The 55,609-nt window shown below is 65.0% G+C and carries 56 protein-coding genes, 1 other RNA gene and 1 riboswitch (2 of these 58 cut by a window edge); of the genes, 25 read left to right on the forward strand and 32 right to left on the reverse strand.

The annotated features are described in order from the left end of the window. On the reverse strand, positions 1-1,116 hold the 5' portion of the coding sequence (locus HAP47_RS03765) for an N-acyl-D-amino-acid deacylase family protein (RefSeq protein WP_173639380.1). 603 nt of this gene lie to the left of the window's left edge; the window shows 1,116 of its 1,719 coding nt (coding positions 1-1,116); it begins with the start codon at positions 1,114-1,116; its stop codon lies beyond the left edge, outside the window. Between the two features lie 27 nt (positions 1,117-1,143). Here HAP47_RS03765 and HAP47_RS03770 point away from each other — a divergent pair, with 27 nt between their 5' ends. Both HAP47_RS03770 and HAP47_RS03775 read left to right on the forward strand, forming a co-directional pair. Next, a complete protein-coding gene (locus HAP47_RS03770) occupies positions 1,144-1,377 on the forward strand; it encodes a hypothetical protein (protein WP_231168738.1) in 234 nt (77 codons plus the stop codon). A gap of 205 nt (positions 1,378-1,582) precedes the next feature. Further along, a complete protein-coding gene (locus HAP47_RS03775) occupies positions 1,583-3,151 on the forward strand; it encodes a CYTH and CHAD domain-containing protein (protein WP_173639379.1) in 1,569 nt (522 codons plus the stop codon). A gap of 34 nt (positions 3,152-3,185) precedes the next feature. On the opposite strand, the gene HAP47_RS03780 is transcribed toward HAP47_RS03775, so the two are convergent. Continuing rightward, positions 3,186-4,418 (reverse strand): MFS transporter, encoded by a 1,233-nt coding sequence (locus HAP47_RS03780; RefSeq protein WP_173639378.1) that lies wholly within the window; start codon positions 4,416-4,418, stop codon positions 3,186-3,188. A 224-nt stretch (positions 4,419-4,642) separates the two neighbouring features. Here HAP47_RS03780 and HAP47_RS03785 point away from each other — a divergent pair, with 224 nt between their 5' ends. After that, positions 4,643-5,929 (forward strand): hypothetical protein, encoded by a 1,287-nt coding sequence (locus tag HAP47_RS03785; protein WP_173639377.1) that lies wholly within the window; start codon positions 4,643-4,645, stop codon positions 5,927-5,929. Between the two features lie 181 nt (positions 5,930-6,110). On the opposite strand, the gene HAP47_RS03790 is transcribed toward HAP47_RS03785, so the two are convergent. Continuing rightward, a complete protein-coding gene (locus HAP47_RS03790) occupies positions 6,111-6,284 on the reverse strand; it encodes a hypothetical protein (RefSeq protein ID WP_173639376.1) in 174 nt (57 codons plus the stop codon). Positions 6,285-6,396: 112 nt separating this feature from the next. Then, positions 6,397-8,655 (reverse strand): TonB-dependent receptor, encoded by a 2,259-nt coding sequence (locus HAP47_RS03795; protein ID WP_371821738.1) that lies wholly within the window; start codon positions 8,653-8,655, stop codon positions 6,397-6,399. 127 nt (positions 8,656-8,782) lie between these two features. Then, positions 8,783-8,980, reverse strand: a riboswitch (cobalamin riboswitch). 112 nt (positions 8,981-9,092) lie between these two features. On the opposite strand from HAP47_RS03795, the gene HAP47_RS03800 reads away from it, so the two are divergent. From HAP47_RS03800 to HAP47_RS03810, 3 genes are read left to right on the forward strand one after another with little or no spacing between them, the layout of a single operon-like run. Further along, entirely contained in the window at positions 9,093-10,136 is a 1,044-nt protein-coding gene (locus HAP47_RS03800; RefSeq protein ID WP_173639375.1) for a FecCD family ABC transporter permease, read from the forward strand. Beyond that, the gene (locus HAP47_RS03805; protein ID WP_173639374.1) at positions 10,133-10,906 is read left to right on the forward strand and encodes an ABC transporter ATP-binding protein; all 774 of its coding nucleotides are present in this window, start codon (positions 10,133-10,135) and stop codon (positions 10,904-10,906) included. Before HAP47_RS03800 ends, HAP47_RS03805 begins: the two co-directional genes overlap by 4 nt. A 44-nt stretch (positions 10,907-10,950) precedes the next feature. After that, the gene (locus tag HAP47_RS03810) at positions 10,951-11,742 is read left to right on the forward strand and encodes an ABC transporter substrate-binding protein (RefSeq protein ID WP_173639373.1); all 792 of its coding nucleotides are present in this window, start codon (positions 10,951-10,953) and stop codon (positions 11,740-11,742) included. A gap of 185 nt (positions 11,743-11,927) precedes the next feature. Here HAP47_RS03810 and HAP47_RS03815 read toward each other — a convergent pair whose 3' ends face one another. From HAP47_RS03815 to soxX, 8 genes are all read right to left on the reverse strand, one after another. Then, positions 11,928-12,968 (reverse strand): MBL fold metallo-hydrolase, encoded by a 1,041-nt coding sequence (locus HAP47_RS03815; RefSeq protein ID WP_173639372.1) that lies wholly within the window; start codon positions 12,966-12,968, stop codon positions 11,928-11,930. Between the two features lie 182 nt (positions 12,969-13,150). Further along, positions 13,151-13,606, reverse strand: coding sequence for a DsrE family protein (locus HAP47_RS03820; RefSeq protein WP_176396237.1), 456 nt, complete (start codon positions 13,604-13,606; stop codon positions 13,151-13,153). Further along, positions 13,603-15,351 (reverse strand): thiosulfohydrolase SoxB, encoded by a 1,749-nt coding sequence (gene soxB / locus HAP47_RS03825; RefSeq protein ID WP_173639371.1) that lies wholly within the window; start codon positions 15,349-15,351, stop codon positions 13,603-13,605. The genes HAP47_RS03820 and soxB overlap by 4 nt, the downstream gene beginning before the upstream one ends. A 36-nt stretch (positions 15,352-15,387) precedes the next feature. After that, a complete protein-coding gene (locus HAP47_RS03830; RefSeq protein WP_173639370.1) occupies positions 15,388-15,702 on the reverse strand; it encodes a hypothetical protein in 315 nt (104 codons plus the stop codon). Further along, complete coding sequence (gene soxA, locus HAP47_RS03835) at positions 15,699-16,559, reverse strand: sulfur oxidation c-type cytochrome SoxA (protein ID WP_173639369.1); 861 nt, start codon at positions 16,557-16,559, stop codon at positions 15,699-15,701. Before soxA ends, HAP47_RS03830 begins: the two co-directional genes overlap by 4 nt. Then, positions 16,556-16,867 carry a thiosulfate oxidation carrier complex protein SoxZ gene (soxZ, locus tag HAP47_RS03840; RefSeq protein ID WP_173639368.1) on the reverse strand — a complete coding sequence of 104 codons (312 nt, stop codon included), beginning with the start codon at positions 16,865-16,867 and terminating at the stop codon, positions 16,556-16,558. The genes soxA and soxZ overlap by 4 nt, the downstream gene beginning before the upstream one ends. 22 nt (positions 16,868-16,889) lie before the next feature. Then, a complete protein-coding gene (soxY, locus tag HAP47_RS03845) occupies positions 16,890-17,384 on the reverse strand; it encodes a thiosulfate oxidation carrier protein SoxY (RefSeq protein ID WP_173639367.1) in 495 nt (164 codons plus the stop codon). A gap of 32 nt (positions 17,385-17,416) precedes the next feature. Beyond that, a complete protein-coding gene (gene soxX, locus HAP47_RS03850; RefSeq protein ID WP_092126535.1) occupies positions 17,417-17,707 on the reverse strand; it encodes a sulfur oxidation c-type cytochrome SoxX in 291 nt (96 codons plus the stop codon). Between the two features lie 228 nt (positions 17,708-17,935). Here soxX and HAP47_RS03855 point away from each other — a divergent pair, with 228 nt between their 5' ends. The 5 genes from HAP47_RS03855 (at position 17,936) to HAP47_RS03875 (ending at position 23,678) form a co-directional block, all read left to right on the forward strand. Further along, a complete protein-coding gene (locus HAP47_RS03855) occupies positions 17,936-18,625 on the forward strand; it encodes a DUF938 domain-containing protein (protein WP_173639366.1) in 690 nt (229 codons plus the stop codon). Between the two features lie 314 nt (positions 18,626-18,939). Beyond that, positions 18,940-19,437, forward strand: a complete 498-nt coding sequence (locus HAP47_RS03860; RefSeq protein ID WP_173639365.1) for a type II toxin-antitoxin system HicB family antitoxin — start codon at positions 18,940-18,942, stop codon at positions 19,435-19,437. A gap of 196 nt (positions 19,438-19,633) precedes the next feature. Next, complete coding sequence (locus tag HAP47_RS03865; protein WP_173639364.1) at positions 19,634-20,671, forward strand: IS110 family transposase; 1,038 nt, start codon at positions 19,634-19,636, stop codon at positions 20,669-20,671. 429 nt (positions 20,672-21,100) lie between these two features. After that, positions 21,101-22,345, forward strand: coding sequence for an MFS transporter (locus HAP47_RS03870; RefSeq protein WP_173639363.1), 1,245 nt, complete (start codon positions 21,101-21,103; stop codon positions 22,343-22,345). Positions 22,346-22,463: 118 nt separating this feature from the next. Continuing rightward, on the forward strand, positions 22,464-23,678 hold the full coding sequence (locus HAP47_RS03875) for an MFS transporter (RefSeq protein WP_173639362.1): 1,215 nt from the start codon (positions 22,464-22,466) through the stop codon (positions 23,676-23,678). Between the two features lie 210 nt (positions 23,679-23,888). Here HAP47_RS03875 and HAP47_RS03880 read toward each other — a convergent pair whose 3' ends face one another. Then, positions 23,889-24,383 (reverse strand): VOC family protein, encoded by a 495-nt coding sequence (locus HAP47_RS03880; RefSeq protein WP_173639361.1) that lies wholly within the window; start codon positions 24,381-24,383, stop codon positions 23,889-23,891. A gap of 137 nt (positions 24,384-24,520) precedes the next feature. Continuing rightward, a complete protein-coding gene (locus HAP47_RS03885) occupies positions 24,521-25,066 on the reverse strand; it encodes a carboxymuconolactone decarboxylase family protein (RefSeq protein WP_173639360.1) in 546 nt (181 codons plus the stop codon). A 168-nt stretch (positions 25,067-25,234) separates the two neighbouring features. Here HAP47_RS03885 and HAP47_RS03890 point away from each other — a divergent pair, with 168 nt between their 5' ends. Together HAP47_RS03890 and HAP47_RS03895 are read left to right on the forward strand one after the other, a co-directional pair. Further along, entirely contained in the window at positions 25,235-26,419 is a 1,185-nt protein-coding gene (locus HAP47_RS03890) for an acyl-CoA dehydrogenase family protein (protein ID WP_173639359.1), read from the forward strand. Between the two features lie 164 nt (positions 26,420-26,583). Then, positions 26,584-27,723 carry an acyl-CoA dehydrogenase family protein gene (locus HAP47_RS03895; protein ID WP_173639358.1) on the forward strand — a complete coding sequence of 380 codons (1,140 nt, stop codon included), beginning with the start codon at positions 26,584-26,586 and terminating at the stop codon, positions 27,721-27,723. Between the two features lie 200 nt (positions 27,724-27,923). On the opposite strand, the gene HAP47_RS03900 is transcribed toward HAP47_RS03895, so the two are convergent. From HAP47_RS03900 to HAP47_RS03940, 9 genes are all read right to left on the reverse strand, one after another. After that, positions 27,924-28,961, reverse strand: a complete 1,038-nt coding sequence (locus HAP47_RS03900; protein WP_173639357.1) for an amino acid ABC transporter substrate-binding protein — start codon at positions 28,959-28,961, stop codon at positions 27,924-27,926. Between the two features lie 63 nt (positions 28,962-29,024). Further along, positions 29,025-29,618: a L,D-transpeptidase gene (locus tag HAP47_RS03905; protein WP_173639356.1), complete on the reverse strand. Its 594-nt coding sequence runs from the start codon at positions 29,616-29,618 to the stop codon at positions 29,025-29,027. Positions 29,619-29,788: 170 nt separating this feature from the next. Further along, entirely contained in the window at positions 29,789-29,917 is a 129-nt protein-coding gene (locus tag HAP47_RS03910) for a DUF2474 domain-containing protein (RefSeq protein WP_231168739.1), read from the reverse strand. Between the two features lie 101 nt (positions 29,918-30,018). Continuing rightward, on the reverse strand, positions 30,019-31,029 hold the full coding sequence (gene cydB / locus HAP47_RS03915) for a cytochrome d ubiquinol oxidase subunit II (RefSeq protein ID WP_173639355.1): 1,011 nt from the start codon (positions 31,027-31,029) through the stop codon (positions 30,019-30,021). Continuing rightward, positions 31,026-32,432: a cytochrome ubiquinol oxidase subunit I gene (locus tag HAP47_RS03920; protein WP_173639354.1), complete on the reverse strand. Its 1,407-nt coding sequence runs from the start codon at positions 32,430-32,432 to the stop codon at positions 31,026-31,028. The genes cydB and HAP47_RS03920 overlap by 4 nt, the downstream gene beginning before the upstream one ends. 119 nt (positions 32,433-32,551) lie before the next feature. Continuing rightward, positions 32,552-33,130, reverse strand: a complete 579-nt coding sequence (locus HAP47_RS03925; protein WP_173639353.1) for a thioredoxin family protein — start codon at positions 33,128-33,130, stop codon at positions 32,552-32,554. A gap of 18 nt (positions 33,131-33,148) precedes the next feature. Then, the gene (locus HAP47_RS03930) at positions 33,149-33,844 is read right to left on the reverse strand and encodes a cytochrome c biogenesis CcdA family protein (RefSeq protein WP_173639352.1); all 696 of its coding nucleotides are present in this window, start codon (positions 33,842-33,844) and stop codon (positions 33,149-33,151) included. A gap of 413 nt (positions 33,845-34,257) precedes the next feature. Continuing rightward, positions 34,258-34,869, reverse strand: coding sequence for a sigma-70 family RNA polymerase sigma factor (locus HAP47_RS03935; protein ID WP_173639351.1), 612 nt, complete (start codon positions 34,867-34,869; stop codon positions 34,258-34,260). 234 nt (positions 34,870-35,103) lie between these two features. Continuing rightward, a complete protein-coding gene (locus HAP47_RS03940) occupies positions 35,104-36,171 on the reverse strand; it encodes an acyltransferase family protein (RefSeq protein ID WP_173639350.1) in 1,068 nt (355 codons plus the stop codon). A gap of 224 nt (positions 36,172-36,395) precedes the next feature. On the opposite strand from HAP47_RS03940, the gene hrpB reads away from it, so the two are divergent. From hrpB to HAP47_RS03955, 3 genes are all read left to right on the forward strand, one after another. After that, on the forward strand, positions 36,396-38,864 hold the full coding sequence (gene hrpB, locus HAP47_RS03945) for an ATP-dependent helicase HrpB (protein WP_173639349.1): 2,469 nt from the start codon (positions 36,396-36,398) through the stop codon (positions 38,862-38,864). Positions 38,865-39,027: 163 nt separating this feature from the next. Continuing rightward, positions 39,028-40,479, forward strand: coding sequence for an NCS1 family nucleobase:cation symporter-1 (locus tag HAP47_RS03950; RefSeq protein ID WP_173640676.1), 1,452 nt, complete (start codon positions 39,028-39,030; stop codon positions 40,477-40,479). Positions 40,480-40,680: 201 nt separating this feature from the next. Continuing rightward, positions 40,681-41,181 (forward strand): TIGR02281 family clan AA aspartic protease, encoded by a 501-nt coding sequence (locus HAP47_RS03955; RefSeq protein ID WP_173640675.1) that lies wholly within the window; start codon positions 40,681-40,683, stop codon positions 41,179-41,181. Between the two features lie 293 nt (positions 41,182-41,474). Here HAP47_RS03955 and HAP47_RS03960 read toward each other — a convergent pair whose 3' ends face one another. Together HAP47_RS03960 and HAP47_RS03965 are read right to left on the reverse strand one after the other, a co-directional pair. Then, complete coding sequence (locus HAP47_RS03960) at positions 41,475-41,960, reverse strand: hypothetical protein (protein ID WP_173639348.1); 486 nt, start codon at positions 41,958-41,960, stop codon at positions 41,475-41,477. Between the two features lie 9 nt (positions 41,961-41,969). Next, complete coding sequence (locus tag HAP47_RS03965) at positions 41,970-42,695, reverse strand: hypothetical protein (protein WP_173639347.1); 726 nt, start codon at positions 42,693-42,695, stop codon at positions 41,970-41,972. A gap of 102 nt (positions 42,696-42,797) precedes the next feature. On the opposite strand from HAP47_RS03965, the gene HAP47_RS03970 reads away from it, so the two are divergent. Next, on the forward strand, positions 42,798-43,040 hold the full coding sequence (locus tag HAP47_RS03970; protein WP_173639346.1) for a hypothetical protein: 243 nt from the start codon (positions 42,798-42,800) through the stop codon (positions 43,038-43,040). A 332-nt stretch (positions 43,041-43,372) separates the two neighbouring features. Further along, on the forward strand, positions 43,373-44,872 hold the full coding sequence (locus tag HAP47_RS03975; RefSeq protein WP_173639345.1) for a phosphomannomutase/phosphoglucomutase: 1,500 nt from the start codon (positions 43,373-43,375) through the stop codon (positions 44,870-44,872). Between the two features lie 9 nt (positions 44,873-44,881). On the opposite strand, the gene HAP47_RS03980 is transcribed toward HAP47_RS03975, so the two are convergent. The 4 genes from HAP47_RS03980 to HAP47_RS03995 all read right to left on the reverse strand — a co-directional run bounded on the left by HAP47_RS03980 (position 44,882) and on the right by HAP47_RS03995 (position 47,857). After that, a complete protein-coding gene (locus HAP47_RS03980) occupies positions 44,882-45,382 on the reverse strand; it encodes an Lrp/AsnC family transcriptional regulator (protein WP_173639344.1) in 501 nt (166 codons plus the stop codon). 76 nt (positions 45,383-45,458) lie between these two features. Next, the gene (locus HAP47_RS03985; protein ID WP_173639343.1) at positions 45,459-46,406 is read right to left on the reverse strand and encodes a sugar kinase; all 948 of its coding nucleotides are present in this window, start codon (positions 46,404-46,406) and stop codon (positions 45,459-45,461) included. 74 nt (positions 46,407-46,480) lie between these two features. Beyond that, positions 46,481-47,431: an NAD(+) diphosphatase gene (nudC, locus tag HAP47_RS03990; protein ID WP_173639342.1), complete on the reverse strand. Its 951-nt coding sequence runs from the start codon at positions 47,429-47,431 to the stop codon at positions 46,481-46,483. A gap of 6 nt (positions 47,432-47,437) precedes the next feature. After that, the gene (locus tag HAP47_RS03995; RefSeq protein ID WP_173640674.1) at positions 47,438-47,857 is read right to left on the reverse strand and encodes an HIT domain-containing protein; all 420 of its coding nucleotides are present in this window, start codon (positions 47,855-47,857) and stop codon (positions 47,438-47,440) included. Positions 47,858-47,954: 97 nt separating this feature from the next. Here HAP47_RS03995 and ffs point away from each other — a divergent pair. The 5 genes from ffs (at position 47,955) to HAP47_RS04020 (ending at position 51,529) form a co-directional block, all read left to right on the forward strand. Further along, an RNA gene (gene ffs, locus HAP47_RS04000) (signal recognition particle sRNA small type) lies at positions 47,955-48,051 on the forward strand. Between the two features lie 112 nt (positions 48,052-48,163). After that, positions 48,164-50,005, forward strand: a complete 1,842-nt coding sequence (locus HAP47_RS04005) for a DNA polymerase III subunit gamma/tau (RefSeq protein ID WP_173639341.1) — start codon at positions 48,164-48,166, stop codon at positions 50,003-50,005. A gap of 21 nt (positions 50,006-50,026) precedes the next feature. Next, the gene (locus HAP47_RS04010; protein WP_092122614.1) at positions 50,027-50,347 is read left to right on the forward strand and encodes a YbaB/EbfC family nucleoid-associated protein; all 321 of its coding nucleotides are present in this window, start codon (positions 50,027-50,029) and stop codon (positions 50,345-50,347) included. Beyond that, the gene (recR, locus tag HAP47_RS04015; RefSeq protein ID WP_028335942.1) at positions 50,348-50,953 is read left to right on the forward strand and encodes a recombination mediator RecR; all 606 of its coding nucleotides are present in this window, start codon (positions 50,348-50,350) and stop codon (positions 50,951-50,953) included. 147 nt (positions 50,954-51,100) lie between these two features. Next, positions 51,101-51,529, forward strand: a complete 429-nt coding sequence (locus HAP47_RS04020) for a hypothetical protein (protein ID WP_173639340.1) — start codon at positions 51,101-51,103, stop codon at positions 51,527-51,529. 172 nt (positions 51,530-51,701) lie between these two features. Here the strand turns inward: HAP47_RS04020 and HAP47_RS04025 are convergent, their stop codons facing one another. From HAP47_RS04025 to HAP47_RS04035, 3 genes are all read right to left on the reverse strand, one after another. Then, on the reverse strand, positions 51,702-53,078 hold the full coding sequence (locus HAP47_RS04025; RefSeq protein WP_173639339.1) for an AmpG family muropeptide MFS transporter: 1,377 nt from the start codon (positions 53,076-53,078) through the stop codon (positions 51,702-51,704). Positions 53,079-53,157: 79 nt separating this feature from the next. Then, a complete protein-coding gene (locus HAP47_RS04030) occupies positions 53,158-53,463 on the reverse strand; it encodes a GIY-YIG nuclease family protein (RefSeq protein WP_173639338.1) in 306 nt (101 codons plus the stop codon). A 77-nt stretch (positions 53,464-53,540) separates the two neighbouring features. Further along, positions 53,541-54,749, reverse strand: a complete 1,209-nt coding sequence (locus HAP47_RS04035) for a DNA recombination protein RmuC (RefSeq protein ID WP_173639337.1) — start codon at positions 54,747-54,749, stop codon at positions 53,541-53,543. A gap of 170 nt (positions 54,750-54,919) precedes the next feature. On the opposite strand from HAP47_RS04035, the gene def reads away from it, so the two are divergent. Further along, positions 54,920-55,447: a peptide deformylase gene (def, locus tag HAP47_RS04040; RefSeq protein WP_076864526.1), complete on the forward strand. Its 528-nt coding sequence runs from the start codon at positions 54,920-54,922 to the stop codon at positions 55,445-55,447. Between the two features lie 155 nt (positions 55,448-55,602). Then, positions 55,603-55,609, forward strand: partial view of a methionyl-tRNA formyltransferase gene (gene fmt / locus HAP47_RS04045; RefSeq protein ID WP_173639336.1) — the 5' end (the start) only. 929 nt of this gene lie beyond the right edge of the window; 7 of the gene's 936 nt are visible here — the first part of the coding sequence; the start codon lies at positions 55,603-55,605; its stop codon lies off the right edge, out of view.

Genomic DNA, 55,609 nt, shown 5'->3' on the forward strand with positions numbered 1-55,609 from the left:
GCCCAGGAGATACATCTTGTCGTAGTTTGGCCGGAAGAACAGCGGGTCGTCGGTTGCGGTCGCGGTTTCGCTCAGGATCGCCGCGCGCACTTCGGGCCGGCGCAGATGCGTCAGCCGCTCGGCCAGCGGCAGCTTGGCGATTTCGCGATAGCTCGGATGGGTCTGGAACGGGTTGCGCGACAATTCCAGTCCAAGCAGCAGCCCGACCGGCCGCGCCGCGATCTGGGTCGTGATCGAGAGGCCGCGGGCGGCGGCCTCATTGATGGTGTCCATGGTCTGACGCCAGCGCCGCGGCGCCTTGTCGGCCTGGGCGACGGAGAACGAGATCGGGCATCTTGTGTTCTCGGCGACCCGCAGCATCATCGGCAGGTCTTCGTGCACGGTGCTCTGGTCGAGCACGAATTGCAGCACGCTGCGGCCGACGCCGTGCATCGCGCCGGCGATCGCGGTCAATTCATCCTCGCCCGCCTTCAGCGTCGGCGTGTAGTCGCCGGTCGAGGTGCGGTGGTTGAGCGTGCGCGATGTCGAGAAGCCCAGTGCGCCCGAGCGCACAGCGTCGCCGGCAAGCGCCGCCATCGCCTGGTTGTCCTCGGGCGTTGCCGGATCGCGGCGCGCGCCGCGCTCGCCCATCACATAGACGCGCAGCGCCGCGTGCGGCAGTTGCGCGCCGATGTCCATGTCGAAACTGCGCTTCGACAGCCACTCCATGTAGTCGGGGAAGCTTTCCCATGCCCAGGGAATGCCGGCGCTCAGCACCGGCTCCGGAATATCCTCGACGCCTTCCATCAGCTGGATCAGCCTGCCGTGGTCGCTCGGCCGGCACGGCGCGAAGCCGACGCCGCAATTGCCCATGATGGCGGTGGTGACGCCGTTCTGCGATGACGGCGTGATGTCCTGGCTCCAGGTCACCTGGCCGTCGTAATGGGTGTGGACGTCGACGAAGCCGGGCGCCACCAGCTTGCCGCGCGCGTCGATCTCTTCCTTGCCCTTCGCGGCGACCTTGCCGACTTCGGTGATCTTGCCGCCGGAGATCGCGACATCGGCTTCATAGAGGTCGCCGCCCTTGCCGTCGGCGATGTTGCCGCCGCGGATCACGAGGTCTGGGGTCGAGGTCATGGCGCTTCATCCCGAGGCTGTTTTTGATTGTTCCGCATCATGGGTGAGCCCCTGATGCTGTCAACCAGCGCCGGTGAAGCTCTGGGATGCGCTGGCGGCGATTTGCCCGCGGGGATTTGTTGCGCGGCGGATCCGGGCGGCGGCCCGGTCACGATCGGCGATCTGGCCGATCATCTCGCCGAACTGTCTGCGGTTCATCTCGATGAGCTGTCGCGGATCGAGCCGCTTTTGAAGCAGGTGCTGTCGCGGCGATCGGAATGAATTCGTGCTGCGCACAACGCTTTGCGCCCGCGCAGCGCGCTTCTCACTTTTGGATGGCGATGCGGCCAAATCCAACCTAAAGGCGTGATTTTAGATACAATTCGCGGTCAATGCAGGCTGCAATACCGCGATATGCCTTGTCATGGTCATGAAACCTTCATAGACCATCCTAGGGGCAATATCGTTAGATGGACGGCGGCCGGTCGTGACCGAGGCGGGGACTGCCATTGCCGTCAGGCATGGCGATCAGGCGGAAATCGAACTCAAGCTGCTTGCGCCGCAAGGAAGCCTCGAAAAACTGCGCGAGGCAGCCTGTATCGTGCAGCATGCGCGCAATCGCGGTGCATTTCACCGGCTGGAAACGGTCTATTACGACACGCCGGAGCGGCTGCTGTTTCAGCATGGCATGTCTCTGCGGGTGCGACGCAGCGGCAAGACCTTTATCCAGACGCTGAAGCTTTCACCCAACGGCGCGCAGCCTCTGATGCGACGCCAATGGGAGGCGGCGGTCGAAGGCATCGCCCCTGATCTGGCGCGGTTCCCCGCCGACGAGATCGGCGATCCCGTGGCGGGAATGAGCAACGATGCGCTGGTGCCGGTGTTCGCGACAAAAGTGCGCCGCCACGCGCGGCAGCTCGATCTGCCCGATGCCTCGGTTGAGATCGCATTCGACGAGGGGACGATCGAGGCCGATGCGCGCCAGGAGGTCCTGTCGGAAATCGAGCTTGAACTGAAGAGCGGCAATGCCGGCGTCCTGTTCGATCTCGGAACCCAGTTGCTCGATGCAGCACCGCTGCAGATCGGCACGCGCAGCAAGGCGGAACGCGGCTATGCGCTCGCGTTCGATGTCGAGCCGTCGGCAGCGAAGGCCGAGTTGCCAGGCATCACCGCGGAGCTTGTGGTCGACGACGTCATCGCGCTGCTGGTGGGCTCCTGCTGGCACCATCTTTTGAGAAATCACGCGGTGGCCGAGCAGGGATCGGACCCCGAAGGCGTGCACCAGATGCGCGTGGCCTTGCGACGCTTGCGGACGATCTGTGCGCTGTTCCGGCGCGACATTCCATCGCCGGCATTCCTGGCGATCAACAGCGAAGCAAAATGGCTGATGCGGCAACTCGGCAAGGCCCGGGATTGGGACGTCTTCGCCGAGACGACGATCAACCGTCTGGTCAGCGCGATTCCGGATATCGACCTGGATGGCCTCCGCCAGGGGGTTCAACAGCAACGGAAGTCGAGCTACGGGACCTTGCAAAGCGCCCTGGCTGACCCCCGATGCAGCCGTTTCCTGCTCTCGCTGGGGCATTTGGTGGAACGCCGCGGCTGGCGCAACGAAATCGACAGCGAAGCGCTGGCTGTCCTGTCGCAGCCGATGCCGGTGCTCGCCGATCAAATTCTGGAACGATTGCATCGCAAGACATTGAAGCGTGGTGCGCGCTTCCGGCGGCTCGATATCCACGCGCAGCACAATCTCAGGATCAACCTCAAGAAGTTGCGCTATGCGGCGGAGTTCTTCCTGCCGCTCTATGCGTCCCACGCGCCGGCGAAGCGCTACGTGAAGCGGCTCGCCGGGCTGCAGACCAGTCTGGGGCGGGTGTGCGACATCGGAAGCACGCGCGTGCTGCTCCATGCGATCCGGCAGGACGACCAGCCTGCGCTTCATCTCGGCATCGGCGCGATGGCCGGCTGGCTCGCCCGCGATCAGATCGCGGTGGCGAAAACGCTGCGCAAGAGCTGGCGGCGGTTCAAGACGACGCCCGCATTCTGGGGCCGGTGAGTCCTGCGGCGCAAGGCGATCCGCGCGGGTTTGCCTAACGGGACTGTGCCTGGATCGCAAGTGCGGAAGCCTGCGGCTTGCGCTCGGTGACCAGCGCAAGCAGCACGGTCAGCACCATGAAGCACACCGACGCGCCGAACACCCAATGCGGCATGTGCCGATCCATGATCCAGCCGAACAGCAGCGGGCTGACGATGCCGCCGAAGTTGAAGCCGGTGGAGACGATGCCGAAGGCGCGGCCGGCGGCACCGGGAGGCGCGGCGTTGCGCACCATCATGTCGCGGGACGGCGCGATCACGCCGCCGAGGAATCCGGCAAGCCCCATCGCGAGCGTGAGCACGACCGGCGGCAGGTTCATCAGCGCAATCAGCAGCACCAGCACGGCATTGACCGCGAAGCAGGCCGCGGCGAGCTGGCTGTGGCGATGGGTCCAGTCGGCGAGATAGCCGCCGGCGAGCACGCCCGCGGCGCTGGCGCCGAGGAACGCGGTGAGCGCGATGTTGGCGGTCGAGAACGACGCGCCGTAGCCGCCCATCAGCGCGACCACGCCGAAATTGTTGATGCCCGATGTCGAGAGGCTGAGCAGCGTGAAGAACGCCGTCAGCACCATCAGCGCCGGCGTGATCACGCTGACCTTCGGCGCAGCGTCGTCCTTCGGCTTGTTCTTGTTGGCGCCGGCATCGGGAATGCCGAGCACGATCAGGAACAGCGCCACCAGCGGTCCGACCGCGCCGGCCACGATCAGCGCGCCGAGGCCGCCGATCGAGGCGACCAGCGCGGCCATGATCGCAGGCGCCACCGCGCCGCCGAGGAAGCCGGCAAAGGTGTGGATCGAGAAGGCGCGGCCCATCCGCGCCTCGTCCATATGGGCCGAGAGGATCGCGTAGTCAGCGGGATGATAGACGCTGTTGGCGAGGCCGAGCGCCACCGCACAGACGATCAGCGAGGTATAGCTCAGATGCAGGCCAAGCCCGATCAGCGCGCAGCCGCCGATGGTCAGCCCGACCAGCAGGATCTTGCGCGCGCCGATATGGTCGGCGAGGTAGCCGATCGGCGCCTGGGTCAGGCCGGAGACCACCGCAAACACCGTCAGCGCGAAACCGAGCTCGACATAGCCGACGCCGAGCTGCTGCTTCAGGAACGGGAACAGCATCGGCAGCACGAAGATATGGAAATGGCTGACCCAATGGGCGACCGAAATCCCCGTCAGCGTGCGCAGCGCGCTGTCGGCCTTCGCTTGCTGCGGTGCGGCCAGAATGTCGACCATGTCCGTGAAACCCCAATTCCAAAGCGTTTTCGAGCGAAGTGGATACCGGTTCGCGTGCAGAAAACGCGTCAAAAAAATGCCCGGCAGGGCCCGCAGAAAATAAGGGCTGGCCGCTAATTGTCCATGAACGCCCCTGCATGGCTGCCCCCGGCGCGGGCGTGCCGGATCGACACATGCGGCATTAAAGGCGGCGACAAAGTGTGGCGCCGCAGCGATGATCGGCCATGATCGACGCCAAAAAGCCGCTCCGGGTGCTTGTGTCAGAGGGCTCCAGCACCTCGGGCCGCGAAGCGATCACGATCCTGGGGCTGGCCGGCCATCACGTCGAGGTCTGTGACCCCTCGCGCTGGTGCCTGGCGCGCTATTCCCGCTTTGTCCGCAAATACCACCATTGTCCGCCGCTGCGGTCGGATCCGGCTGGCTTCCTCCGCTTCGTCGAGCGCCTGTTGGCGTCGCGACATTTCGATGTGCTGCTGCCGACCCACGAGCAGGGCTTCCTGTTCGCCCGCGCCGCGGCGCGGCTGACATCACGTGCCGGCCTGGCGCTGCCGGATTTCGACAGCTATCGCGCGGTGCACAGCAAGGCCGGCTTCAGCCGGCTGCTCGACCGGCTCGGCCTGCCGCAGCCGCCGACCGGGATCGTGAACTCGGCCGACGAACTGCGCGAGGCGGTGCGGTTTCCATCCGTGGTCAAGACGTCGGTCGGCACCGCCAGCCGCGGCGTCTGGTTCGTGCGCGATGCCGGCGATCTCAACCGCGCGCTCTACGATCTCGAATCCGCCGGCGATTTTGCCGGCGAGGTGCTGGCGCAGGATCTCATTACCGGCACCGTTGAGAAGGCCCAGTCGGTGTTCTGCCACGGCACGCTGGTCGGCTTCCACGCCTACCGGCAGATCGCGGCCGGCGTCGGCGGCGGCGAGGCGATCAAGGAGAGCGTGAGCCGGCCACCGATCCGTGCCGCGCTCGAGACCATCGGCGCGCATCTCGGCTGGCATGGCGCGCTCTCGGTCGACGTCATCATGCCGCTCGACAGCGCGACGCCGCTGTTGATCGACTGCAACCCGCGGCTGGTCGAGCCGATGAATGCGTACCAGTCCGGCACCGATCTGGTCGACCTGCTGCTGCGGGTCTCGCTTGGCGAGACGCCGGCGCCGCTGGCCGAGAGCCGCGCCGGAGTGCGGACGCATCTCGCCATGCAGGCGCTGCTCGGCAGCGCCTCGCGCGACGGCACCCGGCGCGACCTGATCAGGGAATGCGGCCGCATCGCCGCGGGCGAAGGTCTTTATCGGGGAAGCAGCGAGGAGTTGACGCCGGTGCGGCTCGATTGGCTCAGTGCCGTGCCGCTCGTGATGACGACAGTGCTGCTGCTTGCATCGCCATCGATCGCCTCATCGCTGGCGCGCGGCTTTGGTGCGCATCTGCTCGATCGCACGAGTATCGAGAAGATCGAGGGAGGGGATTTTCTGCGCGATCTCTCGACACGTCGTCCCGGCGAAAGCCGGGACCCATAACCACCGGACGCATCTCCATCCCCACGTCGTCCCGGGCAAGCGAAGCGCGACCCGGGACCCATAACCACCAGCGGTGATTGCTACGACGCGCTGGGGCCACGGCGCGTTTCAACAATTCAATCCTGTGGTTATGGGTCCCGGCTTTCGCCGGGACGACGGCGACTTATATTGCGCTCGTCCCTCACAACGGCTCGTCATCATTGCCGTAGCGATCGAGCTTCGGCGTGGCGATGTCGCCATCCTCGTAATAGTCGTCGTCCTGTGGCGCCGCGGGCGGTGGAGGATTTTTCGACTTGTCGTCGGACTTGTTGTCGATCTCGCCGCTGCGCTTGCTCTTCTTTCCGGCCTTGGCCATGCGTTTCCCCTGCGCGGGTCAAATCAGCTGCCGGTATTCTACCCCAGTCCCCCGCGGCTTGTAACGTGAGGAGATGGCGCGGCCGGGTCACACCCGCCGCGCCCATCATGCCCTAAAACGTCGCGCCGGCCTTGACCATGTAGGTGCGGCCGGGCAGCGGATAGGCCGAGAAGCGGCCGGCCGTGAACGAACTCGCGATGGCGTAGTCATAGTAGAGCGCGTTGAACAGATTGTTCACGCTGAGCGACCAGAAGAAGCGGTCAACCTGCCCGCTGAGCTTGAGATCGGCGGTGGCGTTGCCGGGAATCCGGTTCTGGGTGTTGGCCTGGTCGTTGTCCATGATGCGCGAGCTCCAGGCCCGCACCGTGGCATCGAACACCAGATAGTTCTGCCAGATATTCCAGGTCACGCCGAGATTGCCGGTGTAGCGCGAGACCAGCGGCACGTCGTTGCCGGCCCACATGCCTTCGCGGAAGACCGCGCGGGTGATCGCCATGCCGCCGCGCAGGGTGACGCTGTCGCTGACCTTGAGCGAGGCGCTGGTCTCTGAGCCGTAGCGGCGGGTGGGATCGAGGTTGACATTGTAGAACAGCACCGGGTTGAAATGGATCTCGTTCTCGAGATCCATCAAATAGATGCTGCTCTGGACCTGAAAGAGGTTGGTCTTCACGCGGAAGCCGCCCTCGACGTCCTGCGAGGTCTGGGTCTTGAGCTGGAAGTTCTGCGGGATCGGGGCGAAGGTCAGCGGGTCGAATGACGGACCCGATGCGACGCGCTCGTCGACGTCGGGCGTGCGGAATGCGCGCGCGGCGCGGCCGAATACCGAGAAGGTGTCGGTGAAGCGATGCTCGGCGCCGACATGCAGCGCGTATTGGGTCTCGTTGCTGTCGAGCGGCGCCGCCTGCGTGTCAAAGGCGAACGGTGCATTCGGATCGTAGCGGTCGCGTGCCGAGATGCTGGTGTTCTGGACGCGCGCACCGTAGGAGAAGTCGGTGGTCGGCAGCAGGCCGATCGTGTGCTGCCAGTACCCGGCCACGGTCTGCTGCTCGATATTGTAGACGTGGTAGGGGTCGACGCCCCGATAGGCGCCGCGTGCCTCGCGGAACGTCGAATCGTAATAGTCGATGCCGGTCAGGATCGTGGACGGCATCCCCAGCATCACGTTCTTGACGCTGAGCCGCGGCGTGATCGACCAGGTCTGTAGCGCGGCGTCATTGTAGGTCGAGGCGAAACTGATGGTCGGCACGGTGCCGAAGAAGCCGCTTTGCGTCTCGCGCTGGCGCCAGCCGCCGTCGACGATGAGGTCGACGCCGTTCATCAGCGTCTTGGTGAAGCCGGTGGTGACGCTGGCGGTTTGCTGATTGGCATAGTCGAACGGCGTCGCTGCGCCTCTGCGATCGGTGAGCAACTCGTTGACGCCGATCGACGGATCGACCAGCCGTCCGCCGGGCAGGCCGAGCTTCTGGTCGCTGCCAGTGACGGTGAGGAAGGCGGTGAGATCCGATGTCGTGTAGTTGACGTTGCCGACGGCGTTGCGCTGGTCGAGCGCGTTGTTGACGCGGTAGCCGTCGGACTTGATGCCGTTGCCGTAGAACGAGGTCGACCACGGGCCGGAATTGAGCGCCGCGGAGACCGCCGCCATGCGGGTGTTGAACGAGCCGAAACCGCCTTCGGCGCGGATCGTGGCCGGCGGACCGCCGGCGCCGGTCTTGGTGATGATGTTGACCACGCCGCCCACCGCGTTGTCGCCGTAGAGCACCGCGCCGCTGTTGCCGCGCGTGATCTCGATGCGTTCGATCGAATCGAGCGGGATCGTGGTGAGATCGAAGCCGGCCTTGTCGACGTCGTTGAGGCGGCGGCCGTTGAGCAGGAACAGGGTGTTGTCGGAGGCGAATGCGCCGAAGCCGCGCAGGTCGACCGCGGTCTTGGCGCCGTTCGGTCCGCCATAAAGCGATTGCAACTGCACGCCCGGCACCTGCGCGAGAATCTCCGGCAGCGACTGCACCGGCGAATGCGCGATGTCGTCGGCGGTGATCACGGTCGAGGAGGAGCCGACAATGCCCGCGAACTGGCGGCCGCCGCCGCCTGTGCCGCCCGTTCCGGTGGCCGGTCCGGTCCCTGTCGAGCCCGATCCGCTCCCGCTGCCCTGTCCTGTGCCCGGCGCCGGGCGGCGCGGGGCCGGCGCTCCGTCAGCGGCCGGCCTGGCGCGCGTGACATTCTGGTCGCCCGGCTTGGTGATTTCGATCGCCGGAAGTTGCTCGGGAACGGGCGCCTGCTGCGCCCGTGCGGTCGAGATGATGATGGTCGGCACGATCATCGTCGACGCGAGCAGAAGCACGCGGCTGCGCCGGGAGGAAGAGTTGGAGAACATCTAAGCGAGACCTCGGTAACGTCAGTGGCACGTCACCGCGAACCAGTCTCACCATCGTGCTCGCAGGCTCAGCTGCTTGCAGCCTCAAGTGAAGCTCATGCCTGTACTCCCCGACCGGCATCTTCGCGTGTGACCACGGCTGACGGCAGGTCTCCTGGCTCGCGGGTCGTTACCCTTCGTCGCCTTCCCAGGACCGAGATTCCCAGTGGCCTGTGACGAAGGATTCACCGCATACAGTTGCGGGGGCAGCCGCGGCGTTGGGGAAGCTTCCCCGCACCGCATTCCCTTTTCATCTCATGAAAGAACCGTCATGTTCATCTAGGGTTCGGCCGGGCGGCAAAGTCAATCCGGCGGAGGTCGGGCGGCAGCCAGCTGGCCACGGTTTTTGTCGAGTGTCGCTTGTCTGCCACGGCGATCGCTGTAAGAGCATGGATCCAATGAGCGTGCAGGATTTTGCCTTGGCGGCCGAGGTCGCGGCGCGGCGCCGGTGGGGCGCCACCGCGGCGCTGCTCGCGCTCGTGGTGCTGCTGCTCGTGCTTTCGCTCGGCATTGGGCCGGTGCGGCTGTCGCCGCTTGCGGTGATCGAGGCGCTGTTCGGCGGCGGCAGCGACGTGGCGCAGGTGATCGTGCGCGAGATCCGGCTGCCGCGCACCATTCTGGCGTTCGCGATCGGCGGTATTCTCGGACTATCGGGCGCAGCGCTGCAGGGCCTGCTGCGCAATCCGCTGGCCTCGCCATCGCTGTTCGGTGCGCCGCAATCGGCGGCATTCGGCGCGGTGCTGGTGATCGCGCTGGGCCTCGCCGATGTGCGCTCCTACGCGCTGCCGGTGGTGGCGATCATCGCCGCGTTCGGCTCGGTGTTCGCGCTGCTGGCGATTGCCGGCCGCAATGCCGGGCTGTTGATCCTGATCCTCGCGGGACTTGCGATCTCGAGCTTTGCCGGAGCCGCGACGGCGCTCGTGATGAACCTCTCCAGCAATCCGTTCGTGGTGCTGGAGATCGCGTTCTGGCTGCTCGGCTCGCTGGAGGACCGCAGCTTCCAGCACGTGGCGCTGGCACTGCCCTTCATCATCGCGGGCGCGGCCATCCTGCTGAGCCAGGCGAGCGCGTTCCGCGCGCTGACGCTCGGCGAGGAGGCCGCGCAGAGCCTCGGCGTCGATGTCGGGCGGCTAAGGTTGCTCGTGATCGCGGGTGTTGCGCTCGGCGTTGGCGGCGCGGTCGCGGTCACGGGTACGATCGGCTTCATTGGTCTCGTCGTACCGCACCTGATGCGCCCTCTGATCGGTCACGATCCGGCGCGGCTGCTGGTGCCGAGCGCCCTCACCGGGTCGGCGTTGCTGCTCGCCGCCGATATCGCGGTACGCATCATCCCCTCGACGTCGGATATCAAGGTCGGCGTGCTGACCTCGATCATCGGTGTGCCGTTCTTCCTCTATCTGATCATGCGCGAACGCCGCACGCTCGGCGGAGGCGTGGCATGACGCTGCTCTCTGCAATCGCTCTCAATGTGTCGCTCGGCAGCCGCAAGGTGTTGCACGATGTCTCGCTGTCGCTGGAAGCGGGCCATCTGGTGGCGCTGGTAGGCCCCAACGGTGCCGGCAAGACCACGCTGCTGCGCGCGCTCGCCGGATTGATTCCATCCGTCGGCGAGATCCGGATCGCCGGCGACGCGCTGGCGTCGCTTGCGCTGCGCGAGCGGGCGAAGCGTTTCGCCTATTTGCCGCAGGGGCACATGGTGCACTGGCCGCTGCCGGCGCGCGATATCGTCGCGCTCGGCCGCTATCCGCATGGCGCGACCGATCCGGCGCGGTTGTCGCCGAGGGATATCGAGGCGGTGCTGCGGGCGATGCAGGCGGTCGACGTCGTTGAATTCAGCGACCGCCGCGTCGCCGAGCTGTCCGGTGGCGAACGCAGCCGCGTCGCTCTGGCCCGGGTGCTGGCGGTGGAGGCGTCGGTGATCCTCGCCGACGAGCCGACCGCCTCGCTCGATCCGCGCCACCAGATCGATGTGATGCAGAAGCTTCGCAACGTCGCCGACACTGGCGTGCTCGTCATCGTGGTGACCCACGATCTCGGGCTCGCCGCGCGGTTCGCCGACCATGTGCTGGTGCTGTCGGAGGGACGGCTGGCGGCGCAAGGCGCGCCTGCTGAGGCGTTGTCCGAGAATGTTCTGGCCCGCGTGTTCCGGGTCAGCGCGTACCGCGCCGAATTCCAGCGCGAGGCCGTTATCGTGCCGTGGGCGGACGTGTGACGAGGGTGCGGTGTCTCGCAGCGGTGGCCGCAGCGGCATGGCTGATGTCGTGTACAGCCGCGTCCGCCGCCGGACCGCGCATCGTCTCGATGAATGTCTGCGGCGACCAGCTCGTGCTCTCGCTGGCCGACCCGGACCAGATCCTCGGCCTCAGCCGCTTTTCGCGTGATGCCTGGCAGTCCTGGGCCGCCGAGCAGGCGCGAAACTATCCGCTTCTGTCCGGTGAGGCCGAGGATGTGCTGCTGCTCAAGCCCGACCTTGTCGTGGTCAGCCTGTTCGACAAGCGCGCGACGCGCGATCTCCTGAAGGCCAACGGATTGCACCTGGTCGAATTCACGGTGCCGCGCACGCTGGACGAGGTGAGAGACCAGATCCGCGCGATGGGCGACGTGTTGCAGCATCCGGATCGCGCGCGAGCCGAGATCGCGCGGCTCGATGCGGCGATCGCGCGGGCGCGGGCGGTGGCTGATGGTCATCACTATCGGGTGCTGCCGGTGGAGCGGCGCGGCTTTGTCGCAGGTCGCAGCAGCTTGGTCAGTTCGCTACTGGCGGCAACCGGCCTGAGCAACGCGGCCGGCGAACTCGGGCTCGACGCGGGCGGATTTGCCTCGCTGGAGGCAATTGTAAAACTGAGGCCGGATTTCATCTTGGTGTCGGAGGCCGGCGATCGCGCCGAGGACGAGGGCCGCGCCTTCCTGCTGCATCCGGCGCTGGAGCGCTTCTATCCGGCCGACAAGCGGATCGTGCTGCCGGAGCGGCTCACCGTGTGCGGCGGCGTGATGCTGGCCGATGCGCTGGACCGGCTGACGGCGGAGCTGCAGCGCGTGACACGGTGATCCCCGTAATCCGTCATCCTGAAGAGCGCGCAGCGCGTCTCGGAAGGATGCACGGCCCGGACGTCTCCAAACGCTTATGGAAGGAGCGCGGCCGTCGCCCTTCGAGGCTCGCCCAGCGGCGCAATTGCGCCGCAAGGCTCGCACCTCAGGGTGACGGACATTGTGCGGGGCTAACGGCTACGAGATCACCCCATCACCACCGGCCCGCCAGCCTTCTTCCAGGCGTCGATGCCGCCTTCGATATGGGCGGTGTTCGCCAGCCCCGCCTTCTTCGCGGCGGCAACGGCCATCGCGGAACGCTCGCCGAAGGCGCAGAAGAACACGACGCGGCGGCCGGTCGCGGCCGCGACCTCGCGCAGCATGCCGCCGGGCTGCAACGTGGCGCAGATTCCGGGATAGGGCGCGTGCAAGGCGCCGCGCAGCGTGCCGTGCTTGGCCCGCTCGCCGCTCTCGCGCAAATCGACCAGCAGGATATCGGGACGGCCGAGGCTCGCGATTGCATCGCGCGCGCTGAGGGAGAGGCCTTCCCTGGCGAGCTCGTCCTGGTGCAGGCCGACATGCATGTTGGCGGGCACCGCGACGTCCATCATCTTTGGATTCGGGAGATGAAGATTGTTCATCAGCTCGACATAGTCGTCGATCGATTTCACCTGCAGCCGCGGATTGTAGCGCTTCTCCTCGCCGATCGTGGAGACGGTGTCGCCCTTGTAGTCATGCGCGGGGAATACCAGGGTCTCTTCCGGGAGCTTCAGCAGGCGGTTGAAGATCGAATCATACTGCGCCCGCGCGCTGCCGTTCTGGAAATCGGTGCGGCCGGTGCCGCGGATCAAGAGCGTGTCGCCGGTGAAGACGCGGTCGCCCATCAGATAGCTATAGGAATCGTCGGTGTGGCCGGGCGTGTACAACGCTTCGAGACAGAGGCCCTCGATCGTCACCTTGTCGCCGTCGGAGACGCGCATCGACACCACGTCGGCCTTGCTCTGCTCGCCCATGATGGTGATGCACTGGGTGCGGTCGCGCAGCTCGCCGAGGCCGGTGACGTGATCGGCATGGAGGTGCGTATCGACGGCCTTGACCAGTCGGAGGTCGAGTTCCTGCAGCAGCTTGCAGTAGCGGTCGGCCTTCTCCAGCACCGGATCGAGGATCAGCGCCTCGCCGCCGGCGCGGCTCGCGAGCAGATAGCTGTAGGTGCCGGACACGCTGTCAAAGAGCTGGCGAAAGATCATGACGGCCTACCTATTCTCCGGGTCAAGTCACATGGAGCATATTATTCCATAGATAGGGTCGATTCAAAGCAAATCCATCCCCCAACTGAACCCATCCTCAGGAGCCGCGTCGCGGCGTCTCGAAGCGCGCACGGCCTGCTCGTTCCGCGGGAGGGGTTATGCGCGTTCAGGCGACGGCGGTGTTAAGGACGAACCAGCGTGTATCCGTTCTCGGTGAGAAGCAGGATCTGTGCGACGCCGACGTGCACGGGGGTGGCGGCTGCGATGTAGTCCGGCCGCTTGCCAGTGTCGCGCTCGATCGTGTCGACGGTGTTGAGGCAGATGTCGACCCGCGCGCCCTGCGCGACCAGGCTCTCGACCAGCTTGCGGTTCGCATTATCGGGCTTGAGCAGGTCGATGCCCGGGCCGAAGGCGACGATCTCGACCGCGACCTTGTCGGGGTCGTAGTGCCTCATCAGATTGCTCGCGACGCTGATGACGAGGCCCTGCTTCTTCGGATCGTTGTCGGAGAGCTGTAGCACGACCTTGTGCTCGGCGAACGGCTTGTCCTGCAGCGGCGCGAGCTGGGCGCAGGCGAGCGGCGTTGCCAGCACGATCGCCGCAAGGCCGAGCGCCGCGATGAGCGCGCGCCACGTCATCGGTGCCTCGCAATGCCTGGATTGTCCTCGACGCCTTTCAGCGTCACGCCGGGTTCGTCGCGGTTCGGCGGCCGGCCGGAGCGCAGATGCTTGGCCACGACATCCCAGATCGGCGCGCCGTTCTGCTGGTTGACCGAGGCCCAGCCCGCGACCTTGTAATGCTCGCCGGCTTCGAGATGCTTGCCGTTGCCGAGCTTCAGCTCGGAAATGCGCTTGCCCACGGTCTCGCCCGGCGTGCAGGTGTAGGCGAGGCCGCCGACGCGGACCATGTCACCGCCCTGCTGATAATAGGGATCGACGTTGAACAGGTTGTCGCAGACGTCTTCCAGCACATCCTTGATCTGGCTGCCGGTCATCGTCGCGACGTAGGTCTCGGGATAGGTGATCGCGGTTTCCGACAGCACGTCTTCCATGGTCAGCGGCTGTCCGGCGAGTGTGGTGAGGCCCCAGCGGAAGCCCGGCGACAGCGCGATTTCGGCGTTGAGCTCGTTCAGCAGCGCATCGCAGATCAGCTGGTCGACGGTGCCGGAGAAATTGCCGCGGCGGTAGAGCAGGCGGTCGGCCGTGCCGAGCTTGTCGCTCCATTCGTCGGCATGCGGATCGCGCATCCTGTCGATCAGCGTCTGCATCGCCGGATCGGGCTTCAAGAGCTCGGCAAACACCGGCAGCAGGCGGTAGCGGAGATTGGCGACCTTGCCCTTGGCGAGGTCGAGATCGAGCACGCCGATGAACTTGCCGTTGGAGCCGGCATTGGTGACCAGCGTGACGCCGCCGGCATTGGTCACCGTGATCGGGATCGGGATCGCGTCATGGGTGTGGCCGCCGAGGATGACGTCGATGCCGGTGACACGACTGGCGAGCTTGAGGTCGACGTCCATGCCGTTATGCGACAGCAGGATCACCGCCTCGACCTTGTCGTTGTTGCGATGGCCGTCAACGAGCTTCTGCAGCTCCTCGTCGCGGATGCCGAACTTCCAGTCCGGCGTGAAGCGCTTGGGATGCGCGATCGGCACGTAAGGGAAGGCCTGGCCGATGATCGCAACGCGATGGCCGCCGATCTCCTTGATCGTGGACGGCTTGAACACCCGACCCGAGGCCGGATCGAACGCCTTGGCGTCGTTGAACGCGGCCTCCTCGGTCAGGAATACGTTCTGCGCCAGGAACTCGCCCTTGAAGCGAGAGAGATTGTCGCGCAGCACCTCTTCGCCATAGGTGAATTCCCAATGCCCGGTCATCGCCTCGATGCCGAGCAGATTGGCGGCCTCCACCATATCGGCGCCGTTCATGGCGTTGGCGAGCCCTGAGCCCTGCCAGAGGTCGCCGCCGTCGAGCAGGATCGAACGCTTCTCGCCGACATCGGCGCGCAGCTTGTCGATCAGCGTCTTGAGATGGGCAAAGCCGCCGAGCCGGCCGAAGCGGACGGCGGCCTTCTCGAACTCGACGCAGGTAAAGGCATAGGCATCGGCGCTGTCGGGCCGGATGCCGAAACGGTCGAGGAATGCCTTGCCGACCAGATGCGGCGGCTGGCCGGCCATCGCGCCGACGCCGATATTGGCGCCGGGCTCGCGGAAGAACACCGGCTTCAGCTGCGCATGCGTGTCGGTCATGTGCAGGATGCGGGCGTTGCCGAAGCGTTCGAAGTCGTAGACGCTGGCGGTATCGGCACCACGCGCGAGGCGGGGCAGGCCGGCCACAAGCGTTGCGGCGGCCGAAGCTATCAGGAAATCGCGGCGGCGGATGATCATCACTCTCTTCGCGCGGCCCCCGTGGCCTGCGCGCCTTTAGCGAACTTCCATGTCCTTCCAGCGTTCCTTTTCGCTGGTCGCCTGGAAGATCGATGCCTTTGCCAGCGCCTCGGCCTCCTTGGCCTGGGCGACTGCGGTGTCGAAATCACCAGCCTCACCGGCCTTTTTTGCGGCGGATAGCGTCGAGGCTGTCGTGGTCCACTGGTTGCGCAGCAGGCCTGCTTCCTTGTTGGCGGCCTCAGCCGCGGCGTAGGCCGCCTTGTAGTCGGATTCGGAGGCGGCCAAGGCTGCGGTCGCCGTCGCGATCAGCAGGGCCGTTGCCGCGAAGATGGCTCTGATGGCCGCGCTCATGGCCTTGCGCCCGGACCCGAGATCGGCAGGCCATTGCTGACATAGGACAGGTAGTATTCGAGGTTGCGGTACTCGTCGTCCTGCGGATTGAGCGGCACGCCGCGGATCTGGCTGTTGCAGGTGGTGAAGCGGCGGCTGGTCGTGCCCATGCCCGACCATTCCGAGCGGTAGATCGGCATCGCGTTCAGGATGCCGAGCGCCGGCGCCAGCACTTCGGCGCGGATCCGCTCGCCCGGGCTCTGGATGTGGCAGGTGGCGCAGGAGAAATTGAGCTGGCCGCGGCGGGTGTAGAAATATTCCTTGCCCTTCTGATAGGCCTCCAGCGCACGCGGATCGTCCGGGATCTTGATGTCCATCGGCTTGCCGCGCGAGGTGAAGGCCATGTAGGCGGTGAGCGCCGCCATGTCGTCCTTCACATAGGAGAACGGCGCCTCGCCATTGGCCTCGCGGCAGCGGTTGAGCGCGAGCTCGAGCGTGACGACCTTGCCTTCCTTCTCGTCGAAATAAGGATAGTTCTGGCGGATGCCGATGCCCTTGTTCGGGAAGCAGTCGGCGTAGGTCTTGCCGTTCTTGAACGGCGTCGAGAACATCTCCTTGCCGGCTTCGAGCGAGAACTCGTAGGGCGGAAACTGTTCCTTTTCTTCCCACTGCTTGTGCAGGTCCTCATTCATCGAATAGGGACCGTTGACGAAATCCTCGAGCTTCAGCTTGGGGAATTTGCTGGTGAAGAATTTCTGGAAGGCGGCCTTGTCGGCGGCGGGATCGACGGCGCCGGCTGCGTGCGCAGCCGGCGTGCTTGCGAGAACGCCAAGGGCGAGCGTGGCAATTGCTGCGCGGATTGCGAACCGCCGCGTCATTGAATCTTCGCCGTGGTGGTGTCGGTCGCGCCCTTGTTGTCGACCCAGCTGACCTTAAGGTCGTCGCCCTTCTTGCCGCCCTTGAAGGCGAACTTGACATAGGGATCCTTGGAGACGCCGCCGCCCCAGTCGGCGACGAACACCGGCTTGCCGTCATGCTCGAAGGTCAGCACCTGGATGAAATGCGGCGGGATGATCTCGCCCTTGGCGTCCTTGACGAAGCCGGAATCCATCGGATGCTGGATCAGCGCCTGCACCTCGGTGGTGTCGCCGTTTGACGTGGCGCGCACGCGAATGCTCGATGCCATCTTGATTGTCCCTTGATTGAGCTCAGCCGCCGCAGCCGCCGACGGTGACCTTGATTTCCTTGCTCGCGCTGTAGAGCTTGCCGCCGGCCTCGACGATCACGGTGACGTTGCTGGTCTTGGCCATCTTGATGCGGTTGGCGACGCTCGGCAGCGTGCCGGCCGGAATCCTGTACGAGGCGATCAGCGAGATCGGGTTCTCGCTCACCAGGAACGAGATCGAGGTGACGTCGGCCAGCGTCGTGGCGGCGGAGATCGGCACCACCGCGCCGTTCTCGGCGATCTCGGGTGCGTCCATCTTGACCTTATCCGAGGGCTCGGCGGTCTTGCCGTAGAGCGCCTTGATCGCGTCGGCCTCGTTCTTCTGCTTGAACGCCTCTTGCGGATATTTGTCGTTGGCGGCGGCGAGCGCCTGCGGCACGTCGAACGGAATGACGCCGAGGCCGATCAGCGCGGCGACGCCCGCGCCCTTCAACACCAGGCGGCGGTCCCTAAAAAATTCGCTGGTCGTGATGTTCATCGAAAAAATCTCCTCAAGCTGATGTCGCCGCGTCACAGCGTCTGCAGGAAGTCCACCACCGCGCCGATTTCCTTCTCGCTCAAAATCCGGTTTCGGCCGAACGGCGGCATCACTGTTTGCGGGTTGCGCTTGGTCTCATCGGTCACGATCGCGATCAACTCGTCGCGGCTGTATTTCGCCTTGAGGCCGGTCAATTCGGGGCCGATCGTGCCGGGCAGCTCGCCGCCCTTGATGACATGGCAGGTCAGGCAATTGCCCTTGCCGCGGTCGAAGGCGAGCTTTTGGCCCTCGGCGGCGGATTGGGCCTGCGCGGGCGCGGCCATGGCGGTGCCGGCCAGCAGCGCCAGGACGAGGGCTGGCTTGGAGAAAGTGGCGATCAAGGACGTTTCCCGGGCTTCAATCTCGATGATCCCATCGCAATATAAGAGTGGAAAGCACAAAGGCCATCGGCTGGCAACTCGGAGAATAGGCGCGTTGCGACGGGGTTAATGGAAGCGTGGTGGTCCGTCTGCCTGTCATGTTTGTGCGGCTGAGCCTTGAGGAGAAGCGTGGTGGCGGAGTTCGTGGTGGAGTTCGGCAAGGACGGCAGGCCGGTCAAGGCGGACGGGCGGCTCGACGCGGCGGCATTCCACCGCAATCACCAGCCGATCTGGGCGGTCCTGAAGGACTACCTCGCGGGCCGATCCGGCGACGTGCTGGAAGCCGGCAGCGGCACTGGCCAGCATGTCGTCCATTTCGCCGGTCAGGCGCCCGACATCGTTTGGTGGCCGAGCGACCTCCATGCGGCGCACCTGCGCAGCATCGAGGCTTGGCGCGCGCATGCCGGCTTGGCCAACATCCGACAGCCGCAGCCGATCGATCTGTCGGATTCGGCCTGGTCGCCGACGCCGCCGGACGGCAACGGTCCGGACAAACTGCTCGCGATCTTCTGCGCCAACGTGATCCACATCGCGCCGTGGCGCGTCGCCGAGGGCCTGTTCGCCGGCGCCGCACGGCATTTGCGCGCCGACGGCCGGCTGTTCCTCTACGGCCCGTTCAAGCGCGGCGGCAAGCACACCGCGCTCAGCAACGCCGTGTTCGATACGTCGTTGCGCGAACGCGACGCCGAGTGGGGCGTGCGCGACATCGCCGATGTCGAGAAGCTTGCGGAGAGCGTCGGGCTGAAGCTCGACGGCAGCTTCGAGATGCCAGCCAACAACATGATCCTGATGTTCGTCCGGAAGGATGCGGCTCAATCGTAGAGGGATTAGCCGACTGCGTCCGCCGTGGCGCAGCGTGTGAAGGCGTAAGGCGTAATCCACCATTGTGACGTGCCGCGAACGATGGCGGGTTATGCTTCGCTAGCCCGCCCTGCAAGACCAATATTGGCTTAGCTATAAGCCGGGCACCATCAGTCCCCACGCAGCCGGCAACGTTCGTCGGCAATCCTGGCACTGCTGCGTCACCTTCTGTTAGCCGCCGTCGTCGATCGCCAGGCTTTCACCGTTGATCCAAGATGTGTCATTTGACACACCGGTAGTGTGTGAAATAGCATACTCGGACGACGGAGGCCAAAATGAAGAGACGGCTTTATCCGGCTGTGCTGGAGCGCGGTCCGCGCGGCGCGTTCGGGGCATGGTTTCCGGACTTTCCCGGCTGCGTCGCCGGCGGCAAGTCGCAGGAGGAGGCGATCGAGCGCGCCGAGCATGCGCTGGCGCAGGCTGTGGACGGCTGGGTCGAGCAGGGGCACACGCTGCCGGAGCCGACGCCGATCGAACGTATCGTGCCGCCGAGGGGCTCCGACGTTGCCGCCTTCTTCATGGTCGGCGTTGATCCGCCCGATCCGTCCGAGCGCGTCAATGTCTATCTGCCGAAAAGCCTGATCACGCGCATCGACAAGCGCGCCGCCGAGCTCGGCATGAGCCGTTCGAGCTTCTTCGGCTTTGCGAGCTCGCTCGCGCTGGAATGGCCGGGCGGCTACCCACGCGGCGCCCCGATCGCGCCACGCTCCAAGGTGCACAAGACCGGCGCGCTGCGCCCCGAGAAGCGGCCGGGCAAGAAGCCCGTGCGGTAGACGATGCGCGATGCAACACGCGTGACGTCGTCCTGGCGAAAGCCAGGACCCATTACCCCAAATGCTGGTTGTTGCGCGTAGCTGGGGCCGCGATTTCTCTCACAACAAAACTCGGTGGTTGATGGTGTGGACGGCCCCCTACGGCATCAGTGTGCCAGAATGAGGTTGTTGCAAATCTCAGACATGGAGACCGTCCGTGAGCCAGATTATCCGCATTGGGATGGATACGTCGAAGTATATTTTTGTGTTGCATGGGGTTGATGCGACGGAGCAGGTGGTACTGCGCAAGAAGCTGTCGCGCAGACAGGTGCTGGAGTTCTTCGCCAAATTGCCGCCGACCGTGATCGGGATGGAGGCCTGCGGGGCGTCGCAATATTGGGCGCGAGAGCTTTCCAGGCTGGGCCATGAGGTGAGGCTGATGGCGCCGCAATTGGTTAAACCCTACGTGATGCGGAACAAGAATGACGGGCGGGATGCAGAAGGCCTGTGTGAGGCGATGAGCCGGCCGAGCATGCGCTTCGTACCGGTGAAGACGGCCGAGCAGCAGGCTGCGCTGATGCTGATGGGGGTCCGCGACGGATTGATCGCCCGGCGCGCCCAATTGACCAATACGATACGCGGCCATGCGGCGGAGTACGGCCTGATCGCGCCCAAGGGACTGGACGCGACCAAACCACTGCTGGCGCGGATCGCGCAGGACGAGACGCTTCCCGCTCTGGCGCGCGAACTGTTTGTGGTGCTGGGCCGGGAGCGCGTCAGGCTCGAGGGTGAGTTGGAGGCGGTTGAGGCCAAGCTGATGGCCTGGCACCGCGGCGATGCCACGGGCCGGCGCCTGGCTCAGATCCCCTCGGTCGGTCCGATCGTTGCAACCGCGCTGGTGATGAAGACACCTGATCCGGGCGCGTTCCGCTCCGGTCGTCACTTTGCGGCCTGGCTGGGATTGACACCCAAGGACCACTCCACCGCTGGCAAGACCAGGCTTGGCAAGATCACGCGGGCGGGCGATGAGGACCTGCGCCGTTTGCTGGTCGTCGGGGCCACGGCGGTGATCCAGCAGGCCAGGCGCGGACGCGGTCATCACTCGCGCTGGCTGCTGGCGCTGATCAAGCGTAAGCCGCCGCTTGCGGCCGTAGCGCTCGCCAACAAGGTGGCGCGCATCGCCTGGAAGCTGATGGTGACGGGCGAGAGTTATGACGCCGCACGGCTGAATGCCGCTACGACGGGTACCGCTTAACAGATTGGCCGGCCGGCGGGCTCGCTCGTCAGCCGACCCGGAGCTGCAAGAGCAGATGGAGCGGTCGATCGAGCAACGAAGCGAGACAATCCGCAGGACCCATCGGCCGCCAACAGGTCGCGTGGTTGTTTGGAACTCGCATCGCGCAAACCATCTTGGCCAGCGATCCATTCGATCGCACTCAACAGGCCGGACATATGGATGCAAGCGATCCGATCAATCCCAGAAAGCTCTTGTGCCACGGGGGCCGTCCACATATGGGTCCTGGCTTTCGCCAGGACGACGCCGGGTGTGAGTATTCGACCAGGCCAATCCTTGTGCGCCTCCCGCATGGCGTACGTCCGTTTGCGCCGGTTGATCGGCCTGCACCTACTCTCCATAGTGCGCGCGATTGGGGGCTCCCGCCGGGGCTTCGAGGCGGGACGACCGATGATTGACGTGACGGTTGCGGATGAGACGAGCGACGACGCGCGGGCGCGCAGCAATGTGTGGCGGCTTGCGGCGGCGCAGGCGCTGACCGGCGCCAATTCGGCCGTGATCTTCGCCACCGGCTCGATCGTCGGTGCGACGCTGGCACCCGACATCTCGCTCGCGACGGTGCCGCTCTCGATGTATGTGCTCGGGCTTGCCGCCGGCACGCTGCCGACCGGCGCGATCTCGCGCGCCTATGGCAGGCGTGTCGCCTTCATCGTCGGCACCTTCTGCGGCACGCTCACCGGCGCGCTCGGCGCCTGGGCGATCCTGCATTCGTCGTTCTGGCTGTTCTGCGGCGCGACCTTCCTCGGCGGGCTGTATGGCGCCGTCGCGCAGTCCTATCGCTTTGCCGCCGCCGACGGCGCCAGTGTCGCATTCCGGCCCAAGGCGGTGTCATGGGTGATGGCCGGCGGCGTATTCGCCGGCGTGCTCGGGCCACAGCTCGTGCAATGGACCATGGACATCTGGCCGCCCTATCTGTTCGCGTTCTCCTTCGTGATGCAGGCGCTGGTCGCGCTGGTGGCGATGGCGGTGCTGTCGGGTGTCGATGCGCCGAAGCCCGCGGCGGCGGATCTGCATGGCGGCCGCCCTCTGCTCGAGATCGCGAGGCAGCCGCGCTTCGTGGCCGCCGCGCTGTGCGGCGTGATCGCCTATCCGATGATGAATCTGGTGATGACCTCGGCGCCGCTCGCGATGAAGATGTGCGGGCTGTCGGTCAGCGATTCCAATTTCGGCATCCAGTGGCACATCGTGGCGATGTATGGCCCGAGCTTCTTCACGGGCTCGCTGATCGCCCGCTTCGGCGCGCCCGTCATCGTCGCGCTCGGGCTGGCGCTGGAGGCGGTCGCCGCGATGATCGGGCTGTCGGGGATATCAGCGCCGCACTTCTGGGCGACACTGTTCGTGCTCGGGATCGGCTGGAACTTCGCATTCGTCGGCGCCTCCGCTCTGGTTCTGGAGACACACCGGCCGCAGGAACGCAACAAGGTGCAGGCGTTCAACGATTTCCTCGTGTTCGGGATGATGGCGATCGGCTCGTTCTCGTCGGGCCAGCTGCTCGCGCATTACGGCTGGAACGCCGTCAACATGGTGGTGTTTCCGCCGGTGCTGCTTGGCCTTGCCGTGCTGTCGCTTGCCTCGTTCGCCAGGCGGCGCGCGAAATTGCGCGCGGTGGACGAGATTCCAGACCCGAGCATCTGATCTCCTGCTGCCAATTGCTGACACTTCGATCGGCTTCGAAATGATCGGCTTGCAAGGCTGCTCACATCGTGGGAACGGATTGGTCCGGCCATGACGATGTGAGAAGCAAGAGCAAGAAATGGACGCATCATCACCCACGCTGCATGACGAATCCTCGCTCGGCTACGAAGGCTGGCGCATCGTCGTCGTCTGCTTCCTGCTTGCGACCTTCGGCTGGGGATTGGGCTTCTACGGACAGAGCGTCTATGTCGCCGAGCTGCAGCGGCTGCACGGCTGGCCGGCGTCGCTGATCTCGTCGGGCACGACATTCTTCTATTTGTTCGGCGCCGCGCTGGTTGCCTTCGTCAGCGAGGCGATCAAGGCGTTTGGCGCGCGCAGCTGCCTGATCGCGGGCACCCTCGCGATGGCGGTCGCGGCGGTTGCGATCGGCGAGGTGCGCGAGCCCTGGCAGCTCTATCTCGCCGATGGGCTGCTGGCGTTCGGCTGGGCCGGCACCAGCCTCGGCATCATCACCAACACGCTCGGCCTGTGGTTCGACAGGAAGCGCGGCATGGCGATCAGCCTTGCGCTGAACGGCGCCAGCTTCGGCGGCATTGTCGGCGTGCCGCTGCTGGTGGCGGGGATCGGCGCTTTCGGCTTCTCCGGCGCGATGATCGCGGCCGCCGTGCTGTTGGTCGTGGTGATGGTGCCGGTCATCCTGATCTTCGTCGGGCGGCCACCGGTGCATCTGCATGCGGTGACTTCAGCGGCGGCCGATGCGCCGTCGGCGACCCAGGTGCGCGCCCGGGCGCTGCGCGACATCCGTTTCCTTTCGGTCTCGATTGCCTTCGCGCTGGTGCTGTTCGCCCAGGTCGGCTTCATCGTGCATCTGATCGCGTATCTCGATCAGGTCATCGGCCGCGAGCGCGCGACGGTGGCGATGGCGCTGTTGACCGCGATGGCGGTGGTCGGCCGTGTCTCCTTCTCTTTCGTGATCGACCGGCTCAACCAGCGGCTGGCGTCGGCGCTGTCCTTCGTCAGCCAGGCGGTCGCGCTCGTCGTCATCATCAATGTGCACAACGACGCGGCGCAGATCGCGGCCTGCGCGCTGTTCGGCTTCTCGGTCGGCAATCTGATCACGCTGCCGGCGTTGATCGTGCAGCGTGAATTCGATCCGCGTGCATTCGGCGTACTGGTCAGCCTGATCACCGCGATCAACCAGATCACCTATGCGTTCGGCCCCGGCGTGATAGGGCTGCTGCACGACCTCTCGGGTAGCTACACGCTGCCGTTCTACGGCTGTGTCGGCCTGGAGCTGATCGCGGCGGTGGCGATCATGATGAAGGCGAAGTAGCCCGGATGAAGCCCTTCCACCTCCCCTTGAAAAGGGGAGGTCGCTTTGCTCGCAGAGCAAAGCGGGTGGGGATCTGCTCTCTCCACTTGCTGCAGAGTCCGCGGCTGACCCCCATCCCGGCCTTCCCCCTTTCAGGGGGAAGGGGAATAAAGACCTGTAGCCGGATGCGGCGAAGCGCGATGCGGCTACGAAATTATCCGACTTGCGGAATTACGCCGCCCGCTGCTTCAGCAGGTCGTCGAGGTCCAGCCGCCGCGTGAACATCGAAAGCTTGCCGTCCGCGCGGCGCGGCCATTCGGCTTCGGGCCGGTCCCAATAGAGTTCGACGCCGTTCTCGTCGGGGTCGCGCAGGTAGAGCGCCTGGCTGACGCCGTGGTCGCTGGCGCCATCGAGCTGGATGCCGGCCGACAGCACCCGATGCAGCGCATCGGCGAGCGCCGGGCGGGTCGGATAAAGGATGGCGGTGTGGAACAGGCCGGTGGTGCCTGGCGGCGGTGGATGGCCGCCCTTGCTCTCCCAGGTGTTGAGGCCGATGTGGTGGTGATAGCCGCCGGCCGAGATGAAGGCCGCATCCGCGCCCATGCGCTGCTGCAGTTCGAAGCCGAGCACGCCGCAATAGAAACCGAGCGCGCGCTCGAGATCGGCGACCTTGAGGTGGACATGCCCGATCCGCGTGCCTGCCATGATGGGGGGATTTTCCGGCATGACTTGGCTCCGTTGGCATCAATGCCCTTTGCCGTCAGGGGTAGGGCTTCGCCGCCTGATATAGTCCGGATTTGCCGGGGCCGGAGCGATCCATCCTGAAACGCAGCGTTTCCGAACGTCGCCACGGTCGGATGAGCCTAGCAGAGCTCCGACAACTCGCCGCCCGGCAGCTGGAACTCGAACGTGTTCAGCGTCATCGACACCATCGTGTAGTAGCCGCAGAGGCCGATCACCTCGACCAGGCCGCGCAGGCTCAGCACCTCGACCGCCTCGTCATACAGTCCCTTCGGCAGGCCATGACCTTCGTGCAGCGCCTTGGCGACGTCGTAGATCATCCTGGCCTTGGGATCGTCGAAGCTCGGCGTCCGGCGCACGCGAATGTCCTCGATGATCTTCGGATCGAGGCCGCCCTTCAGCGCGAGGCGCTTGTGGGCATACCATTCGTAATGCGCGGTCCAGTGCCGCGCGGTGACGAGGATCGCAATCTCCGACAGCTTCGGCGGGAAGACCGTTTCGAAGCGCAGCACCTCGCCGAGCCGCGTGGCGTGCCGCGCCATCTCCGGGCTGTTCAGCCAGGCCATCATCGGCGCCGGTGGCGCGCCGCGCTTGCCGGCGATCGACTCGTCGTAGGTTTCTTTCTGGGCGGGGTTCATTTCGCTAGGCGAAAGCAGCTTCAGCCGCATGTCCGTTTCCTCTTGTTTTTCAATCGTTACCCCGTCTCGCCGATACACCCGATCGCGTGAGGTGAGTAGCGGCGCCAGAGCATGGCGCGGCTGCGAGACATATTGAATTGGGCGGCCGCGCGGGGCTAAGGTCGATTCCAATTCGACGATTTTGACTGGAAACGCACCATGGCTGACCTCGAGAAATTCCGCGCCGAGACCCGCGCCTGGCTGGAGCAGAACTGCCCGGCGGAGATGCGCAAACCGATGACCTCCGATGGCGACACCTTCTGGGGTGGCCGCAACACGAAATTCTCGTCGGACGCGCAGCGAGTCTGGTTCGAGCGGATGCGCGACAAGGGTTGGACCGTGCCGCATTGGCCGAAGGAATATGGCGGCGGCGGCCTCGACGGCGAGGAAGCCAAGATCGTGCGCCAGGAGATGGCGGCGATCGGCGCGCGCCAGCCGCTGACCTCGTTCGGCATCTCGATGCTCGGACCGGCGCTGCTGAAATACGGCACCGAGGAGCAGAAGAAGGAGCATCTGCCGAAGATCACCGCGGGCCTGATCCGCTGGTGCCAGGGCTATTCCGAGCCGAACGCCGGCTCCGACCTCGCCTCGCTGCAGACCCGCGCGGTGAGCGATGGCGACGACTACATCATCAACGGCCAGAAGATCTGGACGTCCTACGCCAACTATGCCGACTGGATCTTCTGCCTGGTGCGCACCGATCCGGCCGCCAAGAAGCATGACGGCATCAGTTTCATCCTGTTCGACATGACCTCGAAGGGCGTGTCGACCAAGCCGATCCTTTTGATCTCGGGCTACTCGCCGTTCTGCGAAACCTTCTTCGACAATGTCCGCGTGCCGAAGTCGCACGTCGTGGGCACCGTCAATCGCGGCTGGGATGTCGCGAAATACCTGCTGCAGCACGAGCGCGCGATGATCTCGGGCATGGGCGAGCGCGGCGTCGGCCGTCCGCTCGGCCAGATCGCGGCCGACTCGGTCGGCGCGGACGCGCAGGGCCGGCTCGACGACGCCCAGCTGCGCAGCCAGATCGCGAGCTTCGAGGTCGACGAGGCCGCGCTCGCCGCGGCGGCGGAGCGCGCGGTCGATCTCGCCAAGGCGGGCCAGTCGCATCCGGCGTTCTCGTCGGCGATGAAATATTACGGCACCGAGCTCAACAAGCGGCGCTACGAGATCCTGATGTCGGCGGGCGGTATCGACGCGCTGGAATGGGAAAGCGACCGCTCCAGGGGCGGCGCCCGTCCGCGCGCCTGGCTGCGCACCAAGGCCAACTCGATCGAGGGCGGCACCTCGGAGGTGATGCTCGGCATCGTCGCCAAGCGCATCCTCGATCTGCCGGGCGCGTGAGGCACAGTTTCACCACGCGTCATTCCGGGATGGCCCAAAGGGCCAGGCCCGGAATCCATAACCACGATCGGGAGTATGGATTCCGGGCTCGCGACTATGTCGCGCCCCGGAATGACGAACTCAACATTGTCTGAATTTGAATTATCGAAGAGCGGAATCCATCCATGGCCCTCGTCCTCACCGAAGAACAATCCATGCTGCGCGACAGTGCGCGCGGTCTCATCAGCGACAAGGCGCCGGTGGCGCATCTGCGCTCCTTGCGCGACAGCAAGGACTCTATCGGCTTCTCGCGCGAGCTCTGGAAGACCTTTGCCGAGATGGGCTTCTCCGGCCTCCTTGTGCCGGACACCTTCGGCGGCAGCGGGCTCGGCTGCGTCGAGGCCGGCATCGTCATGGAGGAGATCGGCCGCACCTTGATGCCCTCGCCATTCCTCGCGACCTCAGTGCTTGCGGCGTCGGCGCTGTCGCGCGGCGGAAGCGAGGCGCAGAAGGCGCAGCATCTGCCGAAAATCGCCGACGGCTCGCTGCTCGCAGCGCTCGCGATCGATGAGGGCGCGAAGCATCGTCCGCTGCAGACGAAGTTGCTGGCCACGCGCTCCGGCAACGGCTTCAAACTGTCCGGCGACAAGGCCTTCGTGGTCGACGGCCACACCGCCGATCTCCTGATCGTCGCGGCGCGCTCGGCCGGCAGCGCCGGCGACAAGAACGGGTTGACGCTGTTCCTGGTCGATCCGAAGGCGAAGGGGCTCGCGGTCGAGCGCACCGCGATGGTCGATTCGCACAACGCGGCGCGCATCGTGTTCGACAATGTCGAGGTCAATGCCGACAGCGTGCTCGGCGAGGTCGATCAGGGCTTTGGGCTGCTTGAGGGCGTGCTCAATATCGGCCGCGGCGCGGTCGCGTCCGAAATGGTCGGTCTTTCCGAAGAGGTGTTCGGCCGCACCGTGGCCTACCTGAAGGAGCGCAAGCAGTTCGGCAAGGCGATCGGCGAATTCCAGGCGCTGCAGCACCGCGCCGCCGAGCTCTACATCGATATCGAGATCACCCGCGCCGCCGTTCTGAAGGCGCTGCAGGCGCTCGATGCCGATCTGAGCAAGGCGGGCAATGCGGTCGCGGTGGCCAAGGCGCGCGCCGGCACCACCGCGACGCTGGCCGTGCAGGAGGGCGTGCAGATGCATGGCGGCATGGGCATGACCGACCAGTTCGACATCGGCTTCTTCATGAAGCGCGCCCGCGTCTGCCAGGAGCTGTTCGGCGACAGCAATTTTCACACCGACCAGCTGGCGAGCGGCAAGGGGTACTGAGCGCGGGCGACGGCGCCGCCGCATAACTCACCGTCATCGCCACGCAACACACTGTCATCGCCCGGCTTGACCGGGCGAAACCGCCCAGTATTCCAGAGGCAGTTGTAAGTGAAGGAGAAGCCGCGGCGTACTGGGTCCCCCGGTCGAGCCGGGGGACGACAGTGAGGATGCGGTGGCGGCTGTGGCTTGGCTGCGTGTAGTTACCTGATCGGCGGCGCGTACTGGACGCCGCCGGCGTTCCAGAGCTGGTTCATGCCGCGCGGAATCTTCAGCTTGGAATCGGCGCCGACGTTGCGGTCGTAGACCTCGCCGTAATTGCCGACATGGCGGATGATGCGCACCGCCCAGTCCTTGGTCAGGCCGAGATCCTCGCCATAGGAGCCCTCGGTGCCGACCAGCCGCATCACCTCCGGCTTCTTCGACTTCAGCGCCTCGTCGATATTCTTCGAGGTGATGCCGAGTTCCTCGGCGTTGATCATGGCGTAGAGCGTCCACTTCACGATCATCATCCAGTCGTCGTCGCGCTGCCGGACCACCGGCGCCAGCGGCTCCTTGGAGATGATGTCGGCCAGGATCGTGTGGTCGTTCGGCTTGGAGAGGTTGAGCCGCAACGCATAGAGCTGCGAGGCGTCCGACGTCAGCGTGTCGCACTGGCCGGTGTCATAGGCCTTCACGACATCCTCCAGCTTGTCGAACTTCATCTCCGTGTATTTCATGTTGTTGGCACGGAAATAGTCGGCGAGGTTGAGCTGCGTCGTGGTGTTGGCCTGCACGCAGACCTTGCTGCCGTTCAGGTCGAGCGCGGAATCGATGTTGCGAGCGCGCGGCAGCATGAAGCCCTGGCCGTCATAATAGGCGACCGCCGGGAAATAGAGATCGTAATTGGTCTCGCGCGACATGCTCCAGGTGGAGTTGCGCGAGAGGATGTCGACCTTGCGGTTCTGCAGCTCCTTGAAGCGCTCGCTGGCGTCGAGCGGAACGAACTTCGCCTTCGACGGATCGTCGAAGATCGCCGAGGCCACGGCGCGGCAGAAGTCGACGTCGAAGCCTGTCCAGTTGCCCTTGTCGTCCGGGTTCGAGAAGCCGGGCAGGCCCTTGTTGACGCCGCACAGCACGTCGCCGCGACGGACGGTGCGCTTCAGCGTGCGGGTGTCGTAACGCTCATAGGTGATGGCGGCGGCCGCAACCAGCGCGGCGACCGCGAGCCCGATCGTCAGGCCGCCTCGAAATGTACGCATGGGTTCTCTCTCGCGAATGATCGGGGAAAAACAGGTCGGATATCGAAGGCGGGTGGGTCGAGATTACAGTTCGGGCTTCTGCCGGATGATCACCTTGGTGCCGACCGGAACGCGATTGTAGAGATCGGCGACGTCGGCGTTGACCAGGCGGAAGCAGCCGGACGAGATCGCGGTGCCGATGGTGTCGGGCCGGTTGGTGCCGTGGATGCGGTACACCGTGGTGCCGAGATACATCGCGCGCGCGCCGAGCGGATTGCCCGGGCCGCCCGCCATGAAGCGCGGCAGATAGGGCTGGCGGGCGATCATTTCCGGCGGCGGGGTCCAATCCGGCCACTCGGCCTTGCGGGTGATGGTCACCAGCCCCTGCCACTGAAAGCCGTCACGGCCGACGCCGATGCCGTAGCGCAGCGCGCGGCCGTTGCCTTGCACGAGGTAGAGGTGGCGCTCGGCGGTGGAGACGATGATGGTACCCGGCGCTTCGTTGGTCCGGTAGTACACAACCTGCTTCTGCCATTCCGGATCGAGCTCGTAGCTGTCGTCGGCGACCAGGCCCGGCTCGTCGGCGTCGGGGCGGTTCTGGGCAAAGCCTTGCGATGTCGACAGCACGAGCGCGCCCGTGGCGATCAACATCCAGACCAGGTGACGAAGTTTCGTCATGCAAAGCTCTCCTTGTGGCGCGCGGCCAAATTGCTTGCTCCACCCAATTCGCGCGTGGCATCAAATCTCAGCGGCAGCTTGATGGCAAGTTTAGGGCGGGCGTCACACTATATCACTGTAATGCTTCTGTTTTTTGTCATTGAGCGCTGGAGCGCGCCAGACTGGCTACCTTATTTCGGCGCAATCCAGAGTCGCAACACGAAAGAGACCAGGGTCACGGTACCGACGCCGCAGAGCCAGAGCGCTGCGAACCATAGCAGGCGCTGGCCGAGCGGCCGCTGATTCGGCACGAGAGCCATTTCCGTTCCGACGGAATCGGAACGAGGCTCTCGATTCTCTTTTTGACGCGTTTTCTTGACGCGAACCGAGATCCACTTCGCTGGAAAACGCTCTGGTAGCATCAGTGGTATCCGTGGCCGGGGCGCACCTTGCCGCGGAACACCCAATAGGCCCAGGCGGTGTAGCCGAGGATCAGCGGCACCAGGATCGAAACCCCGAACAGCATGAAGATCTGGCTGTTCGCGGGCGACGCCGCCTGCCAGATCGTGATGCTCTGCGGCACGATGTACGGGTACATGCTGATGCCGAGCCCGGCATAGGACAGTGCGAACAGGGCGAGCGTCAGGAAGAACGGCTGGTGGTCGTTCTTGTTGCTGAGGGCGCGCAGCAGCAGCGCGGTGACGGCGGCGACCGCGATCGGCACCGGCGCGGTGAGGATGATGTTGGGCCAGGCGAACCAGCGCTGGGTGTACTGCACGCTGAGGAACGGGGTTGCAATGCTGACGGCGCCGATCGCGCACAGCATCGCGACCAACAACATCCAGCTCAGATGATAGGCGCGCTCGCGCAGCTCGCCTTCGGTCTTCATCACCAGCCAGGTCGCCCCCAGCAGCGCATAGCCGATCACCAGCGCAATGCCGGTCAGGACGCTGAACGGCGTCAGCCAATCCCACCAGCCGCCGGCATAGTGGCGTCCCTCGACATGGATGCCTTGCAGGATGGCGCCGAGCGCGATGCCCTGCGCCAGCGTCGCGACCAGCGAGCCGCCGGCGAAGGCGAGGTCCCATTTGTTGCGCGCCTTCTGGGTCCGCCAGCGGAATTCGAAAGCGACGCCGCGGAACACGAGGCCGAGCAGCATCGCGATCATTGGCGTGTAGAGCGCCGGCATCAGCACCGCATAGGCCAGTGGAAACGCCGCCATCATGCCGCCGCCGCCGAGCACCAGCCAGGTCTCGTTGCCGTCCCACACCGGCGCCACCGTGTTCATGATGACGTCGCGATCGGCCTTCTGCGGGAACAGCGGAAACAGGATGCCGAGGCCGAGATCGAAGCCGTCCATCACGACGTAGACGAACACGGCGAAGGCGATGATGAAGGCCCAGATCGTGGTCAGATCGATGGCGAAGCTCATCGCGCGCCCCCCACGGCTGCACCTGCCGCCGGCGTGATGCCGGCCGCGCGGGCGGGAAGGTCTTTTGTCGGGCCCTGCTCGCCGGGATGCGGCGGCTGCGCCATCAGCCGCAGGATATAGATCACACCGGCGGTGAACACGGCGAAATAGACGATGATGAAGGCGATCAGCGAGGAGCCCACCGCCGGCGCTGCCAGCGGCGATGCCGAATCGGTGGTGCGCAGCAGCCCGTAGACGGTGAACGGCTGCCGCCCGGTCTCGGTGGTGATCCAGCCGGCGAGCACCGCGATGAAGCCGGCCGGGCCCATCAGGACCGCGAAGCGATGCAGCAGCTGTGACCGGTACATCATGCCGCGCCAGCGCATCAGCAGGCTGAACAGGCCGAGCCCCAGGATCAGGAAGCCGAGCCCGACCATGATGCGGAACGACCAGAAGGTGATCGGCACCGGCGGCCAGTTCTCGCGCGGCACGGTGTCGAGGCCGGCGAGCGGTGCATCGAGCGAGTGCTTCAGGATCAGCGACGACAGTTTCGGCACCTCGATCGCATACTTCACCTTTGCTTCGGCCTGGTCGGGCCAGCCGAACAGGATCAGCGGCGCACCGTCCTTGTGGCTTTGATAATGGCCTTCCATCGCCATCACCTTGGCCGGCTGGTGCTCCAGCGTGTTGAGGCCGTGCTGGTCGCCGGCGAGGATCTGGATCGGAGCCACCAGGGTTGCCATCCACATCGCCATCGAGAACATCACGCGTGGGCCGGCGAGATGCTGGTCGCGCAGCAGGTGCCAGGCACCGACCCCGCCGACCACCAGCGAGGTGGTGAGATACGCCGCCAGCACCATGTGCACGAGGCGATAGGGAAAGGACGGATTGAAGATCACCTTCAGCCAGTCGGCGGCGACGAACTGGCCGTCGGCATTGACGGCATGACCGGTTGGCGTCTGCATCCAGGAATTGGCCGACAGAATCCAGAACGCCGAGATCAGCGTGCCGATCGCGACCATCAACGTCGCCACGAAATGCAGCCTGGGGCCGACGCGTTCGAGCCCGAACAGCATCACGCCGAGAAAGCCCGCCTCGAGGAAGAATGCGGTCAGGACCTCATAGGCCATCATCGGGCCGATTACCGGCCCGGTCTTGTCGGCAAAGGCCGACCAGTTAGTCCCGAACTGGTAGGACATCACGATGCCCGAGACCACGCCCATGCCGAACGCGACCGCGAAGATCTTCAGCCAGTAATTGAACAGGTTGATGTAGACCTCGCGCCCGGTGGCAAGCCACAGCGCTTCCAGCACCGCGAGATAGCTCGCCAGCCCGATCGAGAATGCGGGAAACACGATGTGGAACGACATCGTGAAAGCGAATTGCGCGCGGGCGAGTACGACCGCATCCCAGCCTTCGAACATCACGCACCGTCCGTCGTCAATTTCGGGCGCGATCACGTTCCGGATCGCGCATTCCCGGCGTCGAGCCTAGCATGCCGGGAATGACGGTGGATTGTCCAATTAGCTGACAAATTGTCCAATCAGCTATTGGCGTTGAGCAGCCGGGCGACGGTGCGGTCGATCTCGTCGTACTGGCCCTCGCCGGCATGCTGGAACACGATCTTGCCGTTCTGGTCGATGATGTATTGCGCCGGCCAATACTGGTTGCCGTAGGCGTTCCAGGTCTGCGAATTGTTGTCCTGCGCCACCGGATAAAGGATGCCGTGCCGCTTCAGCGCCGCCTGCACGTTGGAGGCCGAATGCTCGAACGGAAATTCCGGCGTGTGGACCCCGATCACGACGAGGCCGCGATCCCGATACTTTGAATAAAGTTGGGTGACGTGCGGCAGCGTGTTGACGCAGTTGACGCAGCCATAGGTCCAGAAATCCACCAGCACGACCTTGCCGCGCAAATCGGCGAGCTTCAGCGGCTGCGAATTGAACCAGTTGCTGATGCCGGCGAATTCGGGCGCGGCCTGGCTCTGCGCGGTGGTCATCGCGGTGGCCATTGGAACGGGCACGGCCGGCGCGTTGGACTCGGTGCAGAGGCCGGGGATGACGGCGCCGCCGAGGCCAAGGCCCGCCACCAGAGCGGATACAGCAATCAAGCGCAGGGACATCGATCTCTCCTTATGAGCTCACAGGCCGATCTGGCCGTTGGGATAGAACTGGGTCAGCCACGCCACGATCAGCGTGTCGTATTGCAGGTAGGACAGCGCGGCGAAGGCGATGATCACGACGCCGAAGCCTTGCTGCAGGAGCGGCGCGATCCTCGCCATGCTGCGCACGCGGGTGGTGACGGCCTGCCCGCCATAGGCAATGGCAAGCATCGGGATCGCGGCGCCGATCGCGTAGGTCACGAGCTGCAGGCTCGCCCACGCCGTGTCCTTCGAGGTCGCGACGATGGTCAGGATCGAGCCGAGCACGGGACCGGCGCACGGCGTCCACACCAGGCCGAGCGTAGAGCCGAGCACGAAGCCGCCGAACAGGCTCTGTGACGGAGCCGCCTGGCCGATGCTGCCTGCGGCGCCGCCGAGCCGGATCGACAGCCATTCGAACGGCGCCGGCCAGATCATCAACAGGCCGAAGCCCGCGAGCAGGACGGCCGCGCCGGTCCGCAGCAGGTTCGGGTCGAAATCGAAGGCGCGCGTGATCGCACTCAGCAGCAATGCCACGGCGGAGAATGACATCACGAAGCCGAGCGCGATCATCGCGGGCCGCGCCTTGCCGGTCTGGCCTATCGATACCCCGAGCAGGATCGGCAGCATCGGCAGGGTGCAAGGGGCGGCGACGGTGGCGACACCGGCAAGCAGGGCAAGGGCAAGGCTGAGCATCGTCGTCCGTCCATCAGAAGTCCCGGCGCGCCAGAGGGTCGTGCCGGGTACGCCTGATGTTCTTCGCGAGGACGGCGTGGCCGTTACGGCGGAGCAGTCCCAAGTGCCGTCACGTCCGTGTGAGGCGAGTCGTGTTCGGCTTCACGACCGCGCGCCAAAACAGAGCGACCCGGCTGGGGGGCATCCCGGCCGGGTCGTTGGAGGTTACTTGGGAGGTTAGAACTGGGGAGGTATCGAAGCTTGGGTCAGTGAATTGGGGTTGGGGTTGCGTCGTTGGACATGGGTATAGAGATCGCGTTTTTCCGGGTGATGTCGTCGATTGTTTCAATTGTTTCGTCGCCGGACTTTTTTGGCTTCGTGGACAATTGCCTGGACTGCTTGATCTCCTTCTAAATATCTGAATTTGTTTTAGTTTAGGCCGCGACGCTGTCCACGCCGGCGCCCCTCAGGAGGTCGGCGAGCTGCTTGCGGGCATAGAACATGCGGGTCTTCACCGTGCTCTGCGGGATACCGATGATCTGGCCGGCCTCCTCGACCGACTTCTCATGGTAGTAGACCAGATTAATGATCTCGCGGTGGGCCGGCGACAGCTTGGCAACGCAGGCGCGCAGGATCTCGCTGGTGGTGGCGCGATCGAGCGAGGTTTCCGGCGTGTCGGCGCCGTCGGCGATCTCCAGCACGTCGTCCTGGTCGATGTCCTCATGCCTGCGCTGACGCAGCGCGGTCAGCGCCTTGAAGCGGGCGATCGACAGCAGCCAGGTCGAGACCTGCGAGCGGCCCTCGAACTGGGTCGCGGTACGCCAGACGTCCAGGAACACCTGGCTGACCAGGTCCTCGGCCATCGTGGTGTCGCGCACCATCCGGAGCACGAAGCGGTAAACCCGGACGTTGTGACGGGCATAGAGCGTGTGCATCGAGGTGCGGTCGTTCTTGGCGATATGCGCGAGCAGCGTTTCATCCGAGGTCGCGCGTGCAGCGTCGATATGCTTCTTGGCTGCAGAGTTGATGGCGATGACGTTCGGCATGACAGGCTCCCAGTTCGCCGTTGGGCGGCGGTTCGTTGGGAGAATTGTTAGTTAGCGCCCGTTTCCGGATGTCTGCGCGAAAAGCGGAAAATGGTTTCGTGACCGGGAGAATTGTTTCGTCGCGGCCCCGGCGACGAAACATTCGGGACCGAAAAGCCAGTCATTTCAATGCGCGGAAAATTCGAGCGGCCGGTTCGCCTTCGGTGGAACGAATCCGGCCCATGACTTTTGGCACTATTCGGCCGCCTGTAGCGTGGGCGCTGCCTTTTTCGGGGCAATCCAGAACGCGTCGGGTCGCTCGAACAGGAAATTGGCCCGGGCCGCCAGCGCCAGCCGCCAGATCAGGAGCGCGCCGGCGACGCCGGCCGCGGTGACGATCAGCGCGATCAGGCCGATGTCGTGGATGACATCGAACCGCAGCAGAAGGGTGCGCGTCGCGGCCATCGGCAGGAAGAAGGCGAGGTAGATCACGATCGAGTGCTCGCCGCAGAAGCGCAGGAAGCCGAGCCAGTGCGCACGCGCCAGCAGCGTGCCGGTCACGATGATCGCGCAGGCGCCGGCAAGGCCGAGCGCCAGCGAGACGATCGGCCATTCACTGACATCGAGCGCAACCAGGCTGCCATTGACGAGCGTCCAGAGCCCAAGCCCGAGCAGTGCAAATGCGGGCCGCGCTCGCGCGCGGTCCGACAGCGCGAACACGTAAGCAGCGAGCACATAGCCGGTGAAGAAGTAGACGAAGCGGGCGCAGAACTCGTCGATCACGGTCCAGCCGGTCACGACATGCGCGCTCTCCAGCGCCGCGGCAACGATCCAGATCGCGAGCGGGTGGACATTGCGCGTGAGCTTGGTGACGACGAAGAAGATCGGCAGCAGATAGATGAACCACAGCGTGCCGAACGGCTCGATGAAGGCCTCGAGATATTGCAGCCCGACCGCGGCCCAGCCTGCCTCAGCGGCCAGCGACGGTGCCTTGAAGCCGAACTGGATCGTCACCCACAGCACGTAGAAATAGGCGAAGTGCATCACCTTGCGGTCGAGATAGGTGCGCCAATCGCGATCGATCACGACCGACAGGAACAGCCCCGAGATCAGGAAGAAGTCCGGCATCCGGAACGGTTTTGCGAACATCACGACATAATGCATGAAGCCGGTCTGCTCGGCGGCCTTCTCGACCCCCAGCACCGAATGCATCATCACGACCATGACGATGCAGATGCCCTTGGCATAGTCGACCCAATCGACGCGCGCGGCCGCGTTCCCGGCGGAACGAACTGTCGCAGCCTGTGTGCCGTTTGTGGTCATCCTTGTCCCGTTCCGGCGTGATCGGGCTCATCATCGGCCCGATCGGTTGCTTTCTCCTTTATCCTTACAAATGATGTGCCGCCGAAGGCGGCCCTATCCCCGGTTCCCTGTAACCGGCGAATGGTCTAAGAGGCCCGGAAATCCCAAGCGAATCCTGAGCGAATCCGGGGTTCGTTAACCACAGGACGCGGGTCGGCCGAGCGCCGCCGCCGCGATGAGACTCCTTGCCGCACCAATTCGATAGCCCGCTGCCGATCGACGCCGTGCTGGATGAGCTCGACCGCACGCTCGATCGCCACAATGCCGCCGTGCTGGTCGCGCCGCCGGGCGCCGGCAAGACCACGCGCGTGCCGCTGGCGTTGCTCGATGCGCCCTGGGCCAAGGGCAAGAAGATTATCGTGCTGGAGCCGCGCCGCATCGCCGCGCGCGCCAGCGCCGAGCGGATGGCGAAGACGCTCGGCGAACGTCCTGGGGAGACCGTCGGCTATCGGGTGCGCTTCGGCTCAAAGGTGTCGCGCGCGACGCGGATCGAAGTCGTCACCGAGGGCATCTTCTCGCGCCAGATCCTCGACGATCCCGAGCTCAACGGCGTCGCCGCGGTGCTGTTCGACGAATTCCATGAGCGCTCGCTCGACGCCGACCTCGGGCTGGCGCTGGCGCGCGACGCGCAAACCGGCCTGCGCGAGGACCTGCGCATCCTCGTGATGTCGGCAACGCTCGATGGCGCGCGCGTCGCAAGGCTGCTCGGCGACGCGCCTGTTGTCGCGAGCGAGGGGCGCGCCTTCCCGGTCGAGACCCGTTACGTCGGCCGCAAGGTCGACGCGCCGCTGGAGCGGCAGATGGCGGAGACGATCGCGACCGCGCTGCGCGCGGATGCCGGCTCGGTGCTGGCCTTCCTGCCGGGCGCGGCCGAGATCCGCCGCACCCAGACTTTCCTCGCCGAGCGCGTGCACGACGCCTCGGTCGAGATCGTGCCGCTGTTCGGCGCGCTCGATGCCGCCGTGCAGGATCGCGCCATCGCGCCGACGCCGAAGGGGATCCGCAAGGTGGTGCTGGCGACCTCGATTGCCGAGACCTCGCTGACCATCGAGGGCGTACGCATCGTGGTGGATTCCGGCCTGGCGCGGGTGCCGCGCTACGAGCCTGATATTGCCTTGACCCGGCTCGAGACGGTGCGGGCCTCGCGCGCCGCGGTCGATCAGCGGCGCGGCCGCGCCGGCCGTACCGAGCCCGGCGTCTGCTACCGTCTGTGGGACGAGCCGCAGACCGCGTCGCTTCCGGCCTACACCGCGCCCGAGATCCTCTCCGCCGATCTGTCCTCGCTGGTGCTCGATCTCGCGCAATGGGGCGTCAGCGATCCCGCAAGCCTTGCCTTCCTCGACCCGCCACCGGGACCGGCGCTGAAGGAAGCGAGATCGCTGCTCGGCGAGCTCGGTGCGCTCGACGGTGACGGCCGGATCACCGAGGAGGGCGAGAGCCTGCGCGCGCTGGCGCTGCCGCCGCGGCTGGCGCGCATGATCGTGGATTCCGCGCGGTTTGGCGCCGGCGAGGAGGCGGCCGAGATTGCCGCCGTGCTGAGCGAGCGTGGGCTGGGCGGCGACAGCGTCGATCTCGACCACAGGCTCGACCAGTTCGGCCGCGACCGCTCGCAGCGGGCATCGAGCGCGCGCAGCATGGCCGCGCGCTGGGCTTCGCAGGTGAAGGTGGCGGTGAGCGAGCAGAAGGATCTCTCCACCGGCGTCATGCTGGCCTTCGCGTTTCCGGACCGTGTCGCGAAAAACCGCGGCAATGGCAGCTTCGTGCTGGCCAATGGCCGCGGCGCCGCCGTGGAGCAGACTTCGGCGCTGGCGCGGCTGCCCACTATCACGGTTGCCGAACTGACGGGCACGGCGACGAGCGGCCGCATTCTGCTGGCGGCGCCGATCACCCAGGAGGAGATCGAGCAGCGCTTCGCCGACCAGATCGAGAGCGTGGAAGAGGTGACGTTCGACCGCGGCGCGATGGCGCTGCGCGCGCGCCGCCGGCGTTCGCTGCATGCGATCACGCTGTCGGAAGCGCCGATGTCGCTCAAGCCATCGGCCGAGACCGCGCGCGTGTTCGCCGACGGCCTGATCGCGGCCGGGCTCGATCGGCTGCCGTGGTCGAAGCATTCGAAGCAGTGGCGCGACCGCGTCATGTTCCTGCGCAAAGCCGAGGACGACAGCTGGCCCGATCTGTCGGACACGGCGCTCGCCGCGCGCGCCGACGACTGGCTGGTGCCCGCGCTCTACGACAAGACCGCGTTGAAGGATCTGTCCGCCGGCGACCTGTCTGACGCGCTGATGGCGTTGCTCCCGTGGGACTTGCGGGCGCGGCTTGATCGCGAGGCACCGACGCATTTCGAGGCGCCGACCGGAACGCAGCTTGCGATCGATTACGAGGCCGAGCAGGGCCCGACCATCGCGGTGCGGCTGCAGGAGCTGTTCGGGCTCAACACCCATCCCTCGATCGCCAAGGGCGCGGTGCCGCTGGTGCTGGAACTGCTGTCGCCGGCGCAGCGGCCGGTGCAGGTGACGCGCGATCTGCCGGGTTTTTGGCGCGGCAGTTACGCTGCGGTGCGTTCCGACCTGCGCGGCCGCTATCCGCGCCATCCCTGGCCGGAAGATCCCGCCAGCGCGATGCCGACCAGGCGCGTGAAACCCCGCGGCACTTGATATCAGCGCAAACGCGCAGCGGTTGTCGCGCGCGCAATCCGGTCCCCACTTTTCCCGATCATGCTGACCGGTTGCGCTGGCGAGCGCCGGCAAACGGTGGTTAGATTTGCGCGCCGGGATCACGGGCTCGCAATCTGGGGAGGCCGTCGTGGACTTCAAGAATTTGGAGATCAAGAACGCATCGCCGTCGCTCTATAATGAAGACCTGGCGCCGGCCAGGGAACGCAACTGGGGCGCCTTCAGCATCTTCAACGTCTGGACCTCGGACGTGCATAGCCTATGGGGCTATTATCTCGCCGCCAGCCTGTTCCTGCTCTGCGGCAGCTTCGTCAATTTCATCCTGGCGATCGGCGCCGGCTCGCTGGTGATCTTCGTGCTGATGAGCCTGATCGGCAATGCCGGCGTCAAGACCGGCGTGCCCTATCCGGTGCTGGCGCGAGCCTCGTTCGGAATCTGGGGCGCCAACATTCCGGCGCTGGTGCGCGCCATCGTCGCCTGCTTCTGGTACGGCGCGCAGACCGCGGCGGCCTCGGGCGCGATCGTGGCGCTGCTGACGCGCGTCGACAGCTTCAAGGCGTTCCACCAGTCCACCCATGTGCTCGGCCACTCCGGGCTCGAGGTGATCTGCTTCGTCGTGATCTGGGCGCTGCAGCTCCTGATCATCCAGCGCGGCATGGAGACGGTGCGCCGCTTCCAGGATTGGGCGGGGCCGGCGGTGTGGCTGATGATGCTGATCCTCGCGATCTATCTCTGCATCGCGGCCGGCGGCATCTCGCTCACCGCGCCGATCCCGCAGGATGTGCTGCTGGAGAAGACCAGGGATGCCGGCGTGCCCGGCGAACCCGGCACCTTCCCGGCGCTGTGTGCCGTCGCCGCGACCTGGATCACCTATTTCGCCGCGCTCTATCTCAATTTCTGCGACTTCTCGCGTTACGCGCCGGACGCCAAGGCGCTGCGCAAGGGCAATATCTGGGGCCTGCCGGTCAATCTGATCCTGTTCTCGCTGGTCGCCGGCGTCACCACGATCGCAGCGTTCAACGTCTATCACGAGGTGCTGCTGCATCCCGACCAGATATCGGCGAAGTTCGACAGCTGGTTCCTGGCGCTGCTCGCTGCGGTCACCTTCGCGGTGGCGACGCTCGGCATCAACGTGGTCGCCAATTTCGTCTCGCCGGCGTTCGATTTCTCGAACGTGTTTCCGCGGCATATCGACTTCAAGAAGGGCGGCTACATCGCGGCGCTGATCGCGCTGGCGCTGTATCCGTTCGCGCCCTGGGAGGGCAGCGCCGCCTCGTTCGTCGGGCTGATCGGCGCGACCATGGGGCCGATCTACGGGATCATGATGGTCGACTATTATCTGATCGCCAAAGGTCGGGTGAACATGCCGGCGCTGTATCAGGAGAACGGCGAATATCGCTTCCAGAACGGCTGGAACGTCAGCGCCCTGATCGCAGCCGCGATCGGCGCGCTGTTCTCGTCGGTGCTGCCGAACTTCACCTCGATCCTGCCGTCGTGGTGGGCGGTCTATGGCTGGTTCTTCGGCGTCGGGATCGCGGGCGCGGTGTATTACGCGCTGCGGGTTGCGATGCCGAGCCCGGTCGCCAAGACGGCCTGAAAGACGGCCTGAGGGGCGGCAAATCCCGTCCGGGCGAGGCGGCCGATGATATTCGGCCGCCTGAGCGGGCCCGCATTAACTGTTCGCTCATCCTTTTCGCCAAAATGGCAGGCGCGCCCGCCCGCCCTCGCTCGCGGCGGGGCGGCGAGCGTGGTGAAATTGCGTGTTCGGTTTTCCGAGTATGGTGTCATGCGTAACCTGATGATTTTCGCGGCCATCCTGATCGGGCTGGGCACCTTCATGGCCCAGATGGCCAGCAAGATGTCGCCCGCCGCCGCGACCACCGCAAAGCAGACCATGGCCCCCGCCGTCACGGTGGCGCAGGCCAGCGCCCGCACGCTCAGCATTGCGCCCGATCCGCGCGGCCACTTCGCGACCGACGGCCGGATCGATGGCCAGCGCATCAACTTCATGGTCGACACCGGCGCCTCCGTGGTGGCCCTGAACGAGACCTCCGCCGCGCGCTTCGGCCTGCGCCCGGTGCCGGGCGATTACACCTCGCGTGTCACCACCGCCAATGGCACCATCAAGGCGGCCCGGGCGCACCTCGCCATGATCGAGATCGGCGGCCTCACCGTGCGCGACGTCGATGCGCTGGTGCTGCCGGACGAGGCGCTGTCGGAAAACCTGCTCGGCCTGTCCTTTCTCTCCAAGCTGAAACGCTTTGAATACGCCAACGGCCGGCTGGTGCTGGAGCAGTAGGGCCGATTGGCATCAGAGCCTTATCCAAGTCTTCCGCTATCCAAGTCTTCCGCTGGATGTCTTTCTCCGCGATGCGAATCGTCTCCTCAGAACGGCAGAAAATTCCGCTGAAACTGAGGAGGGTGGACATCCAAGGAGCCTCGAGGGAGTTCAGAGCGCTGCTTGTTCACATTTTGGGAATGAGAGGGCATCGAGTCGATCTTCGCGACGGCGCGGCATTTGCGCCAGACGTTCGCGGACAACATCAGACCTGAAGCGCTTTCGCAGGGTGTCGAGTCGATCTCCCGGCGTGCTCACCGCAAATCCCGACTGCACTCTCTAATATAGTCGGGCGGATCGTCGAGATTCGGGCAGCGCACGACCTGAGAGCAAAAGACTTCGTCACCGTGTTTGAATATCGAGACTTTTAAACTCTCGTCTCTCTCCGTCGGTTTCCCAATAATAGCTATGCCTAGACCGCGATCGTCACCTGATAGCGACACCTCATCTACGCCAAAAGCAAAAACTGATAGACACTCTTTCGGCACATCGGTCCATTGCCCATTGTGTTCAATGCGCATCGACCGTTCCAGGCCTACCCCAAATCCTTTTTCTTCCGGGTTTCGGTCGCAAACTGCGTTGATGGTGCGAAGTTCGATCTTCGCAAGATTCCCGCCTTGTTGATTTTTGAAAGTCAATGTCACGACATCCGGCTTACACCAGGGGACAGAGTTTGCTTTGCATACCGTTGAACCGGAGAGCAGAAGGCATAAGGCTCCAGCGAGCGCGAACATTTTCATCGAGGTGCCTCAATATTTGTAGCGATTCCAATCAGGCATCCTCGCCCCCGTCGGCTTGCCGTTATGCCAATACAATCTGCTCCCATACCGAGATCCAACCCACGCTTGGTAACCTGGAGTTTTCTGAGAATAAGCCTCCGCATTTCTTAGGTCTCCATCACTTTCGAACTGATCTTTCCAGTGCATGTGCCCACGTACGACCGCACCGTTGTCGCCAAGCCCCACACCACCGGCTAGCGCTCCGTCTTGGAACCCGCGCACTATTTGATCGTAGTAATATAGTCCGCCACGCTTATGAATTTCCACGCCCAACTCCGGGATAAAGCCCCCACTCTTGGTCTCTTCCGGGTAATGTTGGGTACCAAGGTCTATCATTTCCTTGCGGGCAGCGTCCCATGCGCGTTCCGCGCTCTCGAAACCGATCCCCGCATTGCGGCTCGGATAGTCACCACCTTCGTCGCCGCCGAAACGCTTGATGCCGACGATGCCACCCGATCCGCTGGGGCTGTTGCCAGTCGCCGGCCCATTGACGCCGGGCTGACCGGCTCCTGTCGCGGGCTGTTGCGGCAGGGTTTGCGGCTGTGGCTGCGCTGGTTGAGTCGGTGTCTGCGGCTGTTGAATCTGTGCCAGTTGAGCAGAGCTATCCGCGGCGAACGGATCGTGGTCAACGGGAACGAGCGAGTAGTCATCGAAATCCGGCTGATGGTCCACCGGCACCAGAGAGTAATTGGGCATTGATCATCACCTGTAGATATTGCGCACGCCTTCGGGCGCGTGCGTGCGTGACCGCACCTCGCGGAGAAGGCTGGGTTGGCTTTATGTGTTGAAGGCAAGTGCTTGAGTGATGGCTTGCGCGAGGGCGCGGAAGTGTCGCTTCCGGCTCGGCTTGCCATCGTGCTCGCCGGGCGCCCGCCTGTCGGCGGGGCGGCCCTGGCTGTCAGCCAGTTCGGTTCGCTGCGGTGGCCAATTGCGGCGCGCTCGGCAGTGGATTGGCCGACAGCGGCCTGTCCGATTCAAAAAGCCCGCAGCGGATTTTCCGGTGCGGGCTCAATTGTTGCGACGATAAAAATGTACCGGTGAGTTGCCCGACGTGTCAACTATTCGACGCACAGATTGCAAAGCGCCGGGCGCGGCTGAAATCACAACCGCACGGCAATGCCTGTCCTTGCCTGGCGCCACCCCTGCAGAAACCATGCTGGGTCGGAGCGATGAGCGGTCAAGCAACTCGTCGGGCGCAACAGCGCGGCGTGTTGCGCCGCCGCGCAAGGATGGGTGGATGACGACGGTATTTCGCCGACGCCAAATCTGCCTTAATTATTGGCCACAAGCCGTCAATCCTGCCTTCCGCTGCGGCGATGCATTCGCTAAAGCCAGCGGCATAGTCCCTCCGCATTTCCACGAGGCCATTCCTGATGTTTCCCAAGCCGAAACCCGCACTGATTCCGAATACCTACGCGTTCGAATCCGAGCCGATGGTGAAGCCGACCGGGTTTCGCGAATACGACGCGCGCTGGCTGTTCAACAAGGAAATCAATCTGATGGGCGTGCAGGCGCTGGGCATGGGGCTCGGCGCGCTGATCGCCGAGCTCGGCGTCAAGCAGGAGATCGTCACCGGGCACGATTTCCGCGGCTATTCAGCGTCGATCAAATACGCGCTGATCTCCGGCCTGATGGCGGCGGGCTGCAAGGTGCACGACATCGGGCTCGCGGTCACGCCGATGGCCTATTTCGCGCAGTTCGATCTCGATGTGCCCTGCGTCGCGATGGTCACCGCCTCGCACAACGACAATGGCTGGACCGGCGTCAAGATGGGTGCCAACCGTCCGCTCACCTTCGGCCCCGACGAGATGACGCGGCTGAAGCAGATCGTGCTCAGCGCCGACTTCAACAACAAGGCCGGCGGCTCCTATCAATTCCATGAAAACTATCCGGCGCGCTACATCGCCGACCTCACCAGCCGGCCGAAGCTGAAGCGCAAGCTGAAGGTGGTGGCGGCCTGCGGCAACGGCACCGCGGGCGCGTTCGCGCCGCAGGTGCTGGAAGCGATCGGCTGCGAAGTGATCCCGCTCGACACCGAGCTCGATCACACCTTCCCGAAATACAATCCGAATCCGGAAGACATGGAGATGCTGCACGCGATCCGCGATGCGGTGCTGGCGCACAAGGCCGATGTCGGCCTCGGCTTCGATGGCGATGGCGACCGCTGCGGCGTGGTCGACAACACCGGCGAGGAGATCTTTGCCGACAAGGTCGGCGTCATGCTGGCGCGCGACATGTCGGCGATCAACGCTAACGCGCAGTTCGTCGTCGACGTGAAGTCGACCGGGCTGTTCGTGACCGATCCCGTCTTGCAGAAGCAGGGTGCCAACACCGTCTACTGGAAGACCGGGCATTCCTACATGAAGCGCCGCACCAACGAGCTCGGCGCGCTCGCCGGCTTCGAGAAGTCCGGCCACTTCTTCTTCAACAAGCCGTTCGGCCGCGGCTATGACGACGGCCTGGTGTCGGCGATCGCGATCTGCGAGATGCTCGACCGCGCCCCCGGCAAGTCGATGGCCGACCTGAAGGACGCGCTGCCGAAGACCTGGTCGTCGCCGACCATGTCGCCGCATTGCGCCGACGAGGCGAAATACGGCGTGGTCGACGCGGTCGTGAAGCACTTCGAGACGTTGCAGCAGCAGGGTGCGCAGGTCGCGGGCCAGAACATCCGTGATCTCGTCACCGTCAACGGCGTGCGCGTCACGGTCGCGGACGGCAGCTGGGGCCTGGTGCGCGCGTCCTCGAACAAGCCGGAGCTCGTGGTCGTGGTGGAAAGCCCGGTCAGCGAGCAGCGCATGCGCGACATGTTCGAGGCGATGGATTCGGTGTTGCGCACCCACCCCGAGGTCGGCGCGTACAATCAGAAGATTTGAGGCGGCCGCTTACGCCGCGGGCACCGGCAGCGCGGTCACCGACTTGATCTTCTCCATCGCGAAGCGCGAGGTGACGTTCTTCAGCGGCACGGCCGAGATCAGCTTCTTGTAGAACACGTCGTAGGCCTGCATGTCGGCGACCACGACGCGCAGCATGTAGTCGACGTCGCCGGCCATCCGGTAGAACTCCATCACCTCGGGCATGGCGCTGACGGCGTCGGCGAATTTGCGCAGCCAGGCTTCCGAATGGTCGGCGCTCTCGACCGAGACGAATACCGAGATCCCGAGCCCGATCTTGTTCTGATCGACCAGCGCCACGCGGCGCAGGATGACGCCGTCGGCCTCCAGCCGCTGGATGCGCTTCCAGCACGGCGTCGACGACAGCCCGACCCGGTCGCCGATTTCGGCGACGGAGAGCGAGGCGTCCTCCTGCAGCACGGTCAGGATCTTGCGATCGATCGCGTCGAGGCGACGGTTGTTGTCATGAAGCTGAATGGCGGCATCGGTCATAGAAGAAAGTTCCACATGAAGGTTCAAACTCCCTCATATAGAGAAAAATCTTCCAAATCAAGCGGGCTGTGCCCGGTCAGGCCGGCCGAGCGTCGGCGTGTTCGCCCAAAAATGCTTCAACTTCAGTACGTTGCGGTGCGGCATAAGCGCCCCCGAAGCGGGTGCATTTCAGCGCTGCGGCGGCCGAGGCAAAGCGGAGCGCCTGCCGCAACTCCTGCTTCTCGGTAATGGCGAGGGCAAACGCCCCGTGGAAGACGTCGCCGGCGCCCAGCGTGTCGACGGTATGGACCGGGAAGGCCGGCGTCTCCTCGAGCCCGCCCTTCTCGTTGAGCCAGATCGTGCCCTGAGGGCCGCGGGTGCCGGCCAGGAAGGAGGGGGTGAGCTTGGCGAGCTTTTGCAGCGCCTGGCCGTCGTCGGTGACGTCGGCGGTCTGCTGCAGCGGCTCGCTGGAAAATACCAGATGGGAGGAGGCGGTGAGCAGCCCTTCCCGCATCGACATCGCGCGGTCGACGTCGACCACCACGGGAATGCCGCGCTTGACCGCCTCGGCGCAAAGCTCGGTGCAGAACGGCGCGCAGCGGCTCTCGGTCAGGATCGCCGCGCAATCCTCCAGCAGCAGCTCGGTCGGCGGCAGCTTGACCTTCCAGAGCTCCGGATCGCGGAAGGTGACGATGGTGCGCTCGCCGGTGTCGTCGATCATGATCGCCGAGATCGGGGTGACCAGGTCCGGCATATGGATGAGATGGTTGGTCTCGATGCCTTCCTGGGCGAGCTTGTCAAAAATGTAGCGGCTCGAGGTCTCCCGCGAATCGCCCATCGGCCCGCAGATCGAGGCGCGGCCGCCCAGCCGGACGATGCCGATGGCGGCGTTCAGCGCGTTGCCGCCGCAGATCTCGTCGAAATGGGTGGCGTTCTCCTTGGAGCCGCGCGCGGGTACGTTGACGCGGAAGGTCAGGTCGCGCACCGGCAGGCCGATGCAGAGGATGCGGGGCGGGACTTTCGTGGCGCCATTCTGAAAATTCATGCAGGGGTCCGTCGCAATGGTTCCGTCAACTCAACCTGTCCGGATGTAATCGGCAGAACGATGTCCGGTTCCCGCTACTGGTCCAACGGATTTCGGTGGTGCACCCAGCGGCCGAGCAAATGATGGGCAATCGCGAACGGATGCGGGCCGGCCAGGCCGTCGGGATGCTGGCGCTTGAGCATCAGCGTCGCCTCCGCATGGTCGAACCAGCGTGCGTCCTCCAGCTCGGTGCGGTCGACCACGATGTCCTCGTTGGTCGCACGCGCAGTGCAGCCGATCATCAGAGATGACGGATAGGGCCAGGGCTGCGTCATGTAATAATTGACGTCGGTGCAGCGGATGCCGGCCTCCTCGAAAATCTCGCGCCTGACCGCGTCCTCGATGGTCTCGGCGGCTTCGACGAAGCCAGCGAGGCAGGAATACATCCCCGGCATGAACTGCTTCTGCCGGCCGAGCAGCACCTTGTCGCCCGACGTGACCAGCATGATCACGACCGGATCGGTGCGCGGAAAGTGCTCGGCCTTGCAGCTCGGGCATTCGCGCTTCCAGCCGCCGTCCTTCATCGCCGTGCGGGTGCCGCAGTTCGGACAGAAGCCGTGGCGTTGGTGCCAGGTCACCATCGATTTCGCCATCGCGATGGCGGAGAGTTGCTCCGGCGGCACCACGCCCTGCATCGCCATGCCACGCAATTCGGTGATCGCGACGTCGGCGCGCCCCACCAGCTTCTCGGCCGCCTGCGGCGCGATCCCCATGCCGAAGATCGGCGCGGCATCGCGCAGTCCGAGGAAAATCGTGCCGGGATTGGCGCCAAAGCTGCGGGCCTCCTCCAGCGAAAGCAGGGCGCGGGCCCCGCCTTCCTCCTGCTTCACGACCAGCGAGTCGCGATAGATCACATAGGCTCGGGCATCGCGGTGGCCTTCCAGCGCGAACAGCTTCTCATCATTGCTGCGCAGATGCGCGGCGCGGTCCAGCACATGGGTGACGAAGGCCGGCTGGCCGAGCGGAAAAGAATCGGATGCAGACATCGAAAATCAACCCAACCAGATCTTGCGGCGAAGCGCGTTGATGAAATTCTGCACTTCCTCGGGGTCATGCGCCAGCGGCGGCATTACGCCCCAAACGGGACGCGGCCATGCAGCGTCGCTGGTGCGGCGCGCGATGACGTGGACGTGGAGCTGCGGGACGAGGTTGCCGAGCGCGGCGACATTCAGCTTGTCGCACTTGGTGATCTCCTTGAGGGCCCGCGAGACGCGGGTGATCTCCGTCATCAACTGCGCCTGCTCGACCTCGTCGAGGTCGATGATCTCGACCGCGCCCTCGCGCCGCGGCACCAGCAGCAGCCAGGGATAATGCGCATCCTTGATGACGAGCACCTTGCACAGCGGCAGGTCGCCGATGTCGATGGTGTCTTTCTTGAGCTGCGAATGCAGCGACCAATTGGAGGCGGGCATGAGGCGCAAGTAATGCCTTTCCGTGTTCCCAGACAAGCCCCACAAAGCCCGGTCAGGCCGCTTGCTTTCCGGCGATTTTGGCCCCAAATAGGGATCGGGAGATTGGCGGTGGACGAGCCACTCGCCAACCGGGTCAGGTCCGGAAGGAAGCAGCCCTAACGAGGTCCGGATCGGGTCGCTCGTCAGTCTCCTACCTGTTTTTCCGAGCGAATCGCGCTGGAACGGCGGTCTCCGCGCCTGGCGCTCGATTTCGGCTCCTATCCGCACGCCGGTTGAAGAGACAATTCCCTAGTTGCGGATCGATGCATGAATGACGCTGGCGACCCCTCCAAACCGTCCGACGGCGCAGGCCAGAGCGGCTTTGATTTGGGCGGCGCGCCGGAGGCGGCAAAGCCGTACCGCGTTCTCGCCCGCAAATACCGCCCCTCCAGTTTCGAGGATCTGATCGGCCAGGAGGCCATGGTCCGCACCGTCTCGAACGCGTTCGAGACCGGGCGGATTCCGCAGGCCTGGATCCTGACCGGCGTCCGCGGGGTCGGCAAGACCACCACCGCGCGCATCCTCGCCCGTGCCTTGAACTACGCGAAGCCGGCCGGCTCGGTGAAGGGGCCGACCATCCACATGCCCGACCTCGGCGTGCACTGCCAGGCGATCATGGAAAGCCGGCACATGGACGTGCTGGAGATGGACGCGGCCTCGCACACCGGCGTCGACGATGTCCGCCAGATCAATGACAGCGTGCGCTATGCGCCGGCCAGCGCGCGCTACAAGGTCTACATCATCGACGAAGTCCACATGCTGTCGACGGCGGCCTTCAACGCCTTCCTGAAGACGCTGGAGGAGCCGCCGGAGCACGCCAAGTTCGTGTTCGCCACCACTGAAATCCGCAAGGTTCCGATCACGGTGCTCTCGCGCTGCCAGCGCTTCGACCTGCGCCGGGTCGAGGCCGACGTGCTGATGAAGCATCTCGGCAACATCGCGGCCAAGGAAGGCGTCGAGGTCGAGCCCGAGGCGCTCGGCATCATCGCGCGCGCGGCCGAGGGATCGGTGCGCGATTCGCTGTCGCTGTTCGACCAGGCGATCGCGCATGCCGCGGGCAATGTGAAGGCCGACGCGGTCAGGCAGATGCTCGGCCTCGCCGACCGTACCCGCGTCATCGATCTGTTCGATTCGCTGGCGCGCGGCGATCTCGCCTCAGCCTTCGCCGAATTCCGCGCGCAGTATGATGTCGGCGCTGATCCCGTCGTGGTGCTGTCCGATCTTGCCGAGTTCGTCAATTTCGTCACGCGCGTCAAGGTCGTGCCGTCGACGGCCGACAATGTCGCGTTCGGCGAGACCGAGCGGGTGCGGGCGCGTGAATTCGCCGCCAAGCTGTCGATGCGGGTGCTGTCGCGGATGTGGCAGATGCTGCTCAAGGGCATCGCCGAGGTGCAGACCGCGACGCGCCCGGCGGCCGCCGCCGAGATGGTGCTGGTGCGGATCGCCTATGTCGCCGACCTGCCGACGCCGGATGAGGCGATCCGGATGATCGAGCAGAATGGCGGCGGCGCGGCTCCCGCGACGTCAGGTTCTACCGCCTCGTCACAGCCACGTGGCGCGCCGGCCTCGACGATGTCGGCCATGCCGTCGGCGCCGATGCGCGCGCCGCAGGCCTCGTCGCGCGCCGATCTCGCCGCGCGTCCGCAGATGGCGGCGCCGGCTGCCGATGCCGCGCCGGCGCTGCGGATATCAAGCTTTCCGCAATTGATCGCGCTCGCCGGCGAGAAGCGCGATATCATGACCAAGAGCGCGCTGGAGGCCGATGTGCGGCTGGTGCGCATCGAGGACGGCCAGCTCGAGATCGCGCTCGAGCCGAAGGCGCAGCGCGCGCTCGTCACCGATCTGTCGCGCAAGCTCGAACTATGGACCGGTCGGCGCTGGACCGTGATCATCTCCAATGCGGCCGGCCAGCCCACGGTGCGTTCGCAGAACGAATTGGCGCGCAGCGAGCATCAGCGTGCTGCCGAGGCCGATCCGCGCGTGCAGGAGGTGCTGGCGCGCTTTCCCGGCACCAAGGTGGTCGAGGTCCGCCGCCTAGCCGCCGAGGTTCCGGTGGCGGATGCGACCGGCGAAGACCCGATTGAAACTTCCGACAGCGACGACGATTGATCTGGCGATAGGAACGCACCCATGGCTGATTTTCTCGGCATGATGAAACAGGCAGCGCAGCTGCAATCCAAGATGCAGGCGATGCAGGAAGAACTCGGCAATGTCGAGGTCGAGGGCATCTCCGGCGGCGGCCTGGTCGCCGTGCGCATGACCGCGAAGATGGAAGTGAAGGGCATCAAGATCGATCCGTCGCTGATGAAGCCGGAGGAGCGCGAGGTGCTCGAGGATCTGCTCGTCACCGCGCATGGCGATGCGCGCCGCAAGGCCGAGACCGCGATGCAGGAGAAGATGATGGCGCTGACCGGCGGGCTCGGCCTGCCGCCGGGATTTGGTCCGACCTAAATGGCTGCGAGCGTTGCCGGCCCCGAGATTGAACGCCTGATCCAGTTGCTGGCGCGGCTGCCCGGGCTCGGGCCCCGTTCGGCGCGGCGCGCGGCGCTGCATCTGATCAAGAAGCGCGAGGCCCTGATGACGCCGCTGACCGCGGCGCTGCAGGTCGCGATCGACAAGATCCAGGTCTGCAAGACCTGCGGAAACATCGATACACAGAACCCCTGCACGGTCTGCACCGATCCGCGCCGCGATCCCTCGATCATCGTCGTGGTCGCCGATGTCGCCGATCTCTGGGCGCTGGAACGCGCCAATGCGACCAATGGACGCTATCACGTGCTCGGCGCAACGCTGTCGCCGCTCGACGGTGTCGGTCCGCAGGATCTCACCATCGATCAGCTGGTGGCACGCGCGCATGCGCCCGAGGTCAGCGAGATCATTCTGGCGCTCAATGCCACCGTCGATGGCCAGACCACCGCGCATTACATCACCGACCTCCTGTCGGAGGCCAATGTGCGGGTGACGCGTCTGGCGCATGGCGTGCCGGTCGGCGGAGAGCTTGATTACCTCGATGAAGGTACGCTATCGGCTGCGATGCGGCAGCGGACGCTGTTCTAGAAAGCGATCCGGGAGCCGGACGCAACGGTGTTCGTCAGGCGATCCTTCATAAGTCGAAAAGATCGCACTGAAACAAAACGATAGGGTGGATGACGATTCGGGGACGGTCATTCACGCTCTGACGAATCAAGTACGGAACCACTGCAAATGACGACACACCGATTCGGCGTACGCCTGGGCTTTGCGTTTCTGGCGGCTACCTTCGCCGCGCCCTGCGCGCTCGCGCAGCAGAGCGACGCGCCGCAGAAGCCAGGCAAGATGATCCGGGCCGGCGACGTGCTGTCTGGGGAACTCGGCGTCATGAAGGTGCGCGACACCAAGAATCGCGGCAAGCGCGTCGCGACCTACCAGATCACCAGCGAGCCGCGCCGCCTGCCGCCGCCGAACGGTCTCTGCAACCTCGAAACCGGGCCGGAAACGTTTCAGCTGATTCCGACCAACAACGCCCAGGCCGCGCAGCTCAAGAGCCTCTCCGGCAAGGCCATCTCGGTGAAGGTCGACGAGATCGCCTGTGCCAAGGACGCCGGCGAGATGAGCGAAGCCATCGTCACCAAGTGGAGCGTGGTGGCGAAGTAAGCTGTCATCGCCCGGCTTGCCGCCTTGGCTGAAGCTTCGGCGCGCCAATGATCGCGGCCTCGTCGAAGCCTTGGCGTAGACGGGACCGGGCGATCCAGTACGCCGCGGCCTTTCCATCGAAGCAACGGGCGTCTCTGGGTCACCCGCCTTCGCGGGTGACGACAGTGGAGGACTAAACCTTCACAGGCCCCAGTTCATCGAAATGCCCGCGCCGCTGCAGCCAGGCGAGCAGGATCAGGCTCGGGATCGCGACCAGCACGCAGATCACAAAGAACGTTTGCCAGCCGACGGCCTTGGCCACATAGCCCGCGCCCGACGACAGATAGGTGCGGCCGACCGCCGCGAGCGCCGTGAGCAATGCGTACTGGGTCGCGGTGTGCAGCGGATTGCGGCACAGCGCCGAAAGGTAGGCGACGAATATCACGGTGCCGATCGCGCTGGTGAAATTCTCCGCCGTGATCGCAAGCGCGAGCGCCCATTGATCGACGCCGACATGCGCGAGCCAGGAGAACGAGAGGTTGGCGACCGCCTGCAGCACGCCGCCGATCCAAAGGCTGGTTGCGAGCGAATAGCGCCGCGCCACGAAGCCGCCGGCAAAGCCGCCGATCAAGGTCGCCGCAAGGCCGACGCCCTTCACGATCGCGGCGTAATCGACCTTGGAAAAACCGATGTCGATCACGAACGGCGCAGTCATGGTGCCGGAAAACGCGTCGGTGAACTTGAACAGCACCACAAAGGCGAGCGCCGCCAATGCGTCCTTGCGGCTGAGGAACTCGGAGAATGCGCCGAGCGCCGCGTGCAAGACGCGTTCGGCGGCGGTCTGCGCATGCGTGGCCGCCTCCGCGCCTTTCGATTGCGCCGGCTCGGTCGCAGCCAGCGCCGTGACGATGCCGATCACGACCAGCGCGGCCATCACCACATAGCCCCACATCCACGCCGACGGTCGCGCGACGCCGGCGGTTTCGAAACCGCTGACGATGAACAGCGCGCCAGCGGTGGAGACCAGCATGCCGATGCGATAGGCCGCGACGTAAGACGCCATGCCGGCGGCCTGCTCGCTTTCAGGCAGGCTTTCGACGCGGAAGGCATCGACCACGATGTCCTGGGTCGAAGAGGCGGTTGCGACCAGCAGCGCGGCGAAGGCCGCGAACCATGGCGATCGCGCCGGATCGGCCATTGCCAGCACCAGGATCGTCGCGATCAGCAGCAGCTGCGAGAGCAACAGCCAGCCGCGGCGGCGACCGAAGACCTGCGTGAACAGCGGCACGTGCAGCGCGTCGACCAGCGGCGCCCAGAGGAACTTCAGCGTGTACGGCGTGCCGATCAGCGCGAGCAGCCCGATGGTGCCGAGATCGACCCCGGCCTCCTTCATCCAAACCTGCAGCGTCGAGCCCGATAGTGCCAGCGGCAGGCCGGAGGAGAAGCCGAGCAGCAACACGATGAGGACGCGCGGCTGCAAATACACCGCGAAGCTGTCGCGCCAGGAGGTGGCGGCAGGAGGAGCGGGAGGCTTGGCGGACGCGTCTGACAAGGCTTCAGGTGCGGTCATGGACCCGGTGTTACCAGATTCGAGCCACTAGGAGGGTGTCATCGCCCGGCTTGACCGGGCGATCCAGTATCCCAGAGGCCTATCCGCCGCCACCGGCGATCTCCGGGTAAAGATCAATCCAGTCCGGATTGTCCTTCTCAATTAGGGAGATTTTCCATCCACGCGGCCATTTCTTCAGCCGCTTCTCGCGCTTGATCGCGTTCTCAGGATCATCGAATTGCTCGAAATAGACGAGCTTCACCACATCATATTTCTCTGTGAAACTGTCGATGAGTTTCAATCTGTGCTCGCCGACACGGCGAATGAGATCATTTGTCACACCAATGTAGAGCGTGCCGCCGATGCGGCTGGCGAGGATGTAGACGTAGTAGCTGCGTGCCCCCAACTGTGGCCTCTGGAATACTGGATCGCCCGGTCAAGCCGGGCGATGACACCGACTATGAGGTGAAATCAGGGGCCATACTACTCCCCCGCCTGCAGCTTGCGCGGGGCGGGGAACAGCTCGGGCGTCGCTCCCTTGACGAAGCGGGGGACTTCGATCGGGGTCTCGGACTTGCTGAAGTCGAGCTCCTCGATGCGGCCGGCGCGCTTCTCGATCTTGTCGGCGGAGATCAGGATCTGCCTGACGTCCTCGTTGACCTGGCCGAAGTGATTTTGCAGCTTGAGTACGCGCTCGCGCAGGCGGCCGAGATCGTCGCCGAGATGCATCACCTCGTTGCGGATCTGGTCGGCGGCGTCGCGGATGCGGGCGTCCTTCAGTATCTGCTGCATCACCTGGATCGCCAGCATCAAGAGCGAGGGCGACACCAGCACGACGCGGGCGCGATAGGCCTTCTGGACCACGTCGTCGAAGCCGTCATGGATTTCGGCATAGACCGATTCCGACGGCACGAACATCAGCGCGGTGTCCTGGGTCTCACCCGGGATCAGGTACTTCTCCGCGATGTCGCTGACATGCTTCAGCACGTCGGCGCGCAGCCGCTGGCTGGCGAATTTGCGTTCCTCGTCGCTGCGCGCATCGTGCAGCGCGGTCATGGCTTCGAGCGGGAACTTCGCGTCGATGCAAAGCGGGCGCTGGTCGGGCAGGAACACGACGCAGTCCGGCCGCTTGCCCGTGGTCAGCGTGTGCTGGAACTCGTACGAGCCCTTCGGCATGCCGTCCTGGACGATCGCCTCCATCCGCGCCTGGCCGAAGGCGCCGCGCGATTGCTTGTTGGCGAGCACGTCGCGCAGCGTCGTGACCTGGGTGGTGAGCTCGTTCAGGTTCTTGTGCGCGTGATCGATGATGCCGAGCCGCTCATGCAGCACGCGCAGTGAATCCATCGTGTTGCGCGTGGTCTGTTCCATCGACTGGCCGACCCGGTGGGTCACTGAATCCAGCCTTTCGTTGACGGCACGGGCCATCTCGGCCTGGCGGCCGGCCAATGCCTGCCCCATCGCATCGACCCGTCCTGAGGCCTCGCTCTGGGCTCGCAGCATGTCGGCAAGCCGCTCCTCCAGCTCGTCGGCGCGAATGGCCTGCGCCATCGCGAGTTCCGCGCCGCGCCGGCTGGCGCGCGCGATCACCACGGCGATGGCGAACAGCAGGATCAGCGCCAGCGCGCCAAGGCCGATCAAAGCGTCGGAGACACGGACCGGAAGGTCGCCAATCGTGAGGAGAATCTCGTTCATGCCAGCAGTTGTATCCGATTCGGCATCGTCATCGAACGAAAAGGGAACATTTGTGGTAAACACTCCCTTAAATTTCCTGGTTAGCGTTGCGTGAAGAAACGTGGTTAAGGCTGCCTTAACCGGTTCCTGAGCGCATTGACCCCATGAAGTCAGCAGCTTAAATCGCCGCCATGGCATTACGAGAAATCATCATCCTGCCGGACAAGCAGTTGCGTCTGGTGTCGAAACCGATCGAGAAGGTGACGCCGGAGATCCGCAAGCTCGCCGACGACATGCTCGAGACCATGTATGACGCGCCGGGCATTGGGCTCGCGGCGATCCAGGTCGCGCAGCCGCTGCGGCTGATCACCATGGACCTCGCCAAGCGCGACGAGAACGGCGAGACCACGCCGCAGCCGCGGGTGTTCATCAATCCGGAGATCATCTCGCATTCGGAGGAGCTGTCGGTCTACGAAGAGGGCTGCCTGTCGATCCCCGAATATTACGAGGAGGTCGAGCGCCCGGCGCGGGTCCGCCTGCGCTTCACCGACCTCGACGGCAAGCTGCACGAGGAAGATGCCGAGGGGCTCTATGCCACCTGCATCCAGCACGAGATCGACCATCTCAACGGCGTGCTGTTCGTGGACTATCTGTCGAAGCTGAAGCGCGACCGCGTCTTCAAGAAATTCGAGAAGGCCGCCAAGCGCGCGGCGGAGTGAGTGTGGTGTGAATAGCGTTTCCGCTTGCGCGGTATGCCCTCTCCCCCTTGTGGGGCAGAGCTGGAGAGGGGGGTAGCCGCAAGCACCGCCGTTGCTGCTACCCCCCTCCCTAACCCTCCCCCACACGGGGAGAGGGAACGAAGCGAGTGCTGTTGATGCCTC

Source organism: Bradyrhizobium sp. 41S5 (genome assembly GCF_011516665.3).
Classification (GTDB): domain Bacteria; phylum Pseudomonadota; class Alphaproteobacteria; order Rhizobiales; family Xanthobacteraceae; genus Bradyrhizobium; species Bradyrhizobium quebecense.

Bases quoted from the DNA above. Each gene is read 5' to 3' on its own strand.
- HAP47_RS03920 (WP_173639354.1), bottom strand. From the start codon at position 32,432: ATGTTCGAAGGCTGGGATGCGGTCGTACTCGCCCGCGCGCAATTCGCT.
- HAP47_RS03995 (WP_173640674.1), bottom strand. From the start codon at position 47,857: ATGCCCGCCTCCAATTGGTCGCTGCATTCGCAGCTCAAGAAAGACACC.
- HAP47_RS03815 (WP_173639372.1), bottom strand. From the start codon at position 12,968: ATGATCTTTCGCCAGCTCTTTGACAGCGTGTCCGGCACCTACAGCTAT.
- soxZ (WP_173639368.1), bottom strand. From the start codon at position 16,867: ATGGCATCGAGCATTCGCGTGCGCGCCACGTCAAACGGCGACACCACC.
- HAP47_RS04020 (WP_173639340.1), top strand. From the start codon at position 51,101: ATGACGACACACCGATTCGGCGTACGCCTGGGCTTTGCGTTTCTGGCG.
- HAP47_RS03805 (WP_173639374.1), top strand. From the start codon at position 10,133: ATGACGCTGCTCTCTGCAATCGCTCTCAATGTGTCGCTCGGCAGCCGC.
- HAP47_RS03985 (WP_173639343.1), bottom strand. From the start codon at position 46,406: ATGAATTTTCAGAATGGCGCCACGAAAGTCCCGCCCCGCATCCTCTGC.
- HAP47_RS03875 (WP_173639362.1), top strand. From the start codon at position 22,464: ATGGACGCATCATCACCCACGCTGCATGACGAATCCTCGCTCGGCTAC.
- HAP47_RS03860 (WP_173639365.1), top strand. From the start codon at position 18,940: ATGAAGAGACGGCTTTATCCGGCTGTGCTGGAGCGCGGTCCGCGCGGC.
- soxY (WP_173639367.1), bottom strand. From the start codon at position 17,384: ATGAACATCACGACCAGCGAATTTTTTAGGGACCGCCGCCTGGTGTTG.
- nudC (WP_173639342.1), bottom strand. From the start codon at position 47,431: ATGTCTGCATCCGATTCTTTTCCGCTCGGCCAGCCGGCCTTCGTCACC.
- HAP47_RS03800 (WP_173639375.1), top strand. From the start codon at position 9,093: ATGAGCGTGCAGGATTTTGCCTTGGCGGCCGAGGTCGCGGCGCGGCGC.
- HAP47_RS03965 (WP_173639347.1), bottom strand. From the start codon at position 42,695: ATGCCCAATTACTCTCTGGTGCCGGTGGACCATCAGCCGGATTTCGAT.
- HAP47_RS03780 (WP_173639378.1), bottom strand. From the start codon at position 4,418: ATGGTCGACATTCTGGCCGCACCGCAGCAAGCGAAGGCCGACAGCGCG.
- HAP47_RS03940 (WP_173639350.1), bottom strand. From the start codon at position 36,171: ATGACCACAAACGGCACACAGGCTGCGACAGTTCGTTCCGCCGGGAAC.
- HAP47_RS04035 (WP_173639337.1), bottom strand. From the start codon at position 54,749: ATGAACGAGATTCTCCTCACGATTGGCGACCTTCCGGTCCGTGTCTCC.
- HAP47_RS03900 (WP_173639357.1), bottom strand. From the start codon at position 28,961: ATGCGTACATTTCGAGGCGGCCTGACGATCGGGCTCGCGGTCGCCGCG.
- HAP47_RS03820 (WP_176396237.1), bottom strand. From the start codon at position 13,606: ATGACGTGGCGCGCGCTCATCGCGGCGCTCGGCCTTGCGGCGATCGTG.
- HAP47_RS03930 (WP_173639352.1), bottom strand. From the start codon at position 33,844: ATGCTCAGCCTTGCCCTTGCCCTGCTTGCCGGTGTCGCCACCGTCGCC.
- HAP47_RS03885 (WP_173639360.1), bottom strand. From the start codon at position 25,066: ATGCGGCTGAAGCTGCTTTCGCCTAGCGAAATGAACCCCGCCCAGAAA.
- HAP47_RS03925 (WP_173639353.1), bottom strand. From the start codon at position 33,130: ATGTCCCTGCGCTTGATTGCTGTATCCGCTCTGGTGGCGGGCCTTGGC.
- HAP47_RS03880 (WP_173639361.1), bottom strand. From the start codon at position 24,383: ATGCCGGAAAATCCCCCCATCATGGCAGGCACGCGGATCGGGCATGTC.
- HAP47_RS03870 (WP_173639363.1), top strand. From the start codon at position 21,101: ATGATTGACGTGACGGTTGCGGATGAGACGAGCGACGACGCGCGGGCG.
- HAP47_RS03935 (WP_173639351.1), bottom strand. From the start codon at position 34,869: ATGCCGAACGTCATCGCCATCAACTCTGCAGCCAAGAAGCATATCGAC.
- HAP47_RS03975 (WP_173639345.1), top strand. From the start codon at position 43,373: ATGTTTCCCAAGCCGAAACCCGCACTGATTCCGAATACCTACGCGTTC.
- HAP47_RS03830 (WP_173639370.1), bottom strand. From the start codon at position 15,702: ATGAGCGCGGCCATCAGAGCCATCTTCGCGGCAACGGCCCTGCTGATC.
- HAP47_RS03890 (WP_173639359.1), top strand. From the start codon at position 25,235: ATGGCTGACCTCGAGAAATTCCGCGCCGAGACCCGCGCCTGGCTGGAG.
- HAP47_RS03905 (WP_173639356.1), bottom strand. From the start codon at position 29,618: ATGACGAAACTTCGTCACCTGGTCTGGATGTTGATCGCCACGGGCGCG.
- soxA (WP_173639369.1), bottom strand. From the start codon at position 16,559: ATGACGCGGCGGTTCGCAATCCGCGCAGCAATTGCCACGCTCGCCCTT.
- HAP47_RS03810 (WP_173639373.1), top strand. From the start codon at position 10,951: ATGTCGTGTACAGCCGCGTCCGCCGCCGGACCGCGCATCGTCTCGATG.
- HAP47_RS04005 (WP_173639341.1), top strand. From the start codon at position 48,164: ATGAATGACGCTGGCGACCCCTCCAAACCGTCCGACGGCGCAGGCCAG.
- recR (WP_028335942.1), top strand. From the start codon at position 50,348: ATGGCTGCGAGCGTTGCCGGCCCCGAGATTGAACGCCTGATCCAGTTG.
- soxB (WP_173639371.1), bottom strand. From the start codon at position 15,351: ATGATCATCCGCCGCCGCGATTTCCTGATAGCTTCGGCCGCCGCAACG.
- HAP47_RS03980 (WP_173639344.1), bottom strand. From the start codon at position 45,382: ATGACCGATGCCGCCATTCAGCTTCATGACAACAACCGTCGCCTCGAC.
- HAP47_RS03895 (WP_173639358.1), top strand. From the start codon at position 26,584: ATGGCCCTCGTCCTCACCGAAGAACAATCCATGCTGCGCGACAGTGCG.
- HAP47_RS03910 (WP_231168739.1), bottom strand. From the start codon at position 29,917: ATGGCTCTCGTGCCGAATCAGCGGCCGCTCGGCCAGCGCCTGCTATGG.
- HAP47_RS03785 (WP_173639377.1), top strand. From the start codon at position 4,643: ATGATCGACGCCAAAAAGCCGCTCCGGGTGCTTGTGTCAGAGGGCTCC.
- def (WP_076864526.1), top strand. From the start codon at position 54,920: ATGGCATTACGAGAAATCATCATCCTGCCGGACAAGCAGTTGCGTCTG.
- HAP47_RS04025 (WP_173639339.1), bottom strand. From the start codon at position 53,078: ATGACCGCACCTGAAGCCTTGTCAGACGCGTCCGCCAAGCCTCCCGCT.
- HAP47_RS03790 (WP_173639376.1), bottom strand. From the start codon at position 6,284: ATGGCCAAGGCCGGAAAGAAGAGCAAGCGCAGCGGCGAGATCGACAAC.
- HAP47_RS03955 (WP_173640675.1), top strand. From the start codon at position 40,681: ATGATTTTCGCGGCCATCCTGATCGGGCTGGGCACCTTCATGGCCCAG.
- HAP47_RS03960 (WP_173639348.1), bottom strand. From the start codon at position 41,960: ATGAAAATGTTCGCGCTCGCTGGAGCCTTATGCCTTCTGCTCTCCGGT.
- soxX (WP_092126535.1), bottom strand. From the start codon at position 17,707: ATGGCCGCGCCCGCGCAGGCCCAATCCGCCGCCGAGGGCCAAAAGCTC.
- cydB (WP_173639355.1), bottom strand. From the start codon at position 31,029: ATGAGCTTCGCCATCGATCTGACCACGATCTGGGCCTTCATCATCGCC.
- HAP47_RS03795 (WP_371821738.1), bottom strand. From the start codon at position 8,655: ATGTTCTCCAACTCTTCCTCCCGGCGCAGCCGCGTGCTTCTGCTCGCG.
- HAP47_RS04010 (WP_092122614.1), top strand. From the start codon at position 50,027: ATGGCTGATTTTCTCGGCATGATGAAACAGGCAGCGCAGCTGCAATCC.